The following is a 56,667-nucleotide window of genomic DNA, read 5'->3' as shown; positions in this document are numbered from 1 at the left end:
GAAGAGCGAGCGGGGCACGCCCTCGGGCACTTCGAGACCGCCGCTGAAGCTCGGGACGAGGTAATAGAGCGCGGGAGTGACGCGGGCGGCTTCCCTCTCGCGCGAGCTGGGAGGGGACGTCCCCAGATTGGCAGTGCCCGTCGTCACCTTAATCACCGCCTCGAAAGAGCCCTGATATGGCGTCGCTATGGTCGCGACCTTGTGCACCGGGGCCTGACGGCCCTTGCTTTTCAGGTATCCCGCTATAATCAGACCGCCCATCGAGTGCCCGACGAGGTTCACTTTAGGGTCGTCCTGATAGCCGGCCCTGTGGTAGTGCTTGAGGAGCTTCGTCCTGTCGATCACTTCCTGAATGAAAGAGTCGAGCTCCGCCTGTATGTCATCGAGCCTCATGCGCCAGTCGTAGCCGAATGGAAAGACGGGCACCTTCTTGTCCTCCTCAGAGCGGAGGTTGTAGCGGAGCTCTTCGATCAATTCCTTGTACGCGATCTCGTAGATCTGGTCCGGCCTGAGACGCGCGGGCTCCTGAGCCTCGTAGCGGAGGTCGTTCGGGTGGAGAGCGACGCGCTCGTATTTCTTCGTCATCACCGTCCAGACGTATTCGGGCGGGAGGTCGTACTCGTCCTTTAAATAAGTCGCGGTAATGCCGGGCACTACTACGACGGGGTAAGGTAAAGGCATATATAACCCTCCGTTACGAGGTTATATCGAATTACGGGTATCGAGGAAGGTAAGCGCCCGCTAGCTCACAACCCTGAATATCGTCCACCGGGCGGTGCCCGAGACTATGTACTTCTCGAACTCCTTCCCCCACTTCCTGTGCGTCTTCAGCTTTGCGAGCTTCGCCCAGGCCTCGTCGAGCTCCCGGAGCTCATTTATCACAATCTCGGTCTCGATAGTGGACTCGTTTGCGCCGATCGACCCGGTGATGAGTCTCACCTTATCGGGCTTCCAGCCTATCTTCGAGCCTACTTCTTCGAGCCACATCTTCATCGAATCCAGCGCGGCCTGCTTGTAGCCGAACCTGGCTTCGATCTGCCATCTTGCTATGAACATTTGGTGACCCTCCCCTTGGATTTTTATGTCCGACCCTCACGGCATGACATGCGCCGCTTCTCATCCGCACGCGCGGGAACTAGAACGACACCCCCGCGGCGGACGTTATGCGGAGCACGGCTTCCTGATTGAAAAGCTTTTTGTACGTCTCCTTTATCTCCTCTATGGCGTCGTCGACCCCGGCGCTCGATTCGTTTTCGTAAAGCAGGATCAATATCTTAGAATCCTCCTTTATCACCTCTCCCGACTCCATCATCCACTGGCCGTCGGAATCGATGATCGTAAGCCCTTCCTTGAATTCCGGCGTAACGTAGGTGTCGACGAAGTTTATCCACTCTTCTTCGGATATCGTTCCGCCGGGCCTGGACAGCCCGAACACCAGGATAGTCTGCACGTAGGGCTGGCCGTAGAAGGGCTGGACTGTCCCCCTCAGGTTCCCTGCAGAGTCAGTGCATGAGAGGACCGAGACTGTTAAGAGCGCTGTCAATATAAAAGCCGAGTACCGATAACGGGTTCCGGTCCGTGAAATATTCTTTGCCATAGGGACATCATAACATGAAGTATGGTGCCGGGGACAGATGTTGTGAGCGATATAATAAAAACGCGATTGATTTGGATAGAAAGACTGGATTCCCGATAAAGACTTTCGGGAATGACAAGACTTGTGTAAGGTAAACCCCCACCCACGCCCTCCCCCTTTTTTAAAGGGGGAGGGAATTGAATGAAAGAATGTAGAGGACGACGGGTTGCCGCAGACACGTTACACCCGTTCAACCCTTCGATCCCCCTGCGGCTCATAGCCTACAGGCGACGTGCCGCGGGCAGGGCGAACGGGTTCTATTATCAGCTATTATAGTCGTACTTGACACCTGCAATATCAAAAGGTATTAATTATTGATAATGAATGTCAATTTCTTGCAGCCTTGCTGCCGGATTTGACTCTATAGCATAGAATCGAAATGCTTGAGTTAGTAAACAGGATTTCCCGAAAGTTCCATAACTGGAAAAATGAGGTCAATGAGCTTCCCGGCTCGGAACCGGAATTCCAGAAATGGCTCTTCATTCATATTGCTGGCGTCCTCTTCGGCGGAAAGGCGGGCGAGCTCCTGACCCTCTCCTCCGTCCAGTGCGGGCTCCCTTTTGACCGGCAGCTCGAAGTTATCGACACGCTTTCGGGCAAATGGGCATACTCCTATCTGCTCCTCTATAAAAATTCGGACTCAGCGAAGGTGATCTTCTATAAAGAGAGCGGAGTAAGGAAGGCTTTGTCCGAAATTCCGCCCTGCATACTCGAAGGGGACTTGAATTACATGGCAGGCATAGAGCCTGAAGAGTTCCTCAGGGAGATCAGCCTCCGCTGGAAGACGACGGGCGGGATACCGCACGAGATAGGCGTCGCGCTAGGCTACCCGGTCAAGGACGTGCTCGGTTATATGGGTCTCCTGCCGCTCGAATGCAACGGCATATGCGGCTGGCGCATCTACGGAGACCCTGCTTCGTCTCTCCATAAATGCAGGATGTATACCCGCGCCAAACAGGGCGCTATGGCTTTCCTGGCGGCGTGATACTGTTACCCAACCCCAACTATTCCCAGTACCGTACCGGTCAAGTCAGGATGCTCGCGGCCCCACAATCGCATCCACGGGGCATTGCGGAACACAGCGGACGTGAGAAACGTTCTGACAATCGTTGCAGAGGCCGGAGTCGATAATATAGGTCTTCTCCACCTCGGCTGCGCTTATGGCATTACGGGGACAAACCGGACGACACGCATCGCACATTATGCATTTCTCGGGAACGATGAAGTAACTCATGCTGCCCTCCTTTTTGCTCGATCTCTACTCTTGATATTATTATGGAATATTTGAATGTGGAAGTCTATACGGAATAAAATATCCGGCACTGATTATCCCCGGCCTCTCATAAATACGTGACTATTTTCATCTGCGAATCAAACCTGAAGCCCCTTCAAAAACCTGCGCAGCTCTTTCCTGGCGCCCTTGACTATCGGCTCGCCGTGGGCGAAGAGGACGGAGTCGAATTTTCTTTTGAGATGAGCCGCGAAGACCTTTTTCAATCCCCTCTTCACCCCTTCCGGGTCGTCTCCCATGAGGTAATCGGGGACGAAGCACAGCTCACCGTCTTCCCTTATTATGGCGTCGCCGATCGAGAGTATCCCCTTCCCGAGCGGGACGTATAGAGCCGTCTCCTCGGGGCAGAGCACTCCTACCTCCAATGCGAGCACTCCTCCCGGAAGCTCGTCACCGTGATCGAACCCGCTCACCTTCTTCCCCCTCCTGAAAGCATGGAGGCCCGCCTTGTGACACCAGACTCTTGCACCGTAGTATCTTGCGAAACGACTGCTGTGGCGGTAGTGGAGGCGGTTCGTGAGGTATATGTTTTCAGGGGGATTATACTTTTTAAACCAGCCTATCCCGTCTCTCGGAATTCTCGGATCGATGAGATATGCGGGGTCCGCCGCGGAGACGTAATATGAATGCACGTCCTGCCCTATGCCTTCGTGGAAGGTTGTCCAGTGGAATACGCCGGGAAGGATCTCTTTCATCGTTAGCCCCCTTTACTAATGATACCCGTTCAACCCTTCGATCCTTCGACTTCGCTCAGGTCAGGCTCGCAGTTCAGGGCTGGCACAATTATTTGGCCGGAGCTGAAATGCGACATAAAGATCATTTACCAGCGCAGGTTCTGCGCCTCAGGGCGAACGGGTGGAGTGCTATGTTGGCAAGGCATTTGAGCCTTGGAAGAATCATATATGAGCACACATTGTGTGCCGCCAATTCTGTAATGTCGGGAAGAAGAAAAAGATGAGATTGCCGCGTCGCTACGCTCCTCGCAATGACAGGAATATTGGCGAGTTGCCGTATCGAGCGGAGGAGTTGGAAGCAATCATAAAAACACACTATGTGTGCCGCTCACCCGCCGGAGCCTTCCTTGATCACGCTATTGAGGAGGCCCGTGAGGCTGCCCTTGACGGCGAAGTCCCATTCTCCCTTGTATTCGATGTCGCTCACGAGCCAGCCGGATTTGTCCTTTACGAGCGTAACACCGTCCTTCCACGTGAAGGTCTTCCCGTCCCCGGGGTTCGTGTTTTTGAACTCGAGAGCGCAGGAGGCCTTCTCTCCCTTCTCGTCGCATGAAATCACCTTGAAAGAATCCGCGCCCTCGAAGAGGGACGTGAATATGTCCCCTTCGACCAGCGGCGGCACCTCCCCTTTCGTCGCGGCCTTGTACTTTATCTCCGCGTCGTCGGCTGATTTGAGGAGAGCGGCGAGCTCGGGCGTAATGTATGGCTTATACTCGGCGAGATCCTTTGCCGTGGGGATGCCCCTAGTCTTGAGCTTTATGTACGTGTCGTAGAGTCCGGTCACGGTGCTCTGCGGAGTGTCTCCGGCATAGGAAAGAGCCGATAAACCAAAAACAAGCGCCGCGCATAAGATCATCATTCTCATATTGTCTCCTTACCTCCTTTGATTCCCCAATGATTCCCGCAGTTGTATTCAACTGCAATAGATTCTTTAATAAATTTCGCCGCCGGTCAAATCCCGCAAAAAAATAAGGAAATGCGTGCCCTCGTATGTTATAGTTTTACGTAGGAGTTTAGTTTAAAAACTGAAATCGGATGTGTTTCTCTCCCATTCCTTAAATCGGCGGGAATTCACATTCGCCATCGGGGTGAGCGGACGGTTAGACGCACGCTTCTCCGTAAAATGCCCGAATCAAGACTGATTCGTTCATACTCGTAATTCGAGGGACCCGCTCATTCCACGACTGCGCGCACGGGACCGTCACGGAGGACAGTCCATAGCGCGGCGACTCCGAGTCAGGGGATATTCGAATACAACCGGAGGAAAGCGCGATGAGAGAATTCTTGTCTCAAATCTTCGACCCGGCTTATGCGGAAAAGCTCTTCGAGTGGTTCATAACGTCGGGACTCCGCATTCTCCTGATACTGATAGGCGCATATGTTCTGCTCAAGGTACTGAACAGCGTCATAAGCAGGATCGAGACCGCGTTCTCGAAGCGCCGGGGCGCGTACATGAGCGCGCTCGAGAGGGAGAGGCGGATGAAGACGCTGACCGGCCTCCTCAGGCACGTGATATTCATCACGCTCTTCGGGGTCGCGCTGATGATGGTGCTGAAAGAGCTCGGCATGGACATAGCGCCGATCATCGCGGGTGCCGGTATACTCGGCCTCGCCGTGAGCTTCGGCGCGCAGAACCTGGTGCGCGACATCATAAGCGGGTTCTTCATCATCGTCGAGGACCAGATACGCGTAGGAGACGTGGCGGTGATCAACGGCAAAGGCGGCGCCGTCGAGGAGATCAATCTCAGGACAATAGTCATAAGGGACATCGAGGGAACGGTCCACATATTCCCCAACGGGACGATCACGCAGATGTCAAACATGAGCAAGGGCTGGTCCCGGTACGTCGTGGACGTCGGGGTGTCGTACAGGGAAAACATAGACCGCGTTATCGACGTTCTCGAGAAGATAGGCCAGGACCTGTCCAAAGACGAGTACTACGGCACTTACATACTCGAGCCGCTCGAGGTGCTCGGCGTGGACAACTTCGGGCCGATGGAGGTTATAATCAAGTGCATGGTAAAGACACACCCGCTCAAGCAGTGGGAGGTGGGAAGGGAGCTCAGGAAAAGGATCAAAAATAAATTCGAAGAGGCGGGCATAAGGATGCCTACGCCCCTTACCGCAGTCGGATATGCAGGGGATGCCCCTCCGGATGCCGACGGGGGGAAGAAAGCGCGGTCCCGGCGTGGTGAGGAGGAAGGGCACTGATTCGGGCGTCCTTCGGCATCCGACACTTCCGCGGAGGAATGTGTTCCACGCATCTGTCTGATCCGTCGGATGCGGCTGGATTGTGATGAAAGATGTAAGGTACGCCCCCACCCTATCCCCCTTCGCCGAGGCTTCGGGGGACATGCCCTCCCCCCTCCTTCTGAGGGGGAGGGAATTACTACAGTTCACAATCACAGGAAGGGATGCGAGGTCGTACAGTCCCATTCACCCCTTGTGATATAGTAGTTCCGTTAAATTTCTTTTATAACTATTCATGCCGTCCATGCGACAGGAAGCGCGGGCGGCGCCGTCGATCAAAAAATTATTTCCGGAGGTGACCCATGTTCTCAAACATTATCGATAAGTTCTACGACCCCGCTTTCGCCGAAAAGGCATTCGGATGGCTCGTCACGTCGGGGGCGAGGATACTGATAATCGCCGCGGGAGCGTACGTGTTCATGAGGATAGTAAACGGAGCGATCGGAAGGTTCGAGAAGGCCGTCTCGGGAAGGCGCGCGGGATACGCGAGCGCGGTCGATACGGAAAAGCGGGTGAGGACTCTCACTGCTCTGCTCAGGAGCATTGTCTTCGTGCTCGTCCTCGGGGTGGCTGTCGTCATGGTGCTCAAGGAGCTCGGCATGGACATAGCGCCCATTATAGCCGGGGCCGGCATACTCGGCCTCGCCGTGAGCTTCGGCGCCCAGAACCTGGTGCGGGACATCATAAGCGGGTTCTTCATCATATTCGAGGACCAGGTGAGGGTCGGGGACGCGGCGGTGATAAACGGGAAGCCGGGAACGGTCGAGGAGATAAAGTTCAGGACCATAGCCATCAGGGACCTCGACGGCACGCTCCACATATTCCCCAACGGCTCTATCACGCAGTTATCCAACCAGAGCAGGGACTGGTCGAGGTACATTGTGGACGTGAGAGTCGCATACGGGGAGAACCTCGACTACGTAATCGGGACACTGAGAGAGATCGGGAAGGGCCTCGCAGGGGACAAGAATTACGAATCCCTCATACTCGAGCCTATGGACGTCCTCGGCGTCGACAGCTTCGGCCCATCGGAGGTCGTCGTAAGGTGCATGCTCAAGACCCTTCCCCAGAAGCAGTGGGGGGCAGGCAGGGAGCTCAGGAAGAGGATAATAAGCGGCCTCATCGACAGGGGAATAGAGATACCGTACCAGAACGTGAGCGTCTTCCCGGGAAGGAGGGACGGGACCTTCGGAGTGAGGATCGAGGGGGGCGGCGGGGACGCCGCGGCGGGGGCGTGAACAGGCCCTCGGCGGCCCGGATCAACACTAAAATATAAAGAACGCCCGACGTTTTACATCTATACAGGATGTAGTATATTATTCGCAATGAAGAAAAGGACCGAACCTAGGAACGGGAACGGACACGCGAAGTTCGAGAACCTCAAGCTCGCCGAATGCCTCGACTGCGTATGCTATGAATTCAGGAAGACAGCGCGCTTCGTCATAAACTATTATGACACGGCGCTCAGGGACGCGGACCTCAAGAGCAACCAGTTCATAATACTGGTGGCCGTGGCGTATCTCAAATCGCCCAATTTCAAGACTCTGGCGGAGTTCGTAGGGATCGACCAGAGCACCCTCGCGCGGAACCTCACCACTGTCGAGAATCAGAAGCTCGTAAGCGTAAGGACCGGAAAGAACCGGAGGGAAAAGCTCATAACCCTTACGAAGAAGGGCGAGCAGAAGATCGTGAAGTCGTTCCCGCTTTGGAAAATGGCTCAGGGACGCCTCGTCGGCGGGCTCGGAAGCGAGCGCTGGAAGAATATCCAGAAAGAGCTCACGGACGTCGTAAGCGTAACCAAAGAGCTCGGCTGAACGGGCGGGACCCGGACGCAATACGCACCGCTGGATGCGCATGCCGCATTGATGAAATTCTTTTTCTTCTTGTCCGGGCGTATCCGTTAATTCAACTATATTATTTCATCGATACTCATCAGGAATAAGTTCTTCCATGCGTGGATCGATCCAGCATCGATTGCGGAAAAAATTAAAATCCACCCTTACCCTCCTTTACGAAAGGAGGACAATTTCGAGCAAGCAACGAATTCGATGAATAAGAGAATTCGGACGCCCTTGGAAGAATGCAACAATGCAAATGATTCACTCAGCAACTTCAGGAAACAAAAAGAATTTGTCGGCGCTGATAAATGGCAAAGAAATGTCTTAATCGGAGTAACGTGGATAGTAAATCCAAATCAGGGAGGATTTTCTGTTAATCCTTTTCCGTTAGCTCTTTACATTTATTATCAAAATCTAAATCCCCCTGAATCCCTCCTTCGACCCTTCGACGAGCTCAGGACAGGCTAAGCTCAGGACAGGCTCTTTTTCTAAGGGGGAAATACCATAGTTAGGATGGCGGTGATAAACCTGTTCATCCTGAGCCGGATGCGCGCCCTGAGTTCATACAAGAATCTTACGATACTCCTCGTTCAAAAATTATTGACTTATTTTAGAAACGGCTCGATACTTGCGAATATGTACCCCGGCCAGGCGAAGCCCGGCAAACCGGGAGCGCGCCGGCGCGAACTCAGACGACCATCAAATGAAGAACCAGAACTACGCCGAGTTAATGAAAAAGACCAAGAAAGAGCTCGTCGATCAGATAGAGCTCCTCTACAGGCACAACTTCGAGCTCCATTCCGCGATCGAGGAAAAGGAGAGACATTTCGAGAGCCTGAAGCACCTGGGCGCAATTCTCGACGATTCCGTTTTCGAGATATTCATGCTGGACAGGAAGACACTCGGGTTCATATACGCGAACAGGAAGGCGAGGGAGAACCTCGGATATACGGCGGGCGAGCTCGCGGGCCTTACGGTGCACGACCTGAAAAAGCATTTCGGCGACGGGGAGCTCCCCAGAATGGCCGAGCCGCTGATCGGGGAACAAACGGACAAGATCGAATACACGGCTTACCACGCGAGGAAAGACGGGACTCTTTACCCGGTGGAAGTCCACCTGCAGAACTCCACTTTCAACAAGGCCCCCGTCCTAGTCGCCCTTATACTCGACATAACGAAGCGGACCAGGACAGAAGAGAGGCTAAAGGAGACGCTCAGCCAGCTCTCGAAGATAAACAGGTACGAGACCGTCATCGGTATAGTCACGCGGACTGTGCACAACTCGGTAAACCTTAAAACGGTGCTCGAGAACTCGGTGCAGGCGATTTACCAGAACATGGACGTCGCGAAGTACGTGGCAATTTTTCTCGTCGAGGGCACGGAGGCAGTGCTCCACGCGCAGAGGGGCCTTCCCGAGTGGTTCGCCGGGAGGGTCGCGAGGATACAGTATCCGGCGGGGACCACGTGGAGGACGATAATACAGGGGAAGACGGAGTACGTTCCCGACACGGAAGCGGGCGAGCACCTCGGCCGGGCGGGACTCGAGCTCGGCATAAGGAGCTACGTCTCCATACCGCTCAAGAACGACGGGAAGGTGGTGGGCGTCATAAACATATTCACGGACGTGAAGAACTCCTTCAGGGCGGACGAGTTGAGACTCCTCGACATAGTATCGAGACAGATAGAGATCGCGATAAACAACGCGAGGTTCACGGAATCCCTCATCGCCTCGGAGAAGGCGCTCGAGGAAAAGATAAACACGCTTTCAAAGAAGGAGAGCTACGAAAGGATAATCTATACGGTCGCCGGCATGGTCCACAGCTCGGTCGATTTCGACGAGGTGCTGCGGCTCACGATCGACAGCCTCAGGCAGAATATCAAGAACGCGGACTTCATCGCGGTCTTCTTCGTCGAGGGGAACGAGGCGGTGATGAAAGCCGAATACGGCTACGGCGAGAACTTCATCAGGAAGATCGAAAAAATACCCTACCCGAGGGGGCTCACGTGGAGGACGATAATCGAGGGCAGGACCCGGTTCGTGCCGGATACGTCTGAGGACGACGCGATAGGCCCGGCGGGGAGGCAGTGGGGGCTCAAGAGCTATATCTCGATGCCGATAAAGACGGTCGGGAACACGATCGGATGCGTCACGCTGGGATCTAAGAGCGTGAACGCGTTTGACCGCGACGAGCTCTCGCTCCTCGAATCAGTGGCCGAGCAGATAGCCGTAGCTCTCCTGAACGCGAAATACGTCACCGAGATCGAATCGAACGAGAGGAGGCTCAAGGCTCTCGTCGGCTCGGTCGACGAGATAGTGTTCGAAATGGACGAGAACGGCACGTACCTGGGCATCTGGACCGAGAACGAGGAGCTGCTCATAAGACCCAAGAGCGAGCTCCTGGGCAGGCGAATCTCCGACTTTTTCGACGAGGACTTTACCAGCATGTTCCTCGAAGCGATCCGCCGCGTGCTGGGAAACCGCAAATCGGAGGTCGTCGAATATAAACTGTTCATCAACGGCGGGGAGAGGTCGTTCAGGGCGCGCGTGAACCCGATCTTCGCCTCGGGCACTGAGCCGGGGACCGTGTCCATGCTCGCGAGGGACGTTACCGAGAGCAAGGCGCTCGAGACGCAGCTCCTCAGGTCGCAGAGGCTCGAGAGCGTGGGCAAGCTCGCGGGCGGCATAGCGCACGACCTCAACAACATACTCCAGCCGATTCTCATGTCCATACAGCTCCTCAATACGAGGATTACGGACGAGAAGAGCCGGAGCTGGCTCGAGATACTCGACCGGAGCGCCCAGAGGGGCGCAGACCTCATCAGGCAGATACTGTCGTTCGCGAGGGGGCTCGAATCGAAGAAGCAGCCCTTCGATTTGAAATACCTCGTCAAGGACGTGCAGAAGATAGTCGACGAGACGTTCCCCAAGTTCATCACCCTGCACACGGAGATCGAGGACAGCGTGCCGTCCGTCTACGGGGATTACACGCAGCTAAACCAGGTGCTGATGAACCTCTTGGTAAACGCCAGGGACGCGATGCCCGAGGGAGGCGACCTCGGGATCGCCGTCAAGAGCATAACGGCCGGGGAAGAGCGGACCCCCGTATTCCTGAAAACCGATTACAGGCAGTACATCGTCATCGAAATATCCGACAACGGCGTGGGCATCCCCAGCGAGTACATGGACAGGATCTTCGACCCGTTCTTCACGACGAAAGAGCAGGACAAGGGGACGGGCCTCGGCCTCTCGACCGTGTACGGCATAGTCAAGGACCACGACGGGTACATAAACGTCGAGAGCCAGGTCGGGAAAGGGACGACGTTCACGATCTATCTGCCGGTAATTCACTCTGAAGACGCCGCGCTCACGGTCGATGAGCTCTATCCGAACACGCCTTCCGGGAACGGGGAGGTGATACTCGTCGTCGACGACGAGAGCATGATTACGGACATGGCTAGGACGATATTGGAAGAATACGACTACAAGGTGCTGGTCGCGCACAACGGCGAGGAGGCGACCAGGGTATTCGACACGCACAAGGACGAGATATACGCCGCTATAGTCGACATGATGATGCCCGTCATGGGGGGGAAGGCCACTATCCGGATACTGAAACGGGAGAGGCCTTCACTCAAGGTGATCGCCACGAGCGGATACCAGCGCGAGCACGAGCTCGTAGACCTGAAAGACGCCGAGGTCGACGCATTCCTGCCTAAACCGTTTAACGCAGAGACGCTTCTTCAGACGCTAAATGATGTGATGAATTGAGGCACACAATGTGTGGCGCAGAATCTGCGCACATATACGATTCTAATGAACCTCCTCCGCTTCACACGCCGAGACCGAGGCTATCTCCCCGTCTGTCATTGCGAGGGAGCGCCTGTCCTGAACTCGTTTCAGGATCGCGACTGCGGCAATCTCTTAAATAAAGCGAGATGCTGAAACAAGTTCAGCATGACAACAAAAAAGCGAGATCGCCACGACCTAGATCCTGAAACGAGTTCAGGACAGGCGGCCTCGCGAAGACAGAATAAGAACAGACGCGCGGAGCATATACCCTGCGGATGTGCCGGATGGCGTATGATAAGCTCCCCGGTAAACAAAAAAGGGAGCCGAAGCTCCCTTTTGATATTGATCCGTGATTCCTTCGGAATTTACGCAGTCACTTTCCTTTTGCGAATTACGATTAATAACCCGGCAATCCCTAATACTCCCGCCATGGCGATCAATCCCCATTCGGTAAGCGTGGGGATGGGCGATAACTTCGCGACGGCGTCGGACGTATAAACAATGCGTTCGAAGTCCGTAGAACTATTCAGCTCAAGTGTAGCTCCGCATCTGTAGCCCCCCTCATTCGAATGCCAGCACAGCCTCTCGTCGTTCGCACCGGACTCATCAACATCGCATGAGTCTTTAATCACGCTGTCCCCCGCTCTGACGAATCCCCATGAGTAATTATTGTTAAAATACCAGCCGACGCCGTTCGCTATGTGCAGCACGGTTTCATTAATGCCGGTATCGAAAGTTACGTCCTCCCGGGCGCCCTGGGCAAGCAGCGTAAGGGTGGAGCTTCCGGTAGGCCGGCACGCCAGCATCAATCGAGTACCGGGGCAGTTCGCCAGTAATTCGTTAATGTCCCAATTGTCGGCATAGAGATTCCGGAAACACTCGGTCCATCCGCCTTCGGTTACCACCTCCACGGGAACGTTCGTCTGCGGCCCGGAGGGCAGGTAATCAAGGGCGTTCGATTCACGGCTGAAAAGGGCAATTGACATGCAGAGGGTAATAATCAAAAGCAGGATATTGAATCCGTTTCTCATCATACATCCTCCTTTATTAATGCCGCGTTTTGATGATTATATTTCATATTGGGTAGTTATGTCAATGAAATGCGCGCTGCGGGTGAATCCGACAGATGCGACACATCCGCGGAGTATATACCCTGCGCGTCTGTCGCATGTGTCGCATGGCGGATGCTATAATTTGTCTTTGCGAGGGAGCGCCTGTCCTGAACTTGTTTCAGGATCGCGACCGCGGCAATCCCGCCCTTTCCTGTCTTTGCGAGCAACGATTTCGACCGAGGGAGGAATCGGACGCCCTTGGCCGACTGCAAATAAGTACATTCATCACCGTACCGAAGTCACAAAAAACAAATTATGAAATGCAGCGCGGCAATCTCGTCTTTTTTATTCCCCCCTCCCCCTCATAAAAGGAGGGGGGAGGGTTTGGGTGGGGGTGTACCTTAAATCTTTCATCATGCACTGACTGCATCCGACAGATCCGACAGACGCGCGGAGCATATACCGTGGGGATGTGTCGGATGGCGGATGATTATATTCATTTACGGATAAAACTTAAATCCACCCTACCCCTCCTTTACAAAGGAGGGAATTAAAGAGGAAAAGAATAAAAAAATCCTCCTACCATAATTTCCCATGCCGTACTATAATTAGTCATTATTTATCACTTATCTTTACGGAGGATAATGGCATGAACGGAACGCCTGCAGCGAAGGGTTACGACACCTCGCCCATGTCGGTAGGGGACTGGATCATAACGATGATACTGCTCGCCATACCGGTCGTGGGCATAATAATGCTCATATACTGGATCGTCAGCTCGACCGGGAACATAAACAGGAGGAACTACTGCCTCGCGTCCCTCGTGATCGCGGCCATAATCATCGTGCTCGCGATAATAATCGCCGTCTTCTTCGGCGGAATGGCGGCCATGATGGGCGGCCAGGGGGCATAAACCCGGCGGTATTCAAGCGCAATATACAGAGTATTTAACGAGACGGCCACCTAAGCGGCAGCGCTCCCGGCGTAGGGTGCTGCCGCTCGGAGGTCGCGGAGAGTTTTTTAGCCGCGGTTGGAAATGTTATCCCTGCAGGAGCGCCATCCTGGCGCGATATTCCTCTACTAAAATCTAAAGTTCATATGCACAATACCAATATTCGTACTGCTTAAAATTGCTCACCAAACCTTTACGCACGGGATTTTCAAGACAATATGCGATCAATTCATTCAATGCATTCTCTCCCTTTATTCCTCGTTCGTAATACTGCTTTTCCCAGACATGCCCTCTCCGTCCGAGCACTTTATTGATTTCGTTCGCAGTGTAACTTTTCAAAGAATGCATTAATCCAGAAAGCGATGTGTTTTCCAATTGTGCTATAAAGTGAATGTGATCAGGCATCACTACTGCCGTAATCAGTTTCATCTTGTCGTTATGATCTAGCCATTTCAAGGAATTAAGCACGATCATTGCGGGAGGTCGCTCTACAAATAGAGGTTTTCTGTCTTTCGTAACCGTCGTAAGAAAATAATAGAACCCCACTCCGTTATAGCGTCCTTGACGCAGAGATTTATGACGTGGCTCAATTTCGGGCATTTTCTTAATCATCAGAGATTGTACGACATATTTTATAAGACATGAAACAGATAACAAAAAATCGCGGCTGGAAGCCGCTCCTACAGGGATGTAAGTACGCGGGTGATACCTGCAGAGGAGGTAATAAGAAATCGTATATGAGCACACATTGTGTGCCTTCACAAATCAAGAAACAGCCCCTTAGCCGCGTCCGACGTGAGCCTGGAGACTGAAGTGACCTTGTCGCTGAATAATGACAGCGTCTCCCACGATTCCCTTCCCGTGAGGTCGATCAGCACCGAATAGACCTTGAACCCGAGCCTCCGCTGCTCGCGCTTGAAGCCTTCCAACCACGCATCCCCTATCCCCGCCTCGCCGTCCGTTATGAACACGATGTCCCCCCGCCTGAACTTGGAGCCGCGCAAGATACCGAGCGCCCTGTCGAGCGGCTCCTCGAAATTGGTGCCCCCGCCCGGGAAATAGCCCGCGAGCTCGAACACGTCCTTCTCCTTCATCCCCCACCCGCCCCTGCCTTCGCCGGGGCTCGATTCGAATACCCGCACGGGCTCGCCGCCCGAAGAGAAAACGACGACGCTGAATTTCCGTCTCTCCCTCTTCGCTATGTCAAGCAGCGTGAGGCATACGCCCTTCGACCAGAGCTCCTTCTTCCCCTCCATGGACGAGCTGCCGTCGAGGCATATCACCATGGGCCCCCTCCCCTGCTCGTCTTTGAGCGAGTACTGCAGCAGCTTCCCTTCAAGGAGCCTCTTCTTGAAATCGGTACGGAGCCTCGGGTTCGCAAGCCCCGCGAGCTCGGAGGCAACGAGCCTCCCTATATCGCTCCCCGTTGAGACGTCGAAGACCTCGCTCCCCCTCCGCGCCCAGGACTTCCTCCTCCCGCGGAGCATCTCCTCCCTGAGGCTGCCCACTATGCGGGAGAGCCGCCTCAGCTTCTCGTTCGAATAGAGCTTCGCCGCGAGGTCGAGCTTCTCCGCGGCTGATCTTTCACCGGGCGCGCCCATTGACGCGCTCCACGAAGATAGCTCCTCCTCGGAGGTCTCCACGCTTTCGGATGTCTCCTTCATCGAAGACTTCACGAGGCCCTTTATCCTGACATCCATTTTCCCGTGCCCCTTTTCAAGCTCCTCAGCGAGCTTCCCGAAGGCCTTCTTCTCTTTATCGAGCTCAGCCTTCTTCCCGCGCCTCACCTTCTCGAACGCCTCGCTCATCCCGCCTTCCTCTCCCTCTCTTTCTTCACCCGCTATCTCGTCCATCGTCTCGCTTTCTTGAGACAACTCCTCGAGGTCCCTCTCGGCCCTGTCGGCCTCCCATTCCCTGACGAGGCCCTTTTCTCCGGGTCCGTCCTCGGACCTGAGCCATTCGAGCACCATCGCGCCCATCTGCATGGCGGCGAGCGTCGACCGGAACGCGTCTAGGACGGTCTCCTCGCGGAGCGCCGGGTAGTCGGGGTCTTTCTGCACGCCGAGGAGTATCTTCCGGGGCAGGAGCGAGCTCTTCCTTATGTCCTCCCCGGGGAGGAATACGACGTTGTGCTTGTAGAAGGCGGCGAAGAGGTCGAGCATGAGCGATCTCCACGACGGGAGAAGGGCCTGACCCCTTTCTATGAGCTCCCTGAGCCCTTCGGAGTCCGATTCCAACTCCGAGAATAGCTCTCTGTCGTAGGAGTCGGTCTCTATATTCACTGACGAAAGCGCCCGCTTCTCCCCCGTCCGCCCGGTCTTTTTATACGTTGGCCCCCGCTTCATAGAGGTAAAACTAACACGCGCGCCCCGGTGTATCAATTTCGGAAAGCCGTGTTAAAATAAAAAACCCTTCCGTGACACGCGCTGAACTAGGACAAATGAACCTGAATACGAGCGAATACAAGGCCGTATCTACGGTGGCCCTTATCATGGCCACGAGGCTCCTCGGCATTTTCCTCATACTGCCCGTCTTCAGCGTTTACACAGAGAAGTACCCGGGGTCGGACCTCGCCCTCGCGGGCGTCGCTTTCGGCATTTACGCGCTCGCGCAGAGCATACTCCAGCTCCCGTTCGGGTGGGCGAGCGACAGGCTCGGCAGGAAGCCAGTTCTCGTAGCGGGGATACTGCTATTTACCGCGGGCAGCGTCTACTGCGGCATGGCGGATACGATATGGGAGCTCATCATAGCCCGCGTCATACAGGGTAGCGGAGCGGTGAGCTCGGTCGCGCTTGCGTCCCTGGGCGATATCACGCGGCCCGGAGTGAGGGCGCAGTCGTTCACCATCGTAGGGGTTTCCATAGGCGTCGCGTTCCTGATGGCCATAGTCGCGGGGCCTTACCTCGCGGCGCGGATAGGGTTCTCGAGCCTCTTCTACATACTCGCCGGCCTCGGGGCGCTGTCGCTCCTTATCACGCTCTTCTTCTTCCCCGCGATCAACAAGGAGGAGCCCTCGGCGGATAAGACGGCGGTATGGAGGATCGCGCTTGCGCCCGGGATGAGGACGCTGTTCACGGCCTCGCTCGTCACGTCGCTGCTGGTGAACCTGTTCGTCTTCGTGTATCCCCTATCCTGGACGGCGCTCGGCGTTGGCGACGACCACTTGTGGCTCGTATATCTCATCACGCTCATCCCGAGCGCGCTCTTCATATTCCCGTACGTGAGGCGGGCCGAAAGGTCGGGCGGCCTCGGGACCGCTGCCAAGGCCGGATGGGCGCTCATCGCGCTCGCGTTCTTCGTCTATCCCGCGGGCTCGGGGCTCAGGTGGGTGCTCTACGGGACGGGCATGGCGTATTTCGCCGGGCACACTATAATGCAGTCCCTACTCCCCGCTTTCCTCACCCAGAGAGTGGGGCAGGAAAAGAGGGGCTCCGCCACTGGGATATACAACCTACTCTCCTTCTTCGGGGCTTCGATTGGGGGCATGATGTCGGGGTATCTTTACCAGATAAACCCCGCGCTCCCGCTCATTGCGGGGTTCATACTCATAATCGCATGGGGGCTCACGGGCCTGCCCGAGCCGCCTGCCGACGGGCGGAGCGTCTGAGCCGGAACTTCAGGCTATAAATTCCCCCGGTTCCTGACCCGTCGAGCCACAGGATATATCGGGTAATCCTTCAAAAACAGGCTAATTTATGATATTGTTGAGTAAGTACGACTAAAGGAGGATGGTTGCCATGAGCAGGATCTCCATAGCTGTAATAGCGTATTTAATCCTTATTTTCCACGCAACGGCTTCCAATGCGGTTGTAGAGCTAGTAGGGGTCGACGTGGATGTAAACTCAATCCCGAATTTGAACCAGGGCACGATACCGATCCCCGGAGGAGAGTCAGGGCAGTTCGAGATATTGATATGCGCGACGCCTTCAGACAGCACAAACGCTTTTAACAATGCCACGCCGGGGTGGACGACGCTCGACAGCGGAAGCTGCGGGGGAAGCGGAGGATGTATTCTGGGAATATTTTACAGGACCGACGACTCCCCCGACTCTTCACTGAGCACGTGCCATTGGGCCGATCCCACGACCATCTACGGAGGCGGCTCGTTCAGATACAGCGGTGTCGATCCGGCTGATTTTTTTATCGACGTCGAATGTAACACAGGCAGCTTCGGCGTCCCCACCGCTCCGTCGATACTGACTAGCGCAGGCTCGGCAGTCGTCAGGACGTTTGCATACGGCGGTATATTAGAGACGCAAATTGTCGGCTCAAACCAGGTGGAGGAAGGAAACTTTGGGTTCGGCGGCAGTTCGCTTGGCCAATTTATCGTCGGAAGTGGAGATAGTTTCGCGTTTGAAGATACCGTCCCGACCGGAGAATACGAATTCGACACATTTGTCGAGGGAGACTGGCGCGCCTGCACGATCGCTTTCGGACCTGAAATCGATATCAGCCGCCCGATACCCACGCTTTCCGAGTGGGGGATGATCGCGGCGGCGGCGGGATTGATGATTGCGGGAGTGTGGTTTGCGGCGAGGAGGAGAAGGGAGGCGAGGGCTTAGGTCGAATACCCCGGCACACGTCATCTGTAGGAGCGGCTTCCAGCCGCGATGAATATTCTCTCGTCCTTCGACCCTTCGACTCCGTTCAGGACAGGCTCGCAGGTCAGTATTATCCTCGCTCCTATATTTAGCGAAAGATGAGGAGTGACGGAGCAATCATATATGAGCGCAGATTCTGCGCCTCAGGGCGAACGGGTTTCATTCGATTTATAGAATTATTGTACCTCCTCACCCTATTTTTCATTTTTCCGTTATCGCGAGGCAGTCCTAAAGCGACCTGCCGACGGGCGGAGCGTCTGAGTCGGAACTTCAGGCTATAAATTCCCCCGGTTCCTGACCCGTCCGGACACCCGGAAAATCATAAGATCCTTCTAAAACACTCTCTTTTGTGATATTGTTGTGTAAATATGATTAAAGGAGTATGGCGATGCTTACCTACATCAAAATAATTGGTGTTACGGCATTTATGCTCCTTACTTCATTATCCCCGTCGAATGCCGAGATAATTTTAGACGGGGTCAGTTCCAATCACCAGGAAGGCCTCTTCAATCAGGCACCCGTAAATATACCTTCAGGCAAACAGGGCGATTTCGAGATCATTACGTGCACGACCGCGTATGAAACCAACGCCTTTTTCGACCCCACGCCGGGAGTGTTTTCACTGCTCGATTCGGGCGGCTGCGGCGGAGTGGACAGTTGCGAGCTTGCTATCTGGACGAGACTCGACGAATCGGCGGGCGCATCCCAGATTTTCTGTAACTGGGACCTCAACACGAACGTTTTCGCCGCAGGGGCTTTAAGGTACTCGGGGGTGGACATAAACAACCCGATTGTAGACGTCGGATGCGAGACAGGGGTTGGACTGGTCGCCACGGCTCCCTCTATAAATACGCAACCGGGCTCCGAGGTCGTCTGGATCGTATCTCTGCTCAGGTATAACCTGATCCCGAAAGTTACCGCACAAGCCGAAAACGCATTGTTTGAGACTACGTCCTCTTCCGGCACCCAGACAATCGAGCTCTTCGCCGCCTCATCGACGTTTGAAGAGTCGGGGCCTACCGGGGAAGAAGAATTCCAGCTTGGGACCGAGTCAGACAACTGGAGGGCCTGCACGATCGCGCTCAGGGCGTTTCAGACAAATATCCCCACACTTTCCGAATGGGGCCTGCTTGCGGCTGCGGCGGGATTGATGCTGGTAGGCGTGTTCTTTGCTATTAGGAAAAGAAAGATCCAGGATGCATGACCCACGATGAATTTTCAACCCGTTCGTCCTGAGCTCGTCGAAGGATGAGCGGGTTGAATTAAGGGATGCTGAATATTTTGGTTTAATATACGAATAAGCAGCAAGTGATTCATATTAAGTATACAATCGGTATAAAAAATTCCGATTAACGGAGGATGGCGATGCAGAAGATTCTTAAGTCTATTCTTTATACTTTCCCTTTATTTCTTCTTTCCGTAACCGCTTCTCCCGCGGTCGTTCAGCTTGTCGACACGGAGTCGAGCGGCTTCAGGCTCGATATCGACAACAACATCACGAGCGGTATTATCGCGACAGGCTCGGGCTTCGAGGACGATTTCGAGGTCATAATGTGCGGTACGTTCTCTGACGGAAACAACTCGTTCCTCCCCCCCGCTCCCGACGGGTGGACCACTCTTGATACCGGGGAATGCGGAGGAAGCGAGCAATGTATACTCGGCATTTACGGGAGGTTCGACGGCTCGCCCGATTCCACGGACATCACATGCAGCTGGACCGATCCGACGGACGCTTTTTCGGCCGGCTCTTTCAGGTATCACGGGGTCGACCAGTTCGACCCGGTTATAGACGTATCATGCATCACGGGCGGCCCGCAAACAGCGGTCACCACGCCACCGTTTGAAGCGGATCCCGGCTCAGCCGTTATCATAGTCGCTCAGATCGGAAATCTGGATGTTGGTATGTTTTCCGTATCGCCCCAGGCAGTTCCGATCTTTCAGGGAGAGTTCTTTGCAATAGGAGGCAGCGAATTCGGCGAGCAATCAGCCACAATAGGGTTCAGCGCTTTATTCCCGAGCGGCGGGTCCATTCCCCAAATAGGTATTTTCCCCCCTGGTGATTATGACTGGAGGACCTGCGCTGTCGTATTAAGGGCCGCGCCGACGACGATACCCACGCTTTCCGAATGGGGGATGCTCGCGGCTGCCGCGGGATTGATGATTACGGGCGTGTACTTTGCGGTGAGGAGGAGAAGGGCAGTCAGAACCTAATATAGGAATTAACCGGGTTCCGCCCAGGCCGGCTATCGCCGGGGAGGAATCCGCATAAAATAAAACGAATTGAAGGAGGATGGTGATGTTGAAAAATTTAAAGACATTTCTTTATGCGGTTCCTTTATTACTGCTTTCCGTAACCGCTTCCCACGCGGTCGTCCAATTAGTCGACATCGAATCCACGGGAACGAGAATAGACATCGACGTCGATGTTACGCAGGGGGTTATCGCAACAGGCTCGGGATTCCCGGGGGATTTCGAGCTGTTAATGTGCTCCACGTACTCCGACGGTAATAATACGTTCCTCGATCCGGTCCCCGACAGCTGGTCGACGCTCGATGAGGGGGAATGCGGAGGAAACGAACAATGCATACTCGGTATATACGGCAGGTTCGACGGCTCCCCCGACTCCACGGATATCACCTGCAGCTGGACTGACCCTACTGACGCATTCGCCGCCGGGGCCTTCAGGTATAGGGGAGTAGACCCTGACAACCCGGTAATCGACGTCGCGTGCAATACAGGCGGGCCGAATGAATTGATCACCGCTCCCTCGGTCATCACCGAGTCGCGCTCCGCCGTGATCAGAGTGATTACACTGGGCTTTAATGTTTTCCAGAACCCTGTTGTCGAGCCCGATCAAGTCTTTGAGGGGGTATTCACCGCTCTAGGAATAAATAGTCAGTCCGGTGAATTTGTGCTAACGATCGGCGAGAGCTTTCTTTTTCTGGAAGGCGGACCCACCGGAGATCTTATTGTAGGTAGTGTTCCCGCCGACTGGAGAGCGTGCACCATAGCGCTCAGGATGGCCCCGACCAATATCCCGACGCTGTCGGAATGGGGGATGCTCGCGGCAGCGGCGGGATTGATGCTGGTAGGCGTGTTCTTTGCGGTGAGGAGGAGAAGGGCTGCGAGAGTGTAGGCCGCGTTTGAGGATCACAGCTCGCAGCAAATCTTTTCAAGCACAATTTCGCATCTCTCTTTGTTGTCATTCCCGACCTTGAACCATGTCCCGTACTGGATACGGGATCTATTCAGTATCTCGCATTATTCATGAGATTGCCGCTCTACGCTCGCAAAGACTGGCAGAGAATAGATCGCGCCAGGCCTGTCCCGGCCTGTCCTGAACTTGATTCAGGAACTTGATACGGGAATGGCGCCCCTATAGAAGAAAGATCAGGCGACGCCGTTAGTGCGGATGGATTCCAACACTGTGCGGACGCCGTAGAGGTCGTTAACGACGACGGCGTCTATCTCCCCGAGCACCTGCGAGTAGCTCTGCCTCGCCCTCCCGCCGACTATGATGGGGAGGCCCGGCAGGTAGCGCCTGAGCTTACGGAGCTCGCGCGCTACGAGAGGGTCGCTCTCGGGGTATATGAGGCTCAGGACGAGGGCCTTCGAGCCGTTATACGCCACGGCCCCGGCTATTTCCTCGGAAGGCAGGCTCGGCCCGAGGTAAGTGACGTTCCACCCCTCGCTCGCTGCCGCGACCGCCGCCGAAAGCGCTCCTAACTCGTGGACCTGGTCGGAAGGAGTGGTGACCACTACGTGCGGCGCGCCGGGGAATGTCTTCTGCAGGGCGAGGAGGCCGCCGAGGAAAGTCCTCACCGCCTGCGTCGCAAGGTGCTCGTGCGAAATCCTTAACTCCCCTTTCCTCCAGAGGTCGCCTATCCTCTCCATGATGGGCACGACGACCCTCTCGAGGAGCGCGTTCCTCCCGACCTCGGTCTCGACCGCTATCAGGATCTCCTCTAGCGATTTCCTGTCCATCCTCTCGACTGCTGCAAGGATACCGTCCATGTACGATTCGAAATCCCTGACGATCGAAAGGTCTCCCGCGGCGGGAGCCTGCCTGAAGGTTTCTACGGGTTTTCTGGACGGCATATCGATGACGTTCATCGCGCCCACTATCTCCTGGAGCTCCTCTTTCGAATACCCCGCCACCTGGCTTATCGGGTGCCCCGCGCCGGTAGCCTTTTGGAGGAGGGCGAGCCTCTCAATGTCGCTCTCCCTGTAGAACCTCCTGTTGTTGGAGTCCCTTCCAGGCGTGACTACTCCGTAACGCCTCTCCCATGCCCGTATAGCGTGGGGAGTGAGCCCCGTCATCCTGGAGGCCGCCTTCATGGAAAATTTCCTGGTCGAATCCTCACGGCTGCCCTGCATGGTGGTAATGTTATACACTTGTCTAAGGTATGTCAAGCATATGTAGAATATTTCATGTCAGGCTTGCATTATATTCGATAAGTTGATTAATAATGTATTGTAACCTGCCTGTCTTTTGTATGATAATTATGATTGTAGAGCCGTAAATGCAGTTTCAGGAGACCTGTTCCGACAATTCGGTCTCACCTGTGATGCTTGACATATATTAGACATCTATATAATATATTAGACAGCCATTAGACACCGTACCGTTGAGACCTGATCCGGCCATTATTTAATTGCATTTAATTTCGGGGCCGGATGAATCCCGGCCCTTGTAAATCGAGTCTAAAGGAATATATAAAGTATATAGAGAGAAGCAGGGGGGTATTAAAATAATGGACAACGAATTCGACAGGGGATATTTCTCCTCCGGGGATTACTCGGACGAGGATTTTTTCATCCAGCGCGGCAGGCTTGAAAACGCCTACGATACATTCAGGGAGCAGGAGGAAGCAGAGGCAGCTTCCCCCGCCAAAAAACGCAGGGAGAAGGAAAGGAAGTGGACCAAATACGAGGAGGAAAGGGTATTGCAGGTCTATTTCCGCGACTTGCTGACCGAGCCGCTTCTTACGCCCGACGACGAGAAAGAGCTAGGGGCCAAGATAAAGGAGTGCGAAAAGAAAGCCAGGAAGATTCAGAAGGACCTGGAGCGCCTCGCGGGCGGCAAGCTCAAAACGAAGCCCGAGATAGACAAAAACAGGCTCGACGCCACGATGAAGGTTTATTCGTATAAGGCGCAGGAGCTGAAGTCCAGGTTTATAAGATCGAACCTGCGGCTCGTAGTGAGCATTGCAAAGAGGCACCTCGGGAGAGGGCTTCCGCTCACGGACCTCGTCCAGGAGGGGAACCTCGGGCTCATAAGGGCGGTCGAGAAGTTCGACCACAGGAAGGGCTTCAAGTTCTCGACTTACGCCGCATGGTGGATTCAGCAGGCGCTTTCGAGGGCGATCGCCGAGAAGACGAGGACCATAAAGGTGCCCGTATACGTGCTCGAGCAGTCGGGAAAGGTATTCAGGGCGAAGTACGCTCTCGAAGATGAGCTCGGAAGGAAGCCCTACCCCGAAGAGATCGCCGAGAAAGCCGGCCTTTCGAGGGAGGTGGTCCAGGCCGTGCTCGACGGCACCGATAACGTCTTATCGCTCGACAAGCCTGTGACCGACGACAACGAAAAGACCTACGTCGACCTGATGCCCGACCTCGGGGAGGGACAGGAGTCCGCCGTATCCGACATAAGGATAAAGACGCTCCTCGACGAGTCCCTTTCGTCCCTCACGCCCAAGGAAGAGGAGATCGTCAGGATGAGATACGGGCTCGGGGAAGGGAAGATATACACGCTCGACGAGATAGGGAGCAAGTTCGGCGTCACCCGCGAGAGGATAAGGCAGATAGAGAAGGCTGCCCTCGAGAAGATATCGAAATCGGGGCTCGGCGAGATGCTCAAGGGGTATTTGTGAGGTTTACAGTCTGTCATTGCGAGCAAAGCGAAGCAATCTCATGAAAAAAGCGAGATTGCCACGGTCGCGATCCATAAACTAGTCCGGGACATGGTTCAGGACAGGCCAGCCGCGATTGGGTTATACCGAAAAGACGAGATTCCAGCAAGAGATGTTTATTTCCCCCTTTGTAAAGGGGGATTTAAAAATGGAAAACTAAATCCTCCCTAATTTGAATTTACTACCCACGTTACGCCGATTAAGGCATTTTATTGCCATTTATCAGTACCGACCAATTCCTCGTTTGCTCGGAATTGTCCTCCTTTTTCTAAGGAGGGAATTGAAGATGAAAGAATAGATTTCTCACTTGTTGCCAAGTCTGCACACGCTGCCTCGCAATAACAGAAAAAGTAATACATCCTTCGACAGGCTCAGGATGAACGGGTTTTGTTGATTGGATGAGTGAATGGTGTCACCCCCACCCTGACCCTGAAACGATCCCGGACCGGTGTCCGGGACATGGTTCAGGGCATGCCCTCCCCCCTCCTATGAGGGGAAGGGAAATAAAAATAGCGCTCCGTGCAGAGTGTAAATCGATACGCACCGCACATTGTGTGCCCGTCGTATTTTTTTGTAGAATCCGCCGAAGTTACAGAGTAGAATTGAAGGGACAGGCATTACGCGAAGGTCACCCCCGGCCTGTCACAGGGGATATTCCGCACAACCGGCTCAGGGGACGGATTCCGGCGCGCGAAGAGAGCGTGCGCCATTTGGATCGACATTTATTCGAGGAGGCATGGGACAGGACGGATGATACACGGCAGGTCTATTTTCTGGTTCAAGCGCGATCTCAGGACGGACGACAATACCGGGCTTCTGAACGCGGTGAGGGACAGCAGGGAGGTCATACCCCTCTACGTCCTCGAGGACTCGATCCTCGGAAAATACGCTGAAGGGAGCAAGAGGCTCGCGCTTTTCTCGGACGCGCTCCTGAGCTTAGACGCCGAGCTCAGGCGGCTCGGATCTTACCTGCTCGTGCTCAGGGGAAAGGCCGAGGAGATAATCCCCGCGCTCATCAATACTCAGAAAGCCGAGGCGGTGTACACGAACAGGGCGTACGGCTTCTCGGGAGTAAAGCGCGACCTCGGGGTCGAACACCAGTGCAGACTCCACGGGACCGTGTTCAGGAAGTACGACGACACGTTCCTCGTCCCCCCTCACGAGATAGACCAGAGAAAGGTGTTTAACGCCTTCTACGGCATATGGCAGGGCAAGCAAAAGAACGCTGCTGCGGACGCGCCCCAGAAGATAAGCTCGCCTCCCATACCGTCCGCCCCCGCTGAAAACATGCTCCGTGACCTCCCCGGGGCTGAGAACAGGCACTGGCCTCCCGATTTTGCGGTCACCAGGCTCAGGGACTTCAATTTCGGCGACTACGGCGTGACGAGGGACTTCCCTTACTTGGACGGGACGTCCAGACTCTCGCCGTATCTGAGGTTCGGCATAGTATCAGTGAGGAGGGTCTACGAGGCGGCAGTCTCGGCCGCGACCGACCCGAACCCATACGTATCGGAGCTCGCGTGGAGGGAGTTCTGGTACCACATCATGCACAACTTCCCCGAGACGAGGAGCCTCGAGTTCCAGGAAAAGAGGCGGAACATAAAGTGGATTAACAGCGAGAAGTGGTACGACGCCTGGCGCGAGGGCCGCACGGGTTACCCTATCGTGGACGCGGGAATGAGGCAGCTCAGGGAAGAGGGCTGGATGCATAACCGGCTCCGGATGATAGTGGCGTCGTTCCTGACGAAGGACCTCATCACCGACTGGAGGTGGGGGGACAGGCACTTCTTCGAGCACCTGGTCGACTACGACGAGACAGTGGACATAGGCAACTGGCAGTGGTCGGCGTCCTGCGGGGCCGACCCCAAGCCGTTCCGCATTTTTAACCCGATACTCCAGTCGGAGAACTACGACCCGGAGTGCCTCTACATAAAAAAATACATACCCGACCTCGCCTCGGTGGAACCGGAAAAGATCCACAACCCGCTCACGTACAAGCTCCCCTACCCGAGGCCCATCGTGAACCACTACGAGATGAGGAACCTCGCGCACGAGGCGTATTCCGGGGGGCGCATAGACGACGATTACATCTCGCAGATCAAGAAGGACACGGGGCTCCCCTGACCCCGCATGCCTGTTCGGCTCCTCTCCCCTCTTCTCCCCTCCCCTCTCGGGCAGACCGGCCGCTAGGGATTTCCAGGACAATTTGCTAAACTAAGAAATAAGCCATGGCCCTGTCAGTGCTCATGACATACGAGCCCCTCGACAAGACGGGGGAAAAATACGATTACTGGCGGAGCTACATCTCCTTTTACGAGAGGTTCAAGGACGGCCCGGCTACGCCCAATACGGCGTGGTACGGGAGCGAGTACAGCGCGTTCAGGGAGTCTCTCTCGAAGGAGCTCGGCATCGACAAGGACATGATAGAGGACTGCTTCTTCATGAAGGACGAAGAGGGGAAGTACTATCTCACGCCCGTGGGCTCAAAGGCGAACCCCAATATATTCAGCGCCGAGAATTTCATTCCGCTCGAATGGTTCCTCATGTACGACGGAACGGAGAAGAAGTACTTTTTCACGCACACGGGGTTCGGGGCCGTCAGGCAGGACGCCATCTATTACAAGACCAGGGTGGGGACCGCGCTCGGGAGGCTGAACGCGGCCGTGAACGACATAGACGCCTTCCTCGCCTCGCCGGGCGCCGCGGGCAGCCCTACGCTCTCGGGCATATTGAGCGACCTCGGCTCGGGGGCCGGCAACCTGAGGCACTGGCTTTCGGGATTCGACCCGGAGAGCTTCGTGCTCCTCAATTACGGAGAGATAACATCGCGCATAGAGCCTGAGCAGATAAGGACCGAGGACTCGGTCTCGGAGCTATGGCTCGTGCTGACGCTCGCCAGGGAGGGGAGCGCCGAGGACGCCGAGAAGGTGCTCGCGATGCTGCTCTCCAGGTGGGAGGCGATAAACCGCTCGCTTGCCCCTGAGGATGAGAAGAGGCCGACGACGCTTCAGTAGTAGATTCGAAAAGAGATTATAAAGCTAAATCCTCCCTATCCCTCCTTTAGTTACTGAAACAATACTGAAACCTGTTCAGGACATGGTTCAGGACAAGCGGAGGGAATAAAATACAACCGGTTCGTCCATCCCGGGCAGGAGCCCGTCCTGAGTTTATTGAAGTATTGAAGGATAGAAAAGCCGTGCGCATCCGAGAGCTTTACTGTAAGATTTATAAGAGTCGTCATCAGCAGAACACCGCATAATGTAAAATGAGAACCTTTCCCAAACCCGTAGTCGTCGCGAGCAGGTGTTTCGAGTTCGACGCTTGCAGGTACAACGGACAGACTATCCCCGATAACTTCGTCGGGGCCCTGAAACGCTGGGTGGAGTTCAGGCCCGTATGCCCGGAGCTGGAAATAGGCCTCGGCGTACCCCGCGACCCCGTGAGGATCGTGAGCAAGGGCGGCGAGAGGAGGCTCATTCAGCCCGCGACAGGGAGGGACCTCACGGCGCTCATGCGCGGGTTCTCCGCGAGGTTCCTGGGCGGGCTGACGGAAGCGGACGGGTTCATACTCAAGAGCCGCTCGCCTTCGTGCGGGTTAAGCGACGCGAAGGAATTCCCCGGCCCCTACGGCGAGGTAGCGTCGGGCAAGGGGGCGGGTTTCTTCGCAGGGGCCGTGCTGGAGAGGTTCCCGGGGCTTGCCGTCGAGGACGAGGGGCGGCTCAGGAATTTCCGCATCAGGGAGCATTTCCTGACCAAGCTCTACACGCTTGCCCGCTTCAGGGGAGTGAAAAATGCGGGCACGGCGAGCGCCCTCATAAACTTCCACACCGAGAACAAGCTCCTCCTCATGTCGTACAGCCGGAAAGAGCTGAGGACGCTCGGAAGAATAACAGCTAATTCCGATGAGAAGCCGCCCGGAGAGGCTATCGCGGCGTACGGGGAGAGGCTCGGGCACGCGCTCGCATCGCCCCGGAAGCGGCCGTCATCGATAAACGTCCTCATGCACGCCCTCGGATATTTCTCCGACAGGCTCACCGGGAGGGAAAAGGCCCATTTCCTTGACCTCCTCGCTGCGTACAGGGAGGAGAGGATACCGCTTTCGGCTGTCCTCGCCGTGCTCGAGTCCTGGGTGATAAAATACGAGCAGGAATACATGGGACGCCAGACCTTTTTCGAGCCTTACCCGCGGGCCCTCACGGAGCTCCCGGATTCGGGCAACGGGAGAGATTTCTGAGCCCCAGTCCCGTCCTCTATCCGCTGTAAACACTTGATAATACCGAACGCCGCCGCTCTCAATGTTTAATGTATTTACAACACTATTACGTTTTGCTATCATGTGGATGGAGGCGGTGGGTTTTACAAATTGTAAAAACCTTAGAGGGGGTATTCGCCATGAGACGCGTATTCATAGCCTTTTCGTACGTCTTATTGCTTGCGTCCGCAAGCGCTTTGTATTCAGCAGATGCCTTTGCACAGTTAAGGTGCAACGGGTTTTTCGTTACGATCGTCGGCTCGCCATTCGGCGACGTCATATTCGGCACCCCGGGCCCGGACGTGATCCACGGGCTGGGCGGGAACGACGAGATATACGGCCTCGGGAGTAACGACGTAATATGCGGAGGAGCCGGCCACGACACGATAAGAGGCGGTGCAGGCCACGACCAGGTATTCGGGCAAGGCGGGAACGATACGTTATTCGGCCAGGCCGGGCACGACTTCATCCTGGGCGGCCTCGGCAACGACACTCTGAGAGGCAATAACGGCAACGATACCTTGAACGGAGCAGGCGGAACCGACGACTGCGACGGCGGCGCGGGCGTAAATAACATAAACAACTGCGAGAACGGATTCGTATGCCAGAGCCCGCCCCTCACCACGAACTTCAGCAACATCGGCGTGTTCTTCGTCGACCCGTTCAACGCGATACTCGTCGGCCTCACCTCGAACGGGTTCGACGTATCGTTGGTGCTTACGGACATCCCGTTCAACGGCGCGATACTAGGGTTAGGCGCTTTCGCCACGTCCTCCACTCACTGCATAGTGGATTTCGGGGTCTTCGACACGGACTTCGACGGGAGCCTCCTTGACGAGTTGATATTCAACGCCTCTGGAATCTGCGACCTGGTAGTCAACAGGACCGTGATTTTCGTTGACAACGTCGTCGTGGCGGGCGAGCCGCTCGGGTTCAATATAACTGGGGAGTGCTCGGATATAGTTTTCCTGAGCACTACGGCCGTCAAAGGGGAGGCGCCTTCGACTGACGACATGACCTCTGCTCTCATAGATGCCGCGGCGGTCGTCGCCGAAGACCTGACCGATGAGCTCCGGAGCGAGAGCGATGACAGCGGGTCGGGATCGATAATGGACTTTCAGCAGGATCTGGAAGAGTAGAGTTCAAACGGACAAGATAAAGCGGGGCCTTGCTCGTGCGGGGCCCCTTCCCTACGCTATACACGGTCCTGCTTTTACATCAAGCAGTGGCCGCCGGGTTGCATAAATCATCCGGATGAGAACAAATCCGTACATATGAGCTGACAACCCTTTTTTTCAGTCATCGCGAGGCTGCCTGTCCCGAACCCTGTCCTGAGCCAGTTTCAGGATTGTTTCAGGATCCAGGCCGTGGCGATCTATCATTTTCTGGAGATTGCCGCGTCTCTTCGCTCCTCGCAATGACAGGAAGGGGAGAATTGCGCGCAGGGTTTACCCTCGTCAGGACGAACGGGTTTTGTCGGCCGTATGGAGAAGAGACGGAAGAAACGTATATGAGCGCAGATTCCGCACCTCAGTGCGGACGGGTTGGATTTCGTTGCCGGTTCGAGCCGGGAAGGTTGGGAAGAATCGTAGAACACACACTTTGTGTGCTAAAATTTTGAGGGAAATTATGGAATAATATGTTACATTTTTAGAGTGCAGGGGAGAATGATGAGAAAGATATTCTTTATAATTCCGTTCCTTATACTGGCAGGGTGCGGCCAGAAGAGCGTATATATTCCAAAATCATACAGGACAAAGAAGGCCGACTCGTCGGAGACGGGGAAAGACGATAAGGAAGGGGCGATAGTAACGTCCGGCGAGACGGATCAGGAGACGAATTTCAACGCCCCCTACGACAGGGTATTCAGCGCGGCCGTGGAGAGCGTACAGTTCCTCAAGTGGCCGGTCGCGTTCGTCGAGCAGCAGGACGGCTCGATACGCCTCCAGGAAGCGTATGTTTACAAAAAGGGCGGAAAGCTGTTCAGGTCGTACACATACCCTTCGAGGTCGGATACGAGCAACTCCAACGTAAACTATTACCTGGAAAAGGTAGCCAAATACACGCCGGGCACAGCCGATACGATATTCACACAGGAGAACCTCAAGATCAAGGTGACCAAAGTGTCCGACAGCGTCACCGGGGTCAAGATAGATTATTCGATAAGGCCTTACACGCTTGCGGGGACCATAGGGTACGAGGTGATGTCGAACGGCTACATCGAGTCCATCATCCTCGACCACATGAAGGACATCATCGGCGGAAAGCCCGTGGCGATGAGCAGGTGATGACAACGCTCCTCGTCGCGCTCGGCATACTCGCCTCGTTCGGGGCGCTCTTCTGGCTCGACAGATATTACAAGGATGACGGGAATGGCAGGGAGAATCACGGCCCTGACGAGCCTGACGGAGAGGATAAGGATTCAGCCTCGGGGCCCGTGTAAACCTAGATGGAATCGGGCGGTCTAGGGTTTATACAACCCCATCTTCGTGATTATATCGTCCATGTTCCCGTGTGCGGTCTCGTAAGCCCTCTTCGTCCCTTCCCTTAGCACGTCCCTCACGTAATCGGGCCTGTTCTCGAACTCCCGCCTCCTCTCGCGTATCGGCTCGAGGAGCTCGTTTATCGCGCGCGAGAGCTTCTTCTTCACCTCGACGTCGCCGACGCTTCCGGTCCTGTACCTCTGCTTGAGGTCCTCAACCTCTTCCTTGTTCGTGTTGAACGCGTCGTGGTATATGAAGACGGGATTGCCCTCTACGGTGCCGGGGATGTCGGCGCGTATGCGCTTGGGGTCGGTGTACATGCTCCTCACGCGGGCCTCGACCTCTTTCGGGCTGTCGGAGAGGTATATGCAGTTGTCGAGGCTCTTCGACATCTTCCTGTTGCCGTCGGTCCCCACGAGGCGCGAAGTCTCGCTTATGACGGGCTCGGGCTCCTTGAAGAACTCGCCGTAGAGGAAGTTGAAACGCCTGGCCAACTCGCGCGTGAGCTCGACGTGGCTAAGCTGGTCCTCGCCCACGGGGACCTTCTCGGCCTTGAACATGAGTATGTCGGCCGCCATGAGGACGGGGTATCCGAGCAGGCCTACGGAGTAGTTTTCGCCGACCCCCATGTCTTGCACCTTTTCCTTGAGAGTTGGTATCCTCTCGGCGCGGGGGACGCCGCAGAACATGGCGAGTATGGCGTAGAGCTCGGCGATGTAGGGTATCTGCGACTGTATGTAGAACGTGGACTTCGCCGGGTCCATCCCGACCGAAAGCCAGTCCGTGACCATCTCTATCGTGTTGCGCTCGACCTCGCCTACCCTGTCGTAATGGGTCGTGAGCATGTGGAGGTCGGCCACGAGGAAATAGCAGTCGTAGTCGTCCTGGAACTTTATGCGGTTCAAGAGAGAGCCTACCAGGTGCCCCAGGTGGAGCCTCCCTGTGGGCCTGTCCCCCGTGACCAGAATCGGTTTACCCTTAGACATGAGCTCGATACTCCTTCTCTTTTATCCGGCTGATTTGGGGGATTAATATACATGGAAGGGAGAGAAAAGTGGAGGAAGGGGAAAGGGTTTGAAATGATTGGACGCATGGGATTGACGAATAACGGGTTTGAAATGGTATAATTACCGCATGACCAGACGTGAAATTATCGACAATCTAAGGAACCTCAGGGAAGAAGCGTCCAGGAATTACAAGGCTGAGATCCTGGGAATCTTCGGCTCATATGCTAGAGACGATCACCGTGCGGGAAGCGACCTCGACGTGCTTGTCAGGTTCAAAAAAGGGGCCTCCTTATTCGAACTGTCCGGATTGACTGAATATCTGGAAGAAAAACTGAATATCAAGGTAGATGTCCTTTCCGAAAAAGCCATCCGCAGCGAGATCAGGGACAAGATACTGTCCGATACTGTTTATTTATGAGCAGGGACTCAACGCTCTTTCTCCACGATATCTTAGAATCCTGCAATCACATCGTGGAATTCATAAAAGAACATAATTTAGAAGACTTCAATATAGATGAAAAAACATCGAGCGCTGTCATAAGAAAACTTGAGATTATCGGCGAGGCGGCAAAACGTGTTCCGGATGATATAAAATTAAAATATAGAAATGTTCCCTGGAAAGACATGGCGGGTATGAGAGATAATTTAACGCATGCTTATTTCGGCATTGATTATGATCTCGTATGGCAAACCATTACTAACAATATCCCGCAGCTCATCAAAGATATTACAAAAATTCTCGATGACCTTAAAAGTGAATAGCATCCCGAAACTTTGAACTCCAACGCAAAGAAGCAAATCTTCTCCATCGGCCACTCGAACAGGGCGCTCGATGAATTCCTCGGAATCCTGAAGCGTTACGGCATAGAGGCGCTGGCCGACATAAGGAGCTATCCGCGCTCGAGGCGGAACCCGCATTTCGACAGGGAGGTGCTTGAGAAAGAGCTCCCCGCGCACGGCATAGAGTACGTATGGATAAACGAGCTCGGCGGGCTCAAGGAGTGGGGATACGAGGGGTACATGGGCACGCCCGGGTTCGAATACGGTCTAAACACTCTCGAAGCGCTTGCGTCGGGGAAAAGTACGGCCTTCATGTGCGCAGAGCTAGACTGGAGAAGATGCCACAGAAGCTTCATCTCTCATGCGCTCCACTTGCGCGGGTGGGACGTCGTTCACATATACGACGCAAAGGAGTCCGAGACACATTCGGGCCTATTTTGATTTCTGCGGGGGATTCGCTATAGGAGGCGCCGCCTTCTTCGCCGCGGCCGGGTCGTAACCGCAGACGAAATCCGCAATGTGCCTGCTGACCGACTTCGCGGGTATCTCGCTCGTGTTCGTGGCGATGTTCTCCATGAACACCATGCGCCCGAGGGCGTCGTAGAACTTGGAGGACTTGTACGAATAGGTATTTTTCGCGCAGTCTATCGCGGACGAGATAACGACCTCCCTGTAGACGAGCCCGTCGGAGTCCCTCTGGTCTTCATCGAATACGAGCTTGCTCCACGAATACACCTCGCCGTCTATCGTCTGGATCGTGGAAGTGTCGACGTAGACTTCGAACTCCCTCTCCGAGTTCACGTCGGTCACGAGGCGCCATGAGTCGTCGTCGCGGGATGCCGCCGCCACGTGCGAGCCCGGCGGCATCAGACCGTGAGCCTCGGCGTCCTCAGGCGCCGCGGACCTGGAATCTCGCCCGCCCTCGGCGGCGGAGGCCCCCGGGGTTACTGCGTCCGTATTGACCGCAGGCTCAGCTGATTCCCTGGCGGCGCACGAGACGATAGCGGCAGCCGTCAGGAAGACCATAATGAGCGGATTGGGCTTGAGCTCTCTATATGACGGGATGCGCTCCGTGATTTTGTGAAACAGGTTCCTGATCAGCGTAAGGGGCATGTTCATCTGGATAATCCTCGCACGGCAGATTGGTGTAACGGCAGGGGCCGGGGCCTGAGCGTCCCTGCCCGGTCGTCCCTCCGGTACGATCTCCATCGGGTCGCTTAATTTTTACTATCCGGGGCCGGGGAAGGCGTGCCCGTCTTCTCGGGCTCGCTCTTCATCATGGTGCGCGTCATCGAACGCGGCTGTCTATTCTTCCTCATCTGGACGAGGCTGTCCCGGTATCTGGTAACAGACTTGTTTAACTCCACATAATTTTCCTTGCCTATCGCGTCCCTGAGAGAGACGAGCGCGTCGACGTACATATCCGAGACCTTTTTGTCGAGCGCGTCCGATTTCGCGATCTCTTCCTTCACCTTGGCAGGGTCGAAGGACGGGTCTCCGAGCATCTTCATGACTTTCATATCGGCCTTGCGCAGATCACTCTCGTCCCTGGACATGGGGTACATGTAATCATCGCGGAGCTTCGATACTTTTGCCTTCTGGTCGTCGCTGATATCCATCTTCAGCGCGCCCGAAATCATGTCGCTCAGTATCCCCGCGTACCTGCCCATCATGTAAGAGCTCGACTTCAGGGAATAACTGCGGCTGGTTATGTTCATCTGCTGACGGTTATTATCCTGGGCGTAAGAAGCCCCCGCCGTAAGTAGTGCGATAATTAAAGAAAGTACTGCCGGTCTCATTAAAACTACCTCCGTTATGTGGTATGCCGGTATAGTTTAACCTAAACCGGGACGGTTTTCGTCAGATATTTTATCCGGCGGCGGTGACGATCCCGCGACTGTCATGGGAAGGACTTCGCCCTTCCGGACTATAGAAACGTCGCCGGGAGCCTGGTTATCCGCTCGATCCTCCCTTCGCTTACGTTCAGCCGCGACAGGTAGTATTCGGTCGGGGAGACGGCGCCCTCTCCTCTCTTCTGGAAAGCCGCCGAGCAGTAGAGCTCGCTCCCGTCGGCGCTCGAGCCGTGTAGGGTGCTTATCCATATTTTCTCGGGCCCTCCGTTTACTCCCGCCCCTCCGCTCGCGGCGATTACGTCCGCATCCCCCGACCTGAGATCTATGCGCTGAATTGAGTGCCACTCGTACCCGTCGAAACCGCCCTCCTTCATGCCGACGCGCATCACGTTAGCGAATACGTGCGGGGAGGAAGGGCACAGCACCGGGTCCTCGAAGCTGAGGCGATCGTCCGAAGGGGTGAGCCTCACATACATGTCGTTCGGGATGCGGCGCGCCCAGAGGCTCTTGAGCCCGTAACCGTTCCCGATGCCCCTGAAGAAATGCGCGAGCAGGGTCTCCGAATGGGGATCGTAGAAGAGCTGGAGGAAGCTGCTTTCGCCGGATATACCGAGACTATCCCAGTTTATGAGCATTCATCACCCTCGTTACGAATTAAAAGTTTGAGATTCTTCGTCCCCGTCACGGAAGCACCACTCGCCGACTGTTGCATGTGAGTACAAGGACAAGAACATTATTAACATTATTATCGGCTTTGTAAAGTATTAATTAAGGAGGGAGCGCAGTGCCACGGTAACGGCGGGGTTATCGGGAAGTGACGAGATTTCCGTACCGGACTTTGGGGGGGCTTGTGATCATAAATGTAGGAGCGGCTTTCCTGAAACAGGCCTGTGCTGAACTTGATTCAGTATTCTGGACAGGCCAGCCGCGATATAATCAAATTTAAAAATGGGAATGACAGGAAGATTAAGGTACACCCTCACCCTTCACCTGATTTGGTTAAAGCGGCATTGAGCCTGAAGCTGATTAGCTACATAAGCTTCGTTGTAAGTCCGACCGGTTCCTGCGCACGCTCGGAACCGTTCCCTCAAGGGAGAGGGAAATTTTCTGATTCAGCATTTCAGCGTCTTATTCGGGAAGATTCGTGTTTAATTGCAGCCTAAGTCACGGAGTGAGGACGACCTTTATGGCGTTCTCGGCCTTGGAGTCCATGAGCTCGTACCCCCTGGGCGCTTCGGTGAGCGGGAGGTCGTGCGTGATGACCGCCGTCGGATCGATCTTGCCGGTCTCTATGAGCGGCAGGAGCTTCCTTATATAGTTCTTCGCCGGGCATACTCCGCCCCTGAACGTGAGGTCCTTGAGGTAGAAATCGAGCATGGGAATGGGGAGCTCCTGGAACATGAACCCGATGAACGATATGGTGCCTCCGGGCCTTGCGATCTTTATCGCGTCGAGCACGGCCTGGTTGGACCCGATGCATTCGAGAGCGACATCGACCCCTTCCCCGTTCGTGAGCCCCAGTATCTTGTCCACGGCGCTTTCGTTCTTCGAGTTAATTACCGCATCCGCTCCCATCTTCTTGGCTATATCGAGCCTGTAATCGTGACGGCCGACGGTAATCAATTTCGAAGGCCCGAACAGCTTTGCGGAGGCGGTCGCGAGAAGCCCGAGAGGCCCGTCGCCGAATACGGCGACCGTGTTACCGGGATTTATCTTCCCCCACTCGGCGCAGAAATACGCTGTCGAGAATATATCGCCCAAAAAGAGCACCCTCTCGTCGGCGAGGCTTACGGGAACCTTTTCGAGAGTAGTGTCGGCGAAAGGCACCCTCACGTACTCGGCCTGTCCTCCCCAGAAACCTCCGAGCGCCTCGCCGAACCCGAAGCACCCTCCCCCTCCCCTGCACGATGTCGGGTAGCCGTTAAGGCAGTTGACGCAGTGCCCGCAGCTCACCCAGAAAGGAGCCACGACCTTATCGCCCTTTTTGAAATACTTGACCCCCTTTCCGACTTCCTCAACTACTCCCATGAACTCGTGGCCGACGATGAAGCCGTCGTCGAGCGGGATGCCGCCCCTGTAGAAATGCAGGTCTGAGCCGCAAATGGCGCTCTTTGTTATCCTGAGTATTACGTCGTTGTCCGATTTCATGACCGGGTCGGGGGCCGTCTCGACCCTTACGTCTCTCGCTCCGTGGTAGACTGTTGCTTTCATGTGAAGTCCTCCGTAGTTTCTATGATATTAATTAATCCTGAACGAGTTTGCCACTATTATGAATCATTAGCGACTCCACCTCGGCATGGATATAGAAAAGAAATTCTCAACTCCAGTTGAGTCGTGTGTTGGTGCTCCGATACTCTAATCTATAATCTTACAGGATCCGCCATTCGGCGTAATTTTGTGATATCGCGTAATGGTGGTTCGCCAAACAAACGACTGTACTCGCGGCTGAACTGGGATTGGCTCTCATAACCAACCCGAAAAGCCGCGGTCCCTGAATCTATACGCTCTGCGAGCATTAGCCGCCTCGCTTCGTTTAAACGTAATCGTTTTTGAAATTGAAGTGGGCTAATAGCCGTAAGCGCTTTGAAGTGATGATGGAATGTAGATGTACTCATATGGACTTGAGCTGCTAGATCATCTATATGCAATTGTTGAGTGAAGTTATTCCTCAGCCAATCGATAGCCTGTGATATCTCGCGACTCCGGCTTTCCTCAGACACGATATGGCGCAAACGAGCCCCCTGATCACTCACAAGTAGACGGTATATAATTTCCCGCTGGATGATCGGTGCAAGAATCGGGATATCCATCGGCTCTGAAAGCAAGTCGATCAACCGTTGAAAGGCGTTGAGCAATGGCAACGTGACTTCACCGACTACCAGTCCACGGCTTGGTTGCTGCAAACGCGACGGTGGAAAATCACACTCTGCCATTAGTCGTGAAATCTCTCGCAGATCAAGTTTCAACATGAGCCCCATGTAGGGCTTTTCCCGGCTCGCCTTGATAATCTGCACAGATGTTGGTAGATGAAGGGACGATATCAAAAAATTGCGCGAGTCATACACATACGTGTCTGCTCCTAGCAGTACGCGTTTGGCTCCCTGTGCTATCAAACAAACGCATGGCTCATATATATGGCTCTTAAGCTCCATGGGTCCGAACAGGCGATAAAAAGACAAGGTTGGAATTGCGGTCTCAAGCTGGTCACCGGTAAAGGTCAAACGGGCGATGCTGCTTGCAAACACCTTCCGCATATCTTCCATGCTGTTTGCCTCACTCATTTTACAAAGATTATCAAAAGACACACGGTTTCACAACATGATTCTCTTGAGTTTCGGACTATTAGGCAAAAAATAAGCAGAATCTGTCTACATAACCATATTCCCGGATGGTTATACTGATAAGCACAGGACAAAACAGTAGTTGCATTCGCAATCAGTCAGCCGGATGATGTGGAACAAAAGTAAAAGAAATGAGGCCTAGATATTTATAGGAGGACATATCATGAATCAAGAAAAGAATTGCACGAGAAGGCAATTTATCCAGCAATCTGCACTCCTTAGCGCAGGGATATTGCTGGCAGCAGGTTTAAACGCGCAGTCTCTAGAACCTGGAAAAGGAAAAGATAAAATGGGAACCCGAAATCTCGGTAGCCTGAAAGTCTCGGAGCTGGGCTGTGGCTGCATGAGCATCAGCGGCGGCCATTACGGGCCGGGTGTAGACCGGGCCCAAGGCATCCGAGTGATTCGCGACGCATACGAGCGAGGCGTCACATTCTTCGACACGGCCGAAGTCTACGGTCCTTACGTGAACGAGGAACTGGTCGGCGAGGCTCTCGCGCCGGTCCGTGACAAGGTCGCCATCGCCACCAAGTTCGGCTTCAAGATCGATGGCACAAACGGGTTGGACAGCCGACCGGAGCATATCCGGAAGGTCGTCGAGGAATCGTTGAAGCGTCTCAAGACCGACCGCATCGATCTCTATTACCAGCACCGGGTCGATCCCACCGTGCCGATCGAGGACGTGGCTGGCACGGTCAAGGATCTGATCAAGGCCGGAAAGGTCCTGCACTTCGGCCTCTCGGAGCCGAGAGCGAAGACCATTCGCCGAGCGCATGCCGTTCAACCGGTCGCAGCAATCCAGACCGAATACTCGCTCATCGAAAGAAGCCCGGAACACAACGGCGTGCTTGAAGCCTGTGAAGAGCTTGGAATCGGCTTCGTTCCGTGGGGACCGCTGGGACAGGGATTCTTGCCCGGGAAACTGGATGTGAATGCACAGTCCACCTTCGACCCGAAGACCGATCTGCGAGCAGGGTTCCCACGCTTCTCCCCCATGGTCATGAAGAACAACCAGCCGATCATCGAGATTCTGACGACGTTCGGCGCCAAGAAGGGTGCAACGCCTGCCCAGATCGCGCTGGCATGGTTGATGGCGCAGAAGCCGTGGATTGTTCCGATCCCTGGCACGGGTAACATGGATCACCTGCGTGAGAACATGAACGCGGTCAATGTCCAACTCACGCCAGCAGACCTTCGCGAGATCGAGACGGCCTTCTCCCGGATCGAGATCTATGGCGGCCGCATGGATGCGAGACAGATGGCGCAGATCGGTCAGGATTGATGCACTTACGGAGGTGGAGCTATGAAACGCAGTTTTAGTAGAACAAGGGAATGCATGTTTTTGGTTCTCGCGGCGGTAATGATGTTTAGCCACTCCACCTGCGGCGCCGATGGAGGGAGCGCGGTTACGGCTCCTTCCGTTAAACCAGCCGAAGTAACTAATGAATCGGGAAAAGGTATGAAGATAAGAATAAAAGTTGGAGACAAGGAAGCGATAGGGACTCTTAATGACAGTCCGGCGGCGCGCGATTTTGCATCTCTCCTGCCGCTGACTCTTGATTTGGAAGATTACGTAAAAACCGAAAAGATCGGTTATCTCCCGCGAAAGCTAACGATCGAAGGCTCTGCCAACAATCCTGACAGTGATATTGCTTATTACGCGCCGTGGGGAAATTTGGCAATTTTTTACAAAGTTGTGCCCAGCTCTGGCAATGGGCTCATCATTCTTGGAAAGATAGACAGCAACAAGGAGATTTTTAATGTGCCCGGTTCGCTAAAGGCAACGATAGAGCTCGATAAAGAACAGGAGGTCAAATGAAAAAACTAATCATATTATCAGCACTTATTATTGGTGCAATCTCAGTGGAGGCTCAGGATATGTCCAAAGGAGCAGATAACTTTTACAAGAGCGACAAGGTAACCATGCAAAAGGTTACGTATAAAAATCAATACAACATGAATGTCGTGGGGAATCTTTTTATTCCCAAAGGTCTGAAGCAGAACACCAAAAATCCCGCAATCATTGTCGGGCATCCTATGGGCGCAGTAAAAGAACAAAGTGCGAATCTGTATGCCACGAAAATGGCTGAACAGGGATTCGTTACTTTGTCCCTGGATTTATCTTTCTGGGGAGAGAGTGATGGCCAGCCCCGCAACGCTGTTTCGCCTGATATCTATGCCGAGGATTTCAGCGCTGCGGTGGATTTCCTGGGCACCCGGCCGTTTGTTGACAGGGATCGGATAGGTGTTCTCGGGATTTGCGGCAGCGGGAGCTTTGTCATCAGCGCAGCCAAGATCGACCCGCGCATGAAAGCCATCGCGACCGTCAGCATGTACGACATGGGCGCTGCTAACCGTAACGCGCTCAGACATTCTTTGACCTTGGATCAGAGAAAGCAGATCATCAAAGAGGCAGCCGAGCAACGCTATGTGGAGTTCACCGGAGGTGAAACCAAATACACCAGTGGGACAGTGCATGAGCTGAATGAAAACACTGACCCCATTCAGCGTGAGTTTTATGATTTCTACCGCACTCCGCGAGGCGAATATACCCCCAAGGGCTCGTCTCCCAAACTCACGACGCACCCAACGTTGACCAGCAACGTCAAGTTCATGAATTTTTATCCGTTCGCAGACATAGAGACGATTTCTCCTCGTCCCATGCTTTTCATCACGGGTGAGAACGCTCATTCCAGAGAGTTCAGCGAAGACGCCTACAAGCTGGCGGCCGAACCGAAGGAGCTCTACATCGTTCCGGGTGCCGGGCACGTGGACCTGTACGACCGTGTGAATTATATACCCTTTGACGAGCTCACGTCCTTTTTCACCGAAAATCTGAAATAGGGGGGTGCGAGAAAGCATTTGCCGTTACGGAGCATAGTACGTCAGTCCAATGGTAGTCCCTGAGGCGAGAGCCACGACGATCAAACTGGTGCCGCGCTAAATAAGCTCTATTAGTTCAACCACCTGGTTTGGTTGTGACACCTCTTTATATCGCGGGCCCCGTCCTGAACCATGTCCTGAACTTGTTTCAGAATCTATTCAGGAAAGCCGCTCCTGCAGGCGTAAGATAAGATTCCCGGATCGGTGTCCGGGACGATAGTTCATTATTAATCGAGCCGGATACAGTGTCAACTACAAATATTTCTCCATCCACTTTCTGAGAATCGAGAGGACGTATTCCTTTTCTTCACCGGTGAGCGCGTGGGCGCGGGCGGGTATTCCGTGCCACTTCATGAGGCACTTCCTGCAGCATGTGGCCGTAGCGTGCTGGGCGATAAAGACGGGGTGGTTCCGCATGGGTGTCTGTTTGCCGTCCTTAGGGGGGTCGGCGGGGGCGAGGCGTTCGTCGATAAAGGCGCGTGCGTGATCCATTATAGTGTCTATTCCCTTATGTCTAAGGTAGATAAGTTCCTTCCCCCGGAGGGTGAAGCGGGAGCGGAAGGGGGATTTCTTCAGCCTGGCGAATAAGTTAGCGGGGTCGTGCATGGGGACTCACTATGAAATTGGTATCACCGACAGAATTGGATGTTTAGCTATTTTAATATAAAAAATCCACAGCTTGAAATTTATCCTGAACCTGTTTGGGAGTATGTATGAAAGGAATCGCGCCAAGCCTGTCCCGGGCTTGACCCGGGAACTCGCTCCTACAATAATGATACGCTATCTGAATCGTAGGAGCGGCTTCCAGCCGCGATACATTCAAATACACACCGCTGTTTAAACCGCAAGCACTGCTTTATAATATTCAGCCAGAGGCGGTTGAACAGACCAATGAACGGCGGCGGGATATTCACGACACGCGCTTTTCTGCTATACCTCATACCCGTGCTCATAGGGGCGGCCGTAGGGGTGCTGTTCCTGATCCCGGTGAACGCGCTCGTCTTTTATTTCGAGCACAGGCCCGTTGTGGGCTCGGCAATCGATTACGCCATGCACGAGCTTACGGCGGCTCTCGCGGGCGGCATGCCTCTTAAGACGCTCTTTTACGCGTGCGTGGGCGCTTTCCTCGGGCTCGTGTCCGCATTCCTTTACAGCGCGTTATACAGGAGCGCGCTCCATATTCGGAAGCTCTCCGGGGAGCTCGAGAAGGACGTGCTTGCGCTGATCGCGCACGGCGAGGGAGAGACCATCGAGTTCAAGGCCACGTTCAAATGGGACATCAGGGAATCGAGGGCGAGCAGGCTCGTCGAGGACGCCGCGCTCAAGTCTCTCGCGGGGTTTATGAACGCCGAGGGCGGGACGCTCATCGTAGGGGTGTCCGACGCGGGGGAGGTGACGGGGCTAGATCGCGACTACGGCATACTCAAGAGGAAGGACAGGGACGGCTTCGCGCAGGAGGTGATGAACGCGGTCTCGGAGAAGCTCGGCGCTGACGCGTGCCGGCTGGTGCACCTGGTGTTTCACTCCGTCTCGGGTAAGGATATATGCAGGATAATAACGAGCCCTTCAGCGAGGCCCGTTTACCTGAAAGAGGGGAACGACATGAAGTTCTATCTCCGCACGGGGATGAGCACGCGCGCGCTCAACATACCCGAAGCGGTCGAATTTATCTCCGCGAGGTGGGGGAAGTGAGGGATTGCTCAAGAAAAATCCTCCCTCATTTGGCTTATCTTACACATGTGTCGAGTAATACAACCCGGCAGTAATCAGCAAATGGCGTCCGATTGCGCGCTTGCTTGCAATCGTCCTCCTTTACTAAAGGAGGGAATGAAAACAAAGAGAGAATCTAGAAGCCGGCACCACTCACACCGTGCTCAGCTGATCGCAGTACTTGTCGAACGCCGAGATCGTGCTCTCGATTGTCTTCCTGTGGTACTTCTGCAAGTTCCTCGCGATTTTCTCGGCTTTACTTTTCTTCAACTCGATGATTTCCCTGTTGAACTCGCTCAGGTTCCGGATATGCTCGGAATAGGGGCTCAGGTGATGCTCAAAGGGTTTCACCATCGGATGGACTTCGAATACGTTCTTCATGAAATCGAGCACTCCCAGCTGCATGGCGAGCCACAGCTCGAGCTGCATATCCATGGCTTTAAGGGCTTCCTTAAGGAAATTCTTGTTTAACTCCATCAAACCTAGATACTGCTCTTTCGCGGCTTCAGTCTTCTCCTTCACCTTTTCTTCCACGCCGACAACTTTGAGTCCTGCAACACGCTTTTTCATATTGCCCCTCCCTAACGCTTTTTTAATTATTATATATGCACGCAGCGTGCCGTAAAGACTGCACTTATAAATTTAGTGATAACCGTGCGTTCTGCAGAACTTCCGGGAAAAGAGAGAGGGGGCCTGTGTAGTATGTCAGATTTTCTTACGCCGTCTGCGGGCTTGCCGGGTTCAAAAATGTCCGGCCTAAGATTCCGGCTCGGTTAGTCCCAGCACGTCGAGGAGTCTCTTCCGGAGCTCGTAAGCTTCCCTGGCGCGGCTCCGGGGGAATTTCTCGGGCGGGTACTTCTCGACCGCTTCCAGGAGCGAGGCGAGGCTGAACTCGGAGGCGTTCTTGACGACGAGCTCGAAGGAATGGTGTATGTCCACATCGAGCTCGATGAAGTCGAGGTGGTAGTGCACGGGCGGGTCGCACATGACGGTCACGGGACTGCAGAGGACGCCCCTCCCCCTTATGTCGGTGAAGTTCGCGAACGGGGTCGGCTGGTGGAGGTACCATTCGACCTTGTCCTTGTGCTTCACGAACTCGTCCATGAACTCGTCTACGGTGTTGATCATGCATTAGTTAGTATGCGCGGGGGGCGGGTAAATGCAAATATGGGGATGACGCAACTAAATGAAAATCCTCCCTGACCCTCCTTTACAAAAGGAGGGAATTAAAGAGAAAAACAATCCTCGAATCAACAGGAGTGATGAACCGCCTACGCTGTGAGACTCCGCCTGCGGCGGGCGTATATAAGCCCCGCGAGACCGAGCAGGCCTGCCATAGCGATCATCCCCCACTCGCCGAGCGTGGGGATGTTCTCGGAAACTTGCGCCACACATGTCACATCGTCGATCGAGAAATTAAAAAACCCCTCATTATCCACCTCGGCCGCCCTGAATCTGACAGTCGTACCCGCGAACTGAGACAGATCGAAGTTCAGAGTAGTGTAGCCTAGTGAAAACGGATCGCCCGGATTCGTTTGGAAGAGATTCAACAAAACACCCGCCCCAACGTCAAACGGGTCGGCCGCAGGATCCATTATGTCTATCCTCGCCTGCTGGTTGGGAGTGGTCTGGTAGGATAAATCTGACGCGGTAACAAACTCTTCGGCAGGATTCTCATAATAGACTATGACGGAGCACTCAGCCCCGCCGCCAGCCGGTATGTCCAAATCCTGATAAAGCACCTGGGAGCCCGGATCGCCCTGGTCGGTAACGGCGGCGAATTCACCAACGGGCGGCGGCAGTACAGTGTGGGAGCTTGCCGGAGTCAGAATCCCGCTGTAAACGAACCAGTCGCCTCCGCTCCCGGGCTCCTGAATCACGGTCCAGCCGGTGAAGTCACCCGTTTCGAAGCTCCCGTTCTCGATAAGCTCCAACTGAGCGTGGGCTTTCATAGACAGGAACGAGGAAAGTAATAAAAGTGATAAAATAATAGAAAAAGCGAAATATCGTTTCATGAATCATCCTCCTTGAAATTGCTCATATGAATTTTAATCGAATTTCTGATGGAATGAAACAGCACGGGATTAAAATAATGTGAAAGTAAGGAAGGATTAGTCGGTCCTTTGCCCTTCACCAAGTTTCCAACTCCCCAGTATTGTCGGGACTTCGCCAGGCAAACATCCGACTTCGCCCTTCGGGCTTCGACGGACGGAGAGGCGAACGGGATTATTACCCCCATCCTCACCTTCCCCCTGTGAGGGGGAAGGAAGTAGAAGAAAAGGTAAAAGACAGATTTCTCACGCTTCGGTTCGAAATGACAGGAATATTAAGGAATCCCCCGAGCGGAATGTCAATGAATGGAATAGAGCAGAGATAAACAACAATAGACGATGGGCATGAAAATTGCCAAATCGCGGAGAGAGTGACAATATTTGTCCTTTGCGCCGCCCCTGAGGTCGCAGGTCTGTGGGGAAAATAAGAAAATAGTGCATGATTGATATGAGTTATGTCTAAGGAAGTCGCGGAATTTTCAACAAATAATTGGCATATGATTTGCTTTACAAAATTACTAAGAGAGCAAGAGGCGCTACGATGAACAAACTAGATCTTATACTCTTAATCATAACGATGTCGTGCATTGCGTACATCGTCCATAAATGGTGGAGCAAAAGGCATAACTCTGTAATCAGCAGTCCGATCGTGGCGATCGTCCAGATAATGGGGATACTGATAGTCACGAAGGTGATAGCGGAGGTTCTGGATTACCATTTCCACCAATATCCGTTCGACTACACCCACATACTCATCGAAGTCGCCGTATTCAGCCTGCTTTGCGCTCCCCTGATTTATCTGCTCTACTTGAGACCATTATTTTCAGAGGTTAAAGAGAACACCAAGCTCACGAGTGGGATCATGGACAACGCCGCTGACGGCATACTCGCAATCGACGGACACGGGATAATACAATCGCTCAACAAGGCGGCCGAAAAGATGTTCGGATACCCGCCGAAAGAGCTCATCGGACAAAATATCAAAATGATAATAAGCGACGGTCACGGGAAAAATGGGAACGTCCTCCGGAAGCTATTGGCGACGGGCGAGACGAGCGAAGGTGATAAGATAATAGAAGCCACCGGGATCCGCACCGACGGATCGTGCATTCCGATCGAGCTCGCCGTGAGCGGTTACACCTCGCATAACAATCAGCATTATACCCTCATTGTCCACGACCTGACCGAGCACAGGAAGTCCGAGGAATTTTACATCAACCTCTTCAAAAATTCACCGATAGGAATCTACATAGCCCAGGGAGGGGGTTTCAATTTCGTCAACCCCCAGTTCCAGAAATATACGGGCTACAGCGAGGAAGAGCTGCTCGAAAAAACGAGATGCATAGACCTTGTTTACGAGGAAGACAGGGAGCTTGTGAGGGAGAATGCAATAAAGATGCTCAAAGGCGAGCGCACGAAGCCCTACGAGTACAGGGTCAAGACCAAGGACGGCGAAGTGAAATGGATAATGGAGACCGTAGCGCCTGTGGAATTCAACGGGGAGAGAGCGACTCTCGGGAATTTCATGAATATAGACCAGTACAAACATATGGAGAAAACGCTCAACGCGACGAACCAGAGCCTGTCCAGCAGGGTGCACGAGCTCGAGCGGCGTAACGAGCAAATCGAAATACTCAACGATATGAGCGAAGTGGTACAGTCCTGTCTGAGCGTGGAAGAAGCGTGCAAGACTATATCGCTTTACGCAAGCAAGCTCTTCCCTACAGATTCGGGGGCAATCTGCCTGATAAACGATTCAGGGGACCTCGTGGAGGAGGTATCCGCCTGGGGCAAGCAGGGACTTTCCAAACAGGCATTCGCCATCGACGATTGCTGGGGACTCAGACGGGGTGCCACGCATATCGTGAAATACTGCGAGACCGAGCTCAGGTGCGGCCACCTCGAAGACTCGCGGCCGTACGATTACCTCTGCATCCCGCTCATTTCGCAGACGAACACGCTGGGCGTCCTGTTCATAAGCGCGTACGCCGACAGCGTAAACTATCTCACGGAGAAAGGCTTTAAGAACAAGGCGCGCCTGGCGAAATCGGTAGCCGAATACGCCTCACTCGCGCTCAGGAACATAAAGCTCCAGGACAAGCTGCGGCAGAGATCGATACGCGACCCGTTGACAGGCCTCTACAACCGGGGCTACATGGTAGAGACGCTCGGCCGGGAGATAGCATACGCAAAACGCGCAAACGACGCGGTCGCAGTCATGCTGCTGGACGTCGATCATTTCAAGAAATACAACGATCGGCACGGGCACGAGGCGGGCGACACCGTGCTTACCACCCTGGCGAAGCTGCTGCAGGATAACGTGCGCTCAGGAGACGTCGCTTGCCGCTACGGAGGCGAAGAGTTCTTACTGATACTGCCGAAGATATCGCTCGAAGAAGCGGTCAAGAGGGCCGAGAGGCTGAGAAACAACGTTAAGAATATTCAGATCTTCCACGCGGGCAGAATGCTCGAGAATATCACGCTGTCGATCGGAGTGGCGGTATACCCGGAAAGCGCCGCATCGCCTTCCAGCCTCCTGAACGTGGCCGATCAAGCGCTGTACAGGGCGAAAGAGGAAGGGAGAGACAGGGTGGTCATTGCGGTATGCGAGGAAATCAGAAAGTACGGAATCGCGGAAAATGAGGACGCCGGCCGCGATAACGTAAGTTACCTGTGAGGGGGGGCAGGATTCCCTATTAAAACCCGCGTTTCACAACCGAATTAAAGGCCTGGAGAATCGCTACGCTGCGCGTACCCGCCTGCGGCGGGCGAAAATGAGGCCCGCGAGGCCGAGCGCACCCGCCATGGCGATCATGCCCCACTCGCCGAGCGTGGGGATCGGTCTTGTTACATCACGGGTACCGCATCTTACGTAGTCGATCGCGAAAAGAAAATAATTTAGCGTATCCACCTCGGCGACCCTGAACCTGACATTCGTTCCCGCAAACTGCGACAGGTCGAAATTTATTGTGGTATAACCTAACGATATCGGATCGCCCGGGTTCGTCTGGAAGATGTTCAATAACACCCCCGCGCCCACGTCGAAATCCCCCGCCGAAGGGTCCATTATATCAATTCTGGCCTGTTGATTGGGTTGCGTCGTATATGACAGATCGGGGGCAGTAACGAATTCTTCCGCAAAATTTTCATAATAAATTATCACGGAACACTCGCTCGATAATCCCGCCGGCACGTCTATATCCTGATAAAGGACCTGAGAGCTCGACTCCAGCTGGTCGGAGATAGCGGCGAATACGCCTACAGGCGGAGGCAAAACAAAGTGGGGCGAAATAGGAGCAACATCCCCGCTATAAACAAACCAGCTGCCCGCGCTGCCCGGCTCCTGAACTACTGTCCATCCGGTGAAATTCCCGGTCTCGAAGCTGCCGTTCACGAAGGGATCAACTTGAGCCTGAGCGCCGGTACCAGAAAATGATAAAGAGAATACGAGGAAAAACATTAATGATATAAGATGGAATATGCGCATCTGATCATCCTCCCGGGGCTTACTTGTGCTAATCTTAATCGAATTTCTGAAGAAATGAAATAGCCCGGGATTAAAATAATGTGGAATCAAGGGGAGAACGCCGGCCATTAAGCTTTTTGAAACGCTTTCGGGTCGAAGTGACTCGTTCTGTTAGCTTAAAACCAGGGATTTAAAAACGAGATCGTGAATAGATCCCGGATCACGTCCGGGACATGGTTCAGAATGACAATTATAGATTTCCCGTTTTGGTTTGTGCAGATTATATACGATGTCGATGTGAGTTATTTGTTATCAGCCAACAGCGACCGGTTCTTGCGCACGCTCAGAACTGTTGTTCGAAATGACGAGGTAGGGTTGATGCAGTGATGGTCGCGGCTGGAAGCCGTTCCTACGAGGTTCAGGGGTAATTTCGTAGGAGCGGGTTCCCGGGTCAAGCCCGGGACAGGCTTGCCGCGATTATTATGGTGGATTGACAGAATACACCGTGAAAACTTGATATTTAGATTAAACCCCTCCCGATTTCCAAGGAAAGCCTCGGAATTTAAAGCTTTCAATTAAAATACTTAAAATAGAGTATTAACATTTGCGTGAAAACAGGTTATAATTTGGGATAATTTAAAGGAGGATGTTCCATGACACGCCCGATCCTTCCGGTTATTGCGCTCATGCTGGTTTTCACCGCTTACTCTTACGGGGCGGACGCCCCGATGCCGGAGGGATACGGCGTCGTCGTGGATGTGCACTGGCCGTCGCAGCCCGGGCATCACAGGTTTAACGTGGGGAACGGGGACGTGGTCACGGGCAGGTACGGCTGGTACAGCCCGCCCGGAGCCATAGGCCCTGAGGACTACAACGTGCTCATTATCACGAAGCCCATAAGCAAGGCCCGCACGTACATCGTTTTCGAGGCGACGAACATAGACCCCGAGGTGCTCAAGAAGAAGCTCGGGAGGCTCGAGGGCGAGATAAGGGACGTGAGCGAGCACGAGGGCGCGCTCAAGCCGGGCGACACGGTGCACATCACGACTGAGGACTTTCACGGCCTAACCAAAATCACCCTCGGCTTCACGCGAGGTGAAGAAAACAAGCCCGTGGCCGAGTTCTCGTTCATCAACCACCTGACTAACCCGAGGACAGGCCCCCTGGACCCCGCCTACCCCTATATTCCGTACGTGTCGGAGATCGAGTAGGGATTGGTTTCTCCACAATTGGAATCGTTTCAGGACCCCAGGTCAGGAATTTCGGAAAGACAAAAACTTAGACCCTGAAACGAGTTCGGGGTGACAGTAAAAGAAGAGCAAATTAAATCCCCCTTAATCCCCCTTTTTCAAAGGGGGAATTAAACGCAACAAACAGATTTCTCCCTTTTTGATTTCTGCGGCTGAGAAGCGGTGTGGAAGCGGCAAATTCGTAATTAACCGAGGTCGTCCTACTTCTCGCTCGCTCGAAGCAGTGGTCGAAATGACAAGTATAAGATGAGATTGCCGCAGTCGTTTCCGGCTTCGCCGACGGCTACGCCGGGACAAGTCTGTCTGCGCTACCCTGCTTCGCTAATCACCATGCGGCTCATCCCCCTACGGCTCATAGCCTTCGGGCGACGTGCCGCAAGCAGCACGAACTGGTTTTATCACCCCCATCCTACCCTTCCCCCCTCAAGGGGGAAGGAATTATAAGGAAGGGGGAACGGGTTATCTTTGATGGAGGAATGAGAGGTGTAACCACCACCTTAATCCTGTTTTGTCTTATGCAACATTGAGCAGGTAGTTAATGTGCTTCTGTGCCTTTGTTACGAGGCGACCGATTGCGCAATTCATATTAATATCCCAATTACCATAAACAGACCCTAAATAGTAATCAGCCGGAAGTGACCAGTTCTTACGCCTGCTCAGAACTGTTGCTTGCAATCGTCCCTCAAGGGGTAGGAAATTTATTTGCGTTTCTGATCCGCCGCCAATTCTGCAATGTCAGAAGGAAAAGCAGCCTCGCACGGCAGCATATAGCCAGAACAAAAATACGAAGCCCGTATCCTCCGCAGGAATGATACGGGCTTCCCTCGAAAAGCGCTCCCTGTCCCGCTTCCGATATAACTTTTCAATGCTGCGCCCGTTTAATATGCACTGCGGTGCCGCTCTTTGTTCTCCAAAGCGGCAACCCCGCCGTGTCATCCAACGAGCAAATTCATACATAAGAGCCGACTTGCCGGCGTTCCCTTAACAGGGACTCAGAACATTCTCGGCTGCGGCTGCTGCTCCAGAATGTTCTCGTCCGGAAGGTTCCTAGCCGTGTAGACTATCTCCTTCACATTCGGCGGAACACCCTCAAGCGTATAGGAGACGAGCTTCCCGTTCTCCACCAGTGCGGTAATGTCGTATCCTGTCGTGAGCTCTGCTTCCTGGGTCTCGTTTACGCGGATCTGATGCTCCATTCCGGTAGCAGTCTCCTTGACATTTATCTGGTCATTACCAACGAGAGTGATGGTCCCACGTATGCTTTGTGCACCCTCGGTGGTCATCGGCTGCTGTTCCTGCATGTACTGAGAGCTTTGCTGCATGCTTTCGGCACCGCTCGGATCTTCAGCCGCATTACCCATAACGCCCAACCCCACGAAAGTGAAAAGCATTACGCTGAAAAACATGGTCATTATCTTTCTCATTTTTTTTCACCTCCTGTTTTTAGATAAAAACAATGACCTTCTTTACGGATATAAGTGCAAGGCGTATGCCGCATGAGACCGGGGAGAAACAGGACGTAATTACAGATGCTTAGGAGAATACGAATTCATTTCCTGAAGTGAACGCAGGTCAATTGTACGAATACGGACGGTTTAATGTGTAGGTAATTTAACAGTACGAACAAAGGCATCTTGCCCGCGGAAATCTTCTCGTGAGCGAAAAGATGAAAGCCCGCATCCTCCGCAGGAATGATACGGGCTTTCTTTGCAAAGCGCTCCCTGTCCCATTTCCGGTTAACCTGTTATCCCGAATTAATATGCGCCGCAGGTCCCCCGGGGTAAGGAACCCCGCGACGCTCTACATCGTGATGAAAGACGGACCGCAGGCCCGTTCTCAAAACGCCGATCGCTGCTCGAGTATATTATCCGTCGGCAGATTTTCAGCGTCGTAAACTATCTTCTCTACGTCGGGCGGCACTCCCTCTTCTACGAAGCTCACGAGCCTCCCGTTCTCGAGCTCGGCGCTTATGTTAAAACCTGTCGTGAGCTGCTTCTGCTGGGCTTCCGTGATCTTTATCTCATGCTCGATGCCCGTGCCGCTCTCGACTATTCTCATTTCGTCATCCCCGACGAGGGTGACGGTCCCCAGCACCGTACCCGAAGACCCTTCCATGAACCGCGGAATGTACTGGCGCCGCTCCATCTCGTTCGGGTCCTGCTGGGCGCGCGCTCCCTTCATCTCGTTCGCGAATTCACTCTCCATAGCGCCCGTATCCTGAACGTTGTATTGCGGCTGAGCCTGGTAGTCCTCGTAACTCCCATGTTCCTGGGCCTTAGCTCCCGTTCCCGGGAGAGCTCCGAGACCTGCTCCTGTGAGCATTAATCCCGCTGCCGTAAAAACCAAGAACCTTTTCATCGTTCTACACCTCCCAGTGCGAGTTTGAATCGGTCTATGCGCATGCATATTTGCAATGCCCATGCCAGCGAGGCAAGCGTGATAATATCGTGTAATTACTAACTGTTACGGAATGAGTCAGGACTTGGCTCTCAGGAGGGGGAAATGATTGTACGTAAAAGTACGGCAAGAGGTGTATGGGAAAATACAGCGGCGAGGGTCATATATCCTCCACGGCATCCCGCCGTATGATATGCAGCATTGACAACGAGTCACTATCTGATATTATATTGATAACGATGTTCAATATCATTATAATAGCGGAGCGGTGGATGGATTTAATGACGGCAGCGGGGCACGCCGATGAATGAGCAAGAAACACGAAGAAGGGAAGGAGAGCACGAATTAATTTTTGTTACCTCACCCTCCCCCGTCTGTCCGGGTTTGGGACCCGTCTTCAAAAACAACTCTTGTCAAAGCTGTCACGCCAACAACGGCCGCGGAAAGCCCGACGATATCCTGACCTCCCTACTCTTCAGGATAAGCGTCCCGGGAGATCCGGGCCGTAGGTCCCAACCCGGCGGCGGGGCTTGACCCCTCTTCCGGACACGCCCTCGGGGGAGCGATGAATCGAGTATTTGAATATCTATTGCCGAATATCGAACGCCCGCGGGTGCTCACCCGTTTTCACCCGCGAGCCGCCTGCGGACTAAAAAGAGAAGGGGAAGCGACGCGAGCTGCGCAAGGACGGAGAACGCGACCATGCCGGTGACTGTCTTTCCGTAGAGCACTCCCATGACCGAGCTTCCGGCGAACCAGGCGAACCCGAAGCCCGCGTTGAAGAGTCCGTAGGCGGTGGCGCGCCTGTCGGCGGGCGTGATGTCCGCGACAACGGCGCGGATTATAGATTCCTGAGCTCCCATCCCTATGCCCCAGAGCGCCATGCCGGCTGCGAGAAGCCCGGCCCCGGAGAGGAATACGAGCGGGGCAGAGAGTGCGGTCGCAGAGACCGCGACAAAGAGAACTGTCATGCCTTTCGTATCGTAGAGACGTCCGAGGACGAGCGCGCTGAGCGCGTCAACACCCATAGCGCCCGCATAGAGGAGAGGTATCCATTCGTCCGCAATCACCCCGGCGGTCTTGATATGGAACGCCGCAAGCGGGAAATCGGCGAACCCGAGGGCGATAAACGCTATCGAAGCGAGGTAGAGCCAAAACACAGGACGGAACCCCCCGGCCTTGGAAACGTCGAATGACGGCTCGAGCGAGCGGGGATGCGGGTATATGACCCTCGCCGCGACGAGGACGGCGAGGGCAATGAGCGCCGGGATCAAGAGCACCCCGAACCCGTAGGCGTAGCTCCCCTTCCACGCGAGCACCCCCGCCACTATCGCCGGGCCTATGATCGCGCCCACCTGGTCCATCGCCTCGTGTATGCCGAAGGCCCACCCGCGCCCCATTTCGTGTGCCGCGTGGGAGAGCATGGCATCGCGGGCGGGGTTCCTGACGGCCTTCCCGAAACGCTCGGCCATCATGAGCACGGCGGCAGCGGGCCAGTTGCCCGTGAGCGCGAGAGCCGGCACCGCCGCGAGGCTGATAACGTAGCCCGCGATCGTGATCGTCCAGTACCTGTGCGTGCGGTCGCTCACGAGTCCCGATACTACCCTGAACCCGTAGCCTATGAACTCGCCCAGGCCCGCGACCACTCCGACGGCAGCCGCGCTCGCCCCGAGGAGGGCGAGGTAGGGGCCGATGATGCTGCGGGCGGCCTCATAGGTCATGTCACCGAAAAGGCTCACCGCCCCGAGGAGAAGGACGAACCTGAGGGCCCGGTTATTCCCTACGTTCACGTTCATGCGAGCGCACCATGCATAGCGGAAATGATACATAACAATAGAGGGTTAAAAAATCATGACCGGACGGAAATCCCGAAATCGGGAGAAATCAGGGAGGCGCGGAGACGGGGCAGACTACTGCGGAGGACCTGATACCGTTCCGCAGCGGGGAGGTTATAAGACAGTCAGTCTTTTTTCTTCTTCGCGGGCTTTTCTTTCTCGACCTCGGGCGCTTCTTCTTTCCCGATCTTTTCTACGTTGTCGACGACCATTCCGCTCTGCAGCACGTAAATGAGGCGGTTGATTATGTGGTGAACGTTCCGGTACCTGTCCTCGAGCTGATACTGCGCCAATTCGAGCCAGTCTATCAGTATGCGCGTGACAGGGATGTTCTGCTGCTGAGACCTCGTCCTCAAGAGGTTCTCGAGGTCGTCTATGCCCATGCCGAAAAGCTCGAACTCCTTCTCCCTTTCGGTAAGCTCCGCCATATCAATTCTCCTTCCCGGGTTTGGATGTCATACTTTCGCGCCCCGCTGCCGCCCGGTTTATATTACATAAGGAAAGCCCGCATAACAATTGCTCCCGGCTTAGCCACGGCATATACTATCAGGCATGAAGAGAACGTTGATCATCGCAGCCATGTTTATCCTCTCCCTCGCCGCATTCCGCGCGCGCGGGGAGGAGTACCTGCCCGATTCGATGAAGACGCACCCCGAGTGGTATATCAACATTTCCGAATGGTCGGTCTACGCCACGTGGGGAGGGGTCGCCATAATTCAGGGCCTGACCATAGAGAACACGTCCGACCTCGCGTACACGGGCGTGAAGGTGAGGGTAACGTACACGTCAGACACGGCCGGAGGGGCCGGGGGAATAATAAACCAGGAAACCGGAGTGCTCCCGATCACCCTCCCGCCTCACAGCAAAGACACATACCTCGAGGCCGGGTATCCCTTCGGCGGAGGCTCGCAGTTCATGAACCCGCTCGCCATACAGGTCCTGGGAGCGACCCCGGTCATGGAGTGATAATCACGGGTGAGCCACGCGGATGCCGGGCGCAGGGCTGAACCAGCAAGCGGAAGGGAAATTTATTTTTCCCCGTCACACGCAAAAACCGTCCGGAATAAGCCACCTGCATCCCCTGACAACCCGCCGGCAAATCCGCCTTGATCCCGGCTGCCTCATTAAGCAGCCTTGTAAGAGGCTTTGTTCACTGGAATTATTGCTTCAACCCGGCAGCCTGTGCCGATTTTCCTGCTTTACTTCCGACCTGTCCGCGACCGGCGGAACCCGCGCCCGGACCCGATTTTTTCCGAAATAAAAAAAGATGCAAAAAAATTCAAACTTTGCTATAATGATAGATAACCGGTTGTTACAACCTGAGCCCCGTCAACTGAAGACTAGGGTCCTCTTGGCAGGGATCCGAAATCTTCCGGGGCTCTTCAGGACTATTTCCTTAATTTATTATACGTACGGGTTGGGGTTTTTGTTTTACAGTCTAAAGGCAAAGATGTAGCGGAAACGGGATTTGTCCATCCGGGCAGCGCTCTGTTGAAACGCGGGTGAGCGGATTATTACGTCGACACAACCGGAAGGCGGCTGGTAATCCGCAGGACCCCGTAATCCCCGGAAGTTTGTAACAGTTGCAGCAAGCATGCGGCCGGAGACGCTCAGCGCGACATGCCGCCGAGCTCCTTTTCCGCTTCGTTCGCGGCTACCCCTGAAGATTTGGTTATGCCGAGTATAGCGCCCGAAATCGTCCCAGCCTGAAAGTAGTTGTTCACGTCTATCATGGCGGCGCCCAGAGTATAGGGGTTCTCACCGTCAGTCCCGTACTTCATTCTCTGTCTTATGAGCACGAGCCTCTCGAGCCTGAGCGAATCCATCTTGGATATGAATGCCGGGAGCGCTTCCTCGTAGAAATCTTCCTTGTCGATAGACGACTGCGGGCCGGTCAGCCCGCCAGAAATGGCGAGGAGGATGTCCTTCGCCCTCTTGGCGGGGTTTATCGCGTCGGCTGCGTCGAGGCCGAGCACCGCGATATCGGTCACGATGTTGGTGTCCGGTTTCTCACCGCGCATGGAGCTCCTGAACTTGTTGTAGTAGTAATCTATGACGTATATGCGCCCGTTTATGACCTCGTCCCTGTAGGCCCTCTGCCTGAGCGGCTCCGAGGCGAGGGAGTTGTAGGTGTCAAGGACCCCCGCCACGTAGTATTTCTTCTCCATCTCCAGCACCTCGTCGTTTATGACCTCGGGCCTGGAATCGCCGTCCACCCCGCTCGCGGCGACGTTCGTGCGCGTAGTCCCCGCCCCCGCGCACGCGGAGAGCATGAGCGCTCCTATAACCAGCGCCCAAACCGGGATGTGATTGTATGACCTTACCGATCTTGCTTGCCATTGCATGGATATCTTTCTCCTCTCAACGGCAATATTATACCGTTTTCCGGAACCCGCATCAGCAGGAATTTCGGGGGGCTCTCCCGACTCGTTATCACTGCCGAAGACTTGCGCCTTTCGAGGGAATTCCCGAAGCGCGCGAACCGGGACGGATTTCTTCCGGCGATTTCACGCCACCTCTTCCATTTTATGAAGGTTTTGTATTATAATTGAAGTGGGTCATTGGCACATTTATTAGCATTGGATATGTGAGCTGTTTCCGGCGCGAACGGGTCTCGCCGGGGGCGGCGGTTAAAAATCCACAGCAGGTCGGAAGATACATGGTCAACCAGTGGGGGACAATAGGCATACCTTCCGAGAACCGTTTCCTGGGACTCTACTACGAGCCCGAGAGCAAGCAATTCCTCGCGCATTTCCACAAGAGCCTCGGCGACGGTTACGGACTCAAGAGCATATACGCGAGGCACATCGCGGACGATACCTACAGGCGGCTGACTCCTGAAACGGACGAGCTGTCCTACGAAGACGTGCTCCTATGCCCGCGCGTATCGAAAATACTCGTGAACGTGTTCCGCGTCGTCAGGAGGGGGCACAGGTTCACGGGCCTGGAGTGGCATTCGCTCCAGGAGATAGACATCGATACCGGGGAGATAAATACGGTGCTCACGCCACACGACCTTACGGTCGAGCCACCCTATTCGAAGGCGTGGATAAGCAGGCTCCGTAACGTGAAGGAAGAGATTCGGAAGCACGGCAGACAGTCCGAATCGCCGGAAGACGAGCTCGTTGAGGAGCCCGGCACGCATGCCGTCTACGGCTCTGGCGGGAAAGAGATACTCTGCACCGTGTCATTCAAGAAGAAAAAGAGCGGGCACGACGATGCGGTCGAGGACTTCCTCTGCAAAGTCTCTCCCGAGACTCACGAGTACAGGAAGATCAGCAGGATAACGAACGCCGCCAAGGA

The 56,667-nt window shown here is 54.5% G+C and carries 57 protein-coding genes (2 of these 57 running past the window's edge); 31 read left to right on the top strand and 26 right to left on the bottom strand.

The window, feature by feature from the left end:
* From AB1598_14470 to AB1598_14460, 3 genes are all read right to left on the bottom strand, one after another.
* Positions 1-681 carry the 5' portion of an alpha/beta hydrolase gene (locus tag AB1598_14470; GenBank protein MEW6146214.1) on the bottom strand. The gene continues 633 nt to the left of window position 1, outside the view, so the window shows 681 of its 1,314 coding nt (coding positions 1-681); it begins with the start codon at positions 679-681; the stop codon falls past the left edge of the window.
* A 60-nt stretch (positions 682-741) separates the two neighbouring features.
* Positions 742-1,056: a hypothetical protein gene (locus AB1598_14465; protein MEW6146213.1), complete on the bottom strand. Its 315-nt coding sequence runs from the start codon at positions 1,054-1,056 to the stop codon at positions 742-744.
* Positions 1,057-1,135: 79 nt separating this feature from the next.
* Positions 1,136-1,543 carry a DUF3574 domain-containing protein gene (locus AB1598_14460; GenBank protein MEW6146212.1) on the bottom strand — a complete coding sequence of 136 codons (408 nt, stop codon included), beginning with the start codon at positions 1,541-1,543 and terminating at the stop codon, positions 1,136-1,138.
* A 472-nt stretch (positions 1,544-2,015) separates the two neighbouring features.
* On the opposite strand from AB1598_14460, the gene AB1598_14455 reads away from it, so the two are divergent.
* Positions 2,016-2,621, top strand: coding sequence for a DUF3793 family protein (locus AB1598_14455; protein ID MEW6146211.1), 606 nt, complete (start codon positions 2,016-2,018; stop codon positions 2,619-2,621).
* Positions 2,622-2,666: 45 nt separating this feature from the next.
* Here AB1598_14455 and AB1598_14450 read toward each other — a convergent pair whose 3' ends face one another.
* The 3 genes from AB1598_14450 to AB1598_14440 all read right to left on the bottom strand — a co-directional run bounded on the left by AB1598_14450 (position 2,667) and on the right by AB1598_14440 (position 4,520).
* Entirely contained in the window at positions 2,667-2,870 is a 204-nt protein-coding gene (locus tag AB1598_14450; GenBank protein ID MEW6146210.1) for a 4Fe-4S binding protein, read from the bottom strand.
* A 137-nt stretch (positions 2,871-3,007) separates the two neighbouring features.
* Complete coding sequence (locus AB1598_14445) at positions 3,008-3,622, bottom strand: hypothetical protein (protein MEW6146209.1); 615 nt, start codon at positions 3,620-3,622, stop codon at positions 3,008-3,010.
* Positions 3,623-3,989: 367 nt separating this feature from the next.
* Complete coding sequence (locus tag AB1598_14440; GenBank protein ID MEW6146208.1) at positions 3,990-4,520, bottom strand: DUF3828 domain-containing protein; 531 nt, start codon at positions 4,518-4,520, stop codon at positions 3,990-3,992.
* A 413-nt stretch (positions 4,521-4,933) separates the two neighbouring features.
* On the opposite strand from AB1598_14440, the gene AB1598_14435 reads away from it, so the two are divergent.
* The 5 genes from AB1598_14435 to AB1598_14415 all read left to right on the top strand — a co-directional run bounded on the left by AB1598_14435 (position 4,934) and on the right by AB1598_14415 (position 11,518).
* Positions 4,934-5,872, top strand: a complete 939-nt coding sequence (locus AB1598_14435) for a mechanosensitive ion channel family protein (protein ID MEW6146207.1) — start codon at positions 4,934-4,936, stop codon at positions 5,870-5,872.
* Between the two features lie 341 nt (positions 5,873-6,213).
* The gene (locus AB1598_14430) at positions 6,214-7,149 is read left to right on the top strand and encodes a mechanosensitive ion channel family protein (protein MEW6146206.1); all 936 of its coding nucleotides are present in this window, start codon (positions 6,214-6,216) and stop codon (positions 7,147-7,149) included.
* A gap of 87 nt (positions 7,150-7,236) precedes the next feature.
* Positions 7,237-7,725 carry a MarR family winged helix-turn-helix transcriptional regulator gene (locus AB1598_14425; protein MEW6146205.1) on the top strand — a complete coding sequence of 163 codons (489 nt, stop codon included), beginning with the start codon at positions 7,237-7,239 and terminating at the stop codon, positions 7,723-7,725.
* Positions 7,726-7,959: 234 nt separating this feature from the next.
* Positions 7,960-8,217, top strand: a complete 258-nt coding sequence (locus AB1598_14420; GenBank protein ID MEW6146204.1) for a hypothetical protein — start codon at positions 7,960-7,962, stop codon at positions 8,215-8,217.
* A 235-nt stretch (positions 8,218-8,452) separates the two neighbouring features.
* Positions 8,453-11,518, top strand: coding sequence for a GAF domain-containing protein (locus AB1598_14415; protein MEW6146203.1), 3,066 nt, complete (start codon positions 8,453-8,455; stop codon positions 11,516-11,518).
* Between the two features lie 386 nt (positions 11,519-11,904).
* Here AB1598_14415 and AB1598_14410 read toward each other — a convergent pair whose 3' ends face one another.
* Positions 11,905-12,573 carry a hypothetical protein gene (locus AB1598_14410; protein ID MEW6146202.1) on the bottom strand — a complete coding sequence of 223 codons (669 nt, stop codon included), beginning with the start codon at positions 12,571-12,573 and terminating at the stop codon, positions 11,905-11,907.
* Between the two features lie 667 nt (positions 12,574-13,240).
* Between AB1598_14410 and AB1598_14405 the strand changes: the two genes are divergently transcribed.
* On the top strand, positions 13,241-13,504 hold the full coding sequence (locus AB1598_14405; protein ID MEW6146201.1) for a hypothetical protein: 264 nt from the start codon (positions 13,241-13,243) through the stop codon (positions 13,502-13,504).
* A gap of 174 nt (positions 13,505-13,678) precedes the next feature.
* Here the strand turns inward: AB1598_14405 and AB1598_14400 are convergent, their stop codons facing one another.
* The gene (locus AB1598_14400) at positions 13,679-14,155 is read right to left on the bottom strand and encodes a transposase (GenBank protein MEW6146200.1); all 477 of its coding nucleotides are present in this window, start codon (positions 14,153-14,155) and stop codon (positions 13,679-13,681) included.
* Between the two features lie 146 nt (positions 14,156-14,301).
* Entirely contained in the window at positions 14,302-15,888 is a 1,587-nt protein-coding gene (locus AB1598_14395) for a VWA domain-containing protein (protein MEW6146199.1), read from the bottom strand.
* Between the two features lie 95 nt (positions 15,889-15,983).
* On the opposite strand from AB1598_14395, the gene AB1598_14390 reads away from it, so the two are divergent.
* The 5 genes from AB1598_14390 to AB1598_14370 all read left to right on the top strand — a co-directional run bounded on the left by AB1598_14390 (position 15,984) and on the right by AB1598_14370 (position 21,280).
* Positions 15,984-17,150: an MFS transporter gene (locus AB1598_14390; GenBank protein ID MEW6146198.1), complete on the top strand. Its 1,167-nt coding sequence runs from the start codon at positions 15,984-15,986 to the stop codon at positions 17,148-17,150.
* A 130-nt stretch (positions 17,151-17,280) separates the two neighbouring features.
* Positions 17,281-18,105, top strand: a complete 825-nt coding sequence (locus tag AB1598_14385; GenBank protein MEW6146197.1) for an IPTL-CTERM sorting domain-containing protein — start codon at positions 17,281-17,283, stop codon at positions 18,103-18,105.
* A 421-nt stretch (positions 18,106-18,526) separates the two neighbouring features.
* Complete coding sequence (locus AB1598_14380; protein ID MEW6146196.1) at positions 18,527-19,348, top strand: IPTL-CTERM sorting domain-containing protein; 822 nt, start codon at positions 18,527-18,529, stop codon at positions 19,346-19,348.
* 161 nt (positions 19,349-19,509) lie between these two features.
* On the top strand, positions 19,510-20,355 hold the full coding sequence (locus AB1598_14375; protein ID MEW6146195.1) for a hypothetical protein: 846 nt from the start codon (positions 19,510-19,512) through the stop codon (positions 20,353-20,355).
* An 85-nt stretch (positions 20,356-20,440) separates the two neighbouring features.
* Positions 20,441-21,280 (top strand): hypothetical protein, encoded by an 840-nt coding sequence (locus AB1598_14370; GenBank protein ID MEW6146194.1) that lies wholly within the window; start codon positions 20,441-20,443, stop codon positions 21,278-21,280.
* Between the two features lie 254 nt (positions 21,281-21,534).
* Here AB1598_14370 and AB1598_14365 read toward each other — a convergent pair whose 3' ends face one another.
* The gene (locus AB1598_14365; GenBank protein ID MEW6146193.1) at positions 21,535-22,482 is read right to left on the bottom strand and encodes a MerR family transcriptional regulator; all 948 of its coding nucleotides are present in this window, start codon (positions 22,480-22,482) and stop codon (positions 21,535-21,537) included.
* Positions 22,483-22,898: 416 nt separating this feature from the next.
* On the opposite strand from AB1598_14365, the gene AB1598_14360 reads away from it, so the two are divergent.
* From AB1598_14360 to AB1598_14330, 7 genes are all read left to right on the top strand, one after another.
* On the top strand, positions 22,899-24,017 hold the full coding sequence (locus tag AB1598_14360; GenBank protein MEW6146192.1) for a sigma-70 family RNA polymerase sigma factor: 1,119 nt from the start codon (positions 22,899-22,901) through the stop codon (positions 24,015-24,017).
* Positions 24,018-24,806: 789 nt separating this feature from the next.
* Positions 24,807-26,180: a deoxyribodipyrimidine photo-lyase gene (locus AB1598_14355; protein MEW6146191.1), complete on the top strand. Its 1,374-nt coding sequence runs from the start codon at positions 24,807-24,809 to the stop codon at positions 26,178-26,180.
* A gap of 104 nt (positions 26,181-26,284) precedes the next feature.
* Positions 26,285-27,070, top strand: a complete 786-nt coding sequence (locus AB1598_14350; GenBank protein ID MEW6146190.1) for a hypothetical protein — start codon at positions 26,285-26,287, stop codon at positions 27,068-27,070.
* Positions 27,071-27,321: 251 nt separating this feature from the next.
* Entirely contained in the window at positions 27,322-28,290 is a 969-nt protein-coding gene (locus AB1598_14345; GenBank protein MEW6146189.1) for a DUF523 and DUF1722 domain-containing protein, read from the top strand.
* A 158-nt stretch (positions 28,291-28,448) separates the two neighbouring features.
* Complete coding sequence (locus AB1598_14340) at positions 28,449-29,447, top strand: calcium-binding protein (protein MEW6146188.1); 999 nt, start codon at positions 28,449-28,451, stop codon at positions 29,445-29,447.
* Between the two features lie 528 nt (positions 29,448-29,975).
* On the top strand, positions 29,976-30,596 hold the full coding sequence (locus AB1598_14335) for a hypothetical protein (GenBank protein MEW6146187.1): 621 nt from the start codon (positions 29,976-29,978) through the stop codon (positions 30,594-30,596).
* The gene (locus AB1598_14330) at positions 30,596-30,751 is read left to right on the top strand and encodes a hypothetical protein (protein MEW6146186.1); all 156 of its coding nucleotides are present in this window, start codon (positions 30,596-30,598) and stop codon (positions 30,749-30,751) included. The genes AB1598_14335 and AB1598_14330 overlap by 1 nt, the downstream gene beginning before the upstream one ends.
* A 21-nt stretch (positions 30,752-30,772) precedes the next feature.
* Here the strand turns inward: AB1598_14330 and trpS are convergent, their stop codons facing one another.
* A complete protein-coding gene (gene trpS / locus AB1598_14325) occupies positions 30,773-31,777 on the bottom strand; it encodes a tryptophan--tRNA ligase (GenBank protein MEW6146185.1) in 1,005 nt (334 codons plus the stop codon).
* Positions 31,778-31,925: 148 nt separating this feature from the next.
* Between trpS and AB1598_14320 the strand changes: the two genes are divergently transcribed.
* Genes AB1598_14320 through AB1598_14310 form a run of 3 tightly spaced genes read left to right on the top strand, consistent with a single transcriptional unit; the run spans position 31,926 to position 33,019 of the window.
* A complete protein-coding gene (locus tag AB1598_14320) occupies positions 31,926-32,216 on the top strand; it encodes a nucleotidyltransferase family protein (protein ID MEW6146184.1) in 291 nt (96 codons plus the stop codon).
* Positions 32,213-32,560, top strand: coding sequence for a DUF86 domain-containing protein (locus AB1598_14315; protein MEW6146183.1), 348 nt, complete (start codon positions 32,213-32,215; stop codon positions 32,558-32,560). Before AB1598_14320 ends, AB1598_14315 begins: the two co-directional genes overlap by 4 nt.
* Before the next feature lie 12 nt (positions 32,561-32,572).
* Entirely contained in the window at positions 32,573-33,019 is a 447-nt protein-coding gene (locus tag AB1598_14310; protein ID MEW6146182.1) for a DUF488 domain-containing protein, read from the top strand.
* Here the strand turns inward: AB1598_14310 and AB1598_14305 are convergent.
* The 5 genes from AB1598_14305 to AB1598_14285 all read right to left on the bottom strand — a co-directional run bounded on the left by AB1598_14305 (position 33,011) and on the right by AB1598_14285 (position 37,694).
* Positions 33,011-33,697: a surface-adhesin E family protein gene (locus AB1598_14305; protein MEW6146181.1), complete on the bottom strand. Its 687-nt coding sequence runs from the start codon at positions 33,695-33,697 to the stop codon at positions 33,011-33,013. The two genes, AB1598_14310 and AB1598_14305, sit on opposite strands and share 9 nt — an antisense overlap.
* 98 nt (positions 33,698-33,795) lie before the next feature.
* Positions 33,796-34,377: a hypothetical protein gene (locus AB1598_14300; GenBank protein MEW6146180.1), complete on the bottom strand. Its 582-nt coding sequence runs from the start codon at positions 34,375-34,377 to the stop codon at positions 33,796-33,798.
* 128 nt (positions 34,378-34,505) lie between these two features.
* The gene (locus AB1598_14295; GenBank protein MEW6146179.1) at positions 34,506-35,066 is read right to left on the bottom strand and encodes a hypothetical protein; all 561 of its coding nucleotides are present in this window, start codon (positions 35,064-35,066) and stop codon (positions 34,506-34,508) included.
* Between the two features lie 529 nt (positions 35,067-35,595).
* Entirely contained in the window at positions 35,596-36,642 is a 1,047-nt protein-coding gene (locus AB1598_14290) for an alcohol dehydrogenase (GenBank protein ID MEW6146178.1), read from the bottom strand.
* A 149-nt stretch (positions 36,643-36,791) separates the two neighbouring features.
* Positions 36,792-37,694, bottom strand: a complete 903-nt coding sequence (locus AB1598_14285) for an AraC family transcriptional regulator (GenBank protein MEW6146177.1) — start codon at positions 37,692-37,694, stop codon at positions 36,792-36,794.
* A 367-nt stretch (positions 37,695-38,061) separates the two neighbouring features.
* On the opposite strand from AB1598_14285, the gene AB1598_14280 reads away from it, so the two are divergent.
* From AB1598_14280 to AB1598_14270, 3 genes are read left to right on the top strand one after another with little or no spacing between them, the layout of a single operon-like run.
* Positions 38,062-39,054, top strand: coding sequence for an aldo/keto reductase (locus AB1598_14280; protein MEW6146176.1), 993 nt, complete (start codon positions 38,062-38,064; stop codon positions 39,052-39,054).
* A gap of 21 nt (positions 39,055-39,075) precedes the next feature.
* On the top strand, positions 39,076-39,591 hold the full coding sequence (locus AB1598_14275; GenBank protein ID MEW6146175.1) for a cyclophilin-like fold protein: 516 nt from the start codon (positions 39,076-39,078) through the stop codon (positions 39,589-39,591).
* Complete coding sequence (locus tag AB1598_14270) at positions 39,588-40,616, top strand: alpha/beta hydrolase (protein ID MEW6146174.1); 1,029 nt, start codon at positions 39,588-39,590, stop codon at positions 40,614-40,616. The genes AB1598_14275 and AB1598_14270 overlap by 4 nt, the downstream gene beginning before the upstream one ends.
* 291 nt (positions 40,617-40,907) lie before the next feature.
* Here AB1598_14270 and AB1598_14265 read toward each other — a convergent pair whose 3' ends face one another.
* A complete protein-coding gene (locus AB1598_14265) occupies positions 40,908-41,261 on the bottom strand; it encodes a DUF4186 domain-containing protein (protein ID MEW6146173.1) in 354 nt (117 codons plus the stop codon).
* Positions 41,262-41,534: 273 nt separating this feature from the next.
* On the opposite strand from AB1598_14265, the gene AB1598_14260 reads away from it, so the two are divergent.
* Entirely contained in the window at positions 41,535-42,347 is an 813-nt protein-coding gene (locus AB1598_14260; protein MEW6146172.1) for an ATP-binding protein, read from the top strand.
* 171 nt (positions 42,348-42,518) lie between these two features.
* Here the strand turns inward: AB1598_14260 and AB1598_14255 are convergent, their stop codons facing one another.
* From AB1598_14255 to AB1598_14245, 3 genes are all read right to left on the bottom strand, one after another.
* Positions 42,519-42,935 carry a hypothetical protein gene (locus AB1598_14255; protein MEW6146171.1) on the bottom strand — a complete coding sequence of 139 codons (417 nt, stop codon included), beginning with the start codon at positions 42,933-42,935 and terminating at the stop codon, positions 42,519-42,521.
* Between the two features lie 186 nt (positions 42,936-43,121).
* On the bottom strand, positions 43,122-43,493 hold the full coding sequence (locus AB1598_14250) for a hypothetical protein (GenBank protein ID MEW6146170.1): 372 nt from the start codon (positions 43,491-43,493) through the stop codon (positions 43,122-43,124).
* Between the two features lie 143 nt (positions 43,494-43,636).
* On the bottom strand, positions 43,637-44,380 hold the full coding sequence (locus AB1598_14245) for an IPTL-CTERM sorting domain-containing protein (GenBank protein ID MEW6146169.1): 744 nt from the start codon (positions 44,378-44,380) through the stop codon (positions 43,637-43,639).
* Between the two features lie 577 nt (positions 44,381-44,957).
* On the opposite strand from AB1598_14245, the gene AB1598_14240 reads away from it, so the two are divergent.
* Positions 44,958-47,093, top strand: coding sequence for a diguanylate cyclase (locus AB1598_14240; protein MEW6146168.1), 2,136 nt, complete (start codon positions 44,958-44,960; stop codon positions 47,091-47,093).
* A 63-nt stretch (positions 47,094-47,156) separates the two neighbouring features.
* On the opposite strand, the gene AB1598_14235 is transcribed toward AB1598_14240, so the two are convergent.
* Positions 47,157-47,903, bottom strand: a complete 747-nt coding sequence (locus AB1598_14235; GenBank protein MEW6146167.1) for an IPTL-CTERM sorting domain-containing protein — start codon at positions 47,901-47,903, stop codon at positions 47,157-47,159.
* A 632-nt stretch (positions 47,904-48,535) separates the two neighbouring features.
* On the opposite strand from AB1598_14235, the gene AB1598_14230 reads away from it, so the two are divergent.
* Positions 48,536-49,093: a hypothetical protein gene (locus AB1598_14230; GenBank protein ID MEW6146166.1), complete on the top strand. Its 558-nt coding sequence runs from the start codon at positions 48,536-48,538 to the stop codon at positions 49,091-49,093.
* A gap of 1,031 nt (positions 49,094-50,124) precedes the next feature.
* Here AB1598_14230 and AB1598_14225 read toward each other — a convergent pair.
* Together AB1598_14225 and AB1598_14220 are read right to left on the bottom strand one after the other, a co-directional pair.
* Positions 50,125-50,556 (bottom strand): hypothetical protein, encoded by a 432-nt coding sequence (locus tag AB1598_14225; protein MEW6146165.1) that lies wholly within the window; start codon positions 50,554-50,556, stop codon positions 50,125-50,127.
* Positions 50,557-50,968: 412 nt separating this feature from the next.
* A complete protein-coding gene (locus tag AB1598_14220; protein MEW6146164.1) occupies positions 50,969-51,490 on the bottom strand; it encodes a hypothetical protein in 522 nt (173 codons plus the stop codon).
* A gap of 342 nt (positions 51,491-51,832) precedes the next feature.
* Here AB1598_14220 and AB1598_14215 point away from each other — a divergent pair, with 342 nt between their 5' ends.
* A complete protein-coding gene (locus AB1598_14215) occupies positions 51,833-52,063 on the top strand; it encodes a di-heme oxidoredictase family protein (protein MEW6146163.1) in 231 nt (76 codons plus the stop codon).
* An 83-nt stretch (positions 52,064-52,146) separates the two neighbouring features.
* On the opposite strand, the gene AB1598_14210 is transcribed toward AB1598_14215, so the two are convergent.
* Positions 52,147-53,325 carry an MFS transporter gene (locus tag AB1598_14210; GenBank protein ID MEW6146162.1) on the bottom strand — a complete coding sequence of 393 codons (1,179 nt, stop codon included), beginning with the start codon at positions 53,323-53,325 and terminating at the stop codon, positions 52,147-52,149.
* Between the two features lie 164 nt (positions 53,326-53,489).
* Positions 53,490-53,792, bottom strand: a complete 303-nt coding sequence (locus tag AB1598_14205) for a hypothetical protein (protein ID MEW6146161.1) — start codon at positions 53,790-53,792, stop codon at positions 53,490-53,492.
* Between the two features lie 124 nt (positions 53,793-53,916).
* On the opposite strand from AB1598_14205, the gene AB1598_14200 reads away from it, so the two are divergent.
* Positions 53,917-54,330 carry a hypothetical protein gene (locus AB1598_14200; GenBank protein ID MEW6146160.1) on the top strand — a complete coding sequence of 138 codons (414 nt, stop codon included), beginning with the start codon at positions 53,917-53,919 and terminating at the stop codon, positions 54,328-54,330.
* Between the two features lie 644 nt (positions 54,331-54,974).
* Here the strand turns inward: AB1598_14200 and AB1598_14195 are convergent.
* Positions 54,975-55,709, bottom strand: a complete 735-nt coding sequence (locus tag AB1598_14195) for a hypothetical protein (GenBank protein MEW6146159.1) — start codon at positions 55,707-55,709, stop codon at positions 54,975-54,977.
* Between the two features lie 314 nt (positions 55,710-56,023).
* On the opposite strand from AB1598_14195, the gene AB1598_14190 reads away from it, so the two are divergent.
* On the top strand, positions 56,024-56,667 hold the 5' portion of the coding sequence (locus tag AB1598_14190; GenBank protein MEW6146158.1) for a hypothetical protein. Its footprint extends 46 nt past the window's final position; 644 of the gene's 690 nt are visible here — the first part of the coding sequence; it begins with the start codon at positions 56,024-56,026; the stop codon falls past the right edge of the window.

Source organism: Thermodesulfobacteriota bacterium, from assembly GCA_040754335.1.
Lineage (GTDB): Bacteria > Desulfobacterota_D > UBA1144 > Nemesobacterales > UBA2774 > 2-12-FULL-53-21.
Note: the sequence above shows the minus strand (reverse complement) of the source record. Positions and strands in the feature narration are given on the sequence as shown.

Bases quoted from the DNA above. Each gene is read 5' to 3' on its own strand.
- AB1598_14465 (MEW6146213.1), bottom strand. From the start codon at position 1,056: ATGTTCATAGCAAGATGGCAGATCGAAGCCAGGTTCGGCTACAAGCAG.
- AB1598_14455 (MEW6146211.1), top strand. From the start codon at position 2,016: ATGCTTGAGTTAGTAAACAGGATTTCCCGAAAGTTCCATAACTGGAAA.
- AB1598_14450 (MEW6146210.1), bottom strand. From the start codon at position 2,870: ATGAGTTACTTCATCGTTCCCGAGAAATGCATAATGTGCGATGCGTGT.
- AB1598_14445 (MEW6146209.1), bottom strand. From the start codon at position 3,622: ATGAAAGAGATCCTTCCCGGCGTATTCCACTGGACAACCTTCCACGAA.
- AB1598_14440 (MEW6146208.1), bottom strand. From the start codon at position 4,520: ATGATGATCTTATGCGCGGCGCTTGTTTTTGGTTTATCGGCTCTTTCC.
- AB1598_14435 (MEW6146207.1), top strand. From the start codon at position 4,934: ATGAGAGAATTCTTGTCTCAAATCTTCGACCCGGCTTATGCGGAAAAG.
- AB1598_14430 (MEW6146206.1), top strand. From the start codon at position 6,214: ATGTTCTCAAACATTATCGATAAGTTCTACGACCCCGCTTTCGCCGAA.
- AB1598_14425 (MEW6146205.1), top strand. From the start codon at position 7,237: ATGAAGAAAAGGACCGAACCTAGGAACGGGAACGGACACGCGAAGTTC.
- AB1598_14420 (MEW6146204.1), top strand. From the start codon at position 7,960: ATGAATAAGAGAATTCGGACGCCCTTGGAAGAATGCAACAATGCAAAT.
- AB1598_14415 (MEW6146203.1), top strand. From the start codon at position 8,453: ATGAAGAACCAGAACTACGCCGAGTTAATGAAAAAGACCAAGAAAGAG.
- AB1598_14410 (MEW6146202.1), bottom strand. From the start codon at position 12,573: ATGATGAGAAACGGATTCAATATCCTGCTTTTGATTATTACCCTCTGC.
- AB1598_14405 (MEW6146201.1), top strand. From the start codon at position 13,241: ATGAACGGAACGCCTGCAGCGAAGGGTTACGACACCTCGCCCATGTCG.
- AB1598_14400 (MEW6146200.1), bottom strand. From the start codon at position 14,155: ATGATTAAGAAAATGCCCGAAATTGAGCCACGTCATAAATCTCTGCGT.
- AB1598_14395 (MEW6146199.1), bottom strand. From the start codon at position 15,888: ATGAAGCGGGGGCCAACGTATAAAAAGACCGGGCGGACGGGGGAGAAG.
- AB1598_14390 (MEW6146198.1), top strand. From the start codon at position 15,984: ATGAACCTGAATACGAGCGAATACAAGGCCGTATCTACGGTGGCCCTT.
- AB1598_14385 (MEW6146197.1), top strand. From the start codon at position 17,281: ATGAGCAGGATCTCCATAGCTGTAATAGCGTATTTAATCCTTATTTTC.
- AB1598_14380 (MEW6146196.1), top strand. From the start codon at position 18,527: ATGGCGATGCTTACCTACATCAAAATAATTGGTGTTACGGCATTTATG.
- AB1598_14375 (MEW6146195.1), top strand. From the start codon at position 19,510: ATGCAGAAGATTCTTAAGTCTATTCTTTATACTTTCCCTTTATTTCTT.
- AB1598_14370 (MEW6146194.1), top strand. From the start codon at position 20,441: ATGTTGAAAAATTTAAAGACATTTCTTTATGCGGTTCCTTTATTACTG.
- AB1598_14365 (MEW6146193.1), bottom strand. From the start codon at position 22,482: ATGAAGGCGGCCTCCAGGATGACGGGGCTCACTCCCCACGCTATACGG.
- AB1598_14360 (MEW6146192.1), top strand. From the start codon at position 22,899: ATGGACAACGAATTCGACAGGGGATATTTCTCCTCCGGGGATTACTCG.
- AB1598_14355 (MEW6146191.1), top strand. From the start codon at position 24,807: ATGATACACGGCAGGTCTATTTTCTGGTTCAAGCGCGATCTCAGGACG.
- AB1598_14350 (MEW6146190.1), top strand. From the start codon at position 26,285: ATGGCCCTGTCAGTGCTCATGACATACGAGCCCCTCGACAAGACGGGG.
- AB1598_14345 (MEW6146189.1), top strand. From the start codon at position 27,322: ATGAGAACCTTTCCCAAACCCGTAGTCGTCGCGAGCAGGTGTTTCGAG.
- AB1598_14340 (MEW6146188.1), top strand. From the start codon at position 28,449: ATGAGACGCGTATTCATAGCCTTTTCGTACGTCTTATTGCTTGCGTCC.
- AB1598_14335 (MEW6146187.1), top strand. From the start codon at position 29,976: ATGATGAGAAAGATATTCTTTATAATTCCGTTCCTTATACTGGCAGGG.
- AB1598_14330 (MEW6146186.1), top strand. From the start codon at position 30,596: ATGACAACGCTCCTCGTCGCGCTCGGCATACTCGCCTCGTTCGGGGCG.
- trpS (MEW6146185.1), bottom strand. From the start codon at position 31,777: ATGTCTAAGGGTAAACCGATTCTGGTCACGGGGGACAGGCCCACAGGG.
- AB1598_14320 (MEW6146184.1), top strand. From the start codon at position 31,926: ATGACCAGACGTGAAATTATCGACAATCTAAGGAACCTCAGGGAAGAA.
- AB1598_14315 (MEW6146183.1), top strand. From the start codon at position 32,213: ATGAGCAGGGACTCAACGCTCTTTCTCCACGATATCTTAGAATCCTGC.
- AB1598_14305 (MEW6146181.1), bottom strand. From the start codon at position 33,697: ATGAACATGCCCCTTACGCTGATCAGGAACCTGTTTCACAAAATCACG.
- AB1598_14300 (MEW6146180.1), bottom strand. From the start codon at position 34,377: ATGAGACCGGCAGTACTTTCTTTAATTATCGCACTACTTACGGCGGGG.
- AB1598_14295 (MEW6146179.1), bottom strand. From the start codon at position 35,066: ATGCTCATAAACTGGGATAGTCTCGGTATATCCGGCGAAAGCAGCTTC.
- AB1598_14290 (MEW6146178.1), bottom strand. From the start codon at position 36,642: ATGAAAGCAACAGTCTACCACGGAGCGAGAGACGTAAGGGTCGAGACG.
- AB1598_14285 (MEW6146177.1), bottom strand. From the start codon at position 37,694: ATGGAAGATATGCGGAAGGTGTTTGCAAGCAGCATCGCCCGTTTGACC.
- AB1598_14280 (MEW6146176.1), top strand. From the start codon at position 38,062: ATGGGAACCCGAAATCTCGGTAGCCTGAAAGTCTCGGAGCTGGGCTGT.
- AB1598_14275 (MEW6146175.1), top strand. From the start codon at position 39,076: ATGAAACGCAGTTTTAGTAGAACAAGGGAATGCATGTTTTTGGTTCTC.
- AB1598_14270 (MEW6146174.1), top strand. From the start codon at position 39,588: ATGAAAAAACTAATCATATTATCAGCACTTATTATTGGTGCAATCTCA.
- AB1598_14265 (MEW6146173.1), bottom strand. From the start codon at position 41,261: ATGCACGACCCCGCTAACTTATTCGCCAGGCTGAAGAAATCCCCCTTC.
- AB1598_14255 (MEW6146171.1), bottom strand. From the start codon at position 42,935: ATGAAAAAGCGTGTTGCAGGACTCAAAGTTGTCGGCGTGGAAGAAAAG.
- AB1598_14250 (MEW6146170.1), bottom strand. From the start codon at position 43,493: ATGATCAACACCGTAGACGAGTTCATGGACGAGTTCGTGAAGCACAAG.
- AB1598_14245 (MEW6146169.1), bottom strand. From the start codon at position 44,380: ATGAAACGATATTTCGCTTTTTCTATTATTTTATCACTTTTATTACTT.
- AB1598_14240 (MEW6146168.1), top strand. From the start codon at position 44,958: ATGAACAAACTAGATCTTATACTCTTAATCATAACGATGTCGTGCATT.
- AB1598_14235 (MEW6146167.1), bottom strand. From the start codon at position 47,903: ATGCGCATATTCCATCTTATATCATTAATGTTTTTCCTCGTATTCTCT.
- AB1598_14230 (MEW6146166.1), top strand. From the start codon at position 48,536: ATGACACGCCCGATCCTTCCGGTTATTGCGCTCATGCTGGTTTTCACC.
- AB1598_14225 (MEW6146165.1), bottom strand. From the start codon at position 50,556: ATGAGAAAGATAATGACCATGTTTTTCAGCGTAATGCTTTTCACTTTC.
- AB1598_14220 (MEW6146164.1), bottom strand. From the start codon at position 51,490: ATGAAAAGGTTCTTGGTTTTTACGGCAGCGGGATTAATGCTCACAGGA.
- AB1598_14215 (MEW6146163.1), top strand. From the start codon at position 51,833: ATGAATGAGCAAGAAACACGAAGAAGGGAAGGAGAGCACGAATTAATT.
- AB1598_14210 (MEW6146162.1), bottom strand. From the start codon at position 53,325: ATGAACGTGAACGTAGGGAATAACCGGGCCCTCAGGTTCGTCCTTCTC.
- AB1598_14205 (MEW6146161.1), bottom strand. From the start codon at position 53,792: ATGGCGGAGCTTACCGAAAGGGAGAAGGAGTTCGAGCTTTTCGGCATG.
- AB1598_14200 (MEW6146160.1), top strand. From the start codon at position 53,917: ATGAAGAGAACGTTGATCATCGCAGCCATGTTTATCCTCTCCCTCGCC.
- AB1598_14195 (MEW6146159.1), bottom strand. From the start codon at position 55,709: ATGCAATGGCAAGCAAGATCGGTAAGGTCATACAATCACATCCCGGTT.